We start from the raw sequence: 57,671 nt of genomic DNA on the forward strand, positions 1-57,671 counted from the left end.
TCCGCATTTCTACTGTCCAGCTCCGGCTCCTAGGTGCTCGAGTCATAAGCCACTCCAGGATTAAAGGCAAAGAACGCCTTTTATCCTGGAGCGTCTTATGCTTGTCGCACCTGAACAGTCGCCTCCGCATTTCTACTGTCCAGCTCCGGCTCCTAGGTGCTCGAGTCATAAGCCACTCCAGGATTAAAGGCAAAGAACGCCTTTTATCCTGGAGCGTCTTATGCTTGTCGCACCTGAACAGTCGCCTCCGTTTTTCTATCTGTCCAGCTCCGGGCGCTAGCCCCTCGAGTCATAAGCCACTTTGGAACCGAAGGCAAAGAACGCCTTCAATTCCAAAGCGTCTTATGCTTGTCGGGGCTGAGCAAGCGCCCTCCGCTTTTCTAGTTCCCAAATCGTTCGTTCAGTTTTTTGTATTCTCCTGACAGCTTGGTGAATAGGGCCTTGTTGCGATCATCGAGGGCTTGATCGATTTTCTGGGCCAATTTTTCTTTTTCGGATATCAGCTGCACTTCCGACAAGAGCATTTCAATGTAGAGGTGTAAGACGTACGTGTCCTTGAGCTGTTTGCGGTTCAGCGTGTTCTTTTTCATCGACTCTGCATATGACTTCTCTTTCATGAAAATCACCCCTGCTGCTTTTTAATATTATATGGAGGAGCAGGGGAAAATTCAACTAAATTATTTAAATTTTTAGAAAATTACTTCCGTGTTAGTGTATTTGGCAGTAATTGACTAAAAATTTGCAATTATCTGTAATAAAGATGGTATAATGAAATGAAACGAAGAGCAAAGGAGATGAATCACTTGGATATGCATAAAAAAAGATTGGTGGAGGAGTACGAAATAAATCCTTCTACGATGATCATCCTGCCGCAGATATACGGCAAAAAAATTTATTCGCGGATCTTTGAGGTGGAAGATGAATTCCTGTCCCCGTTCAAACCGTTTGATATCGTCAAAAAAAGCTGCGGCTACTTCGGCTCCTCTTATGAGGGACGGAAGGATGCGACCAAGGATATCATTGGCGTGACGCATAAAGTCCCAATTGTCATCGACCCGACAAACCTGCTGTATTTTTTTCCGACAACTTCCCCGAACAACCCCGACTGCATCTGGATCTCTTATGAGCATATTGCAGCCCACCATCGTACAGATCCCTCACATACCAAGGTCGTATTCGGAAACAAGCATACACTGATCCTCCCTGTATCATCCAGCTCATTTGAAAATCAGCTCCTCCGGACAGCTCATCTAAGGACAAAGCTTCATCAGCGGATCGAAGGGCATGGCAGGAAGATGTTCTATTTCACAGATAATCAGAGGCTCAACAGGGCTTCAGAACCCGTCGGGAGCTACCGAAACAGGAAGCTCGAGTGACCTCCGGCATGCGCCTATGCGGTAAATTAGAGATGCTGGCCTGGCCTCTTCAGACGGAGGCGGCTTTCTTCCTGCATCGTCCAGCGTTTGAACAAGTAATATTCCATCAGCTCCTGCACCCTGTTGCGGATCCTCGGATTAAAATAATTATGGTGCTCTTCATACCCTTTATAAAGGAACATGAACATCGTAAATGCTTCATCACGCTTGATCTCCTGGACCTGGAGGCGGTTATCCTTCATATAGCGCTTTACGCCTGCCAGCTCTGTCTGGATGAATTTCATCGTATCCTCAATTAAATTCAGGTAAGGCTTTTTGAGTTTAAAGGGACTATTATTAATAACACCTATGTCCCTGTTCATCACAACCAATACCATAGGAAGATAGATTGCCTGCTCCATAATATTTCGGTCATCCTCTGGAATTCTTGTCATATCAGCTTGCTCCTCCGAACGGAAATAGAACGTTTGTTCGTTATTATTTTACTGAATCCCTGCCTTCTATGCAAGTCGAATTTAGCATCACTCTATAACAGTCTTCCTCATATTGGGGCATAGAGCTCATTTGGAGCGGAAAAAAATATTTTTCCTGAAAAAATGCCAGTCAGGCAGGAAAAGTATTTCTGTTGTCGAAATAAGTAGAATGGTTTTACATATAAAGGGGAGATGATTATCATGGCAAAAAACACCATTGCATCAAAAGATCTGCATCATTTAAAATCAGCGGCCGACCCCCAGCTGGCGCCGAACGGCAAGGATTGTGTCTATACGGAAACCGTTATCCTGGAGGAAAAGGATGTATACAGCTCCAATCTTTATTACATAAACACGGAAGATAAAAGTGCTCCTGTCCAATGGACATTTGGCACAGGGCGCAATCATTCTCCGCGCTGGTCGCATGATGGACGCCAGGTGGCCTTTGTGTCTAACCGAAGCGGGAAAAATCAAATCCACATTCTTTCCACAGCCGGCGGAGAGGCCCGCCAGCTTACATACTGCAAGAACGGGGCTGGCAATCCGGTATGGTCGCCAGACGGCTCCAAAATCGCCTTTACTGTTTCCCTTGGGGAGGGAGAATCGGTCAATGAGCGGGAAGGCGGGGAGGAAAAAGAAGAAAAGCCTGTTCCGCTTGAAGTGAACAAAATGAGATATAAATCCGATGCCCAGGGCTTCTGGAACGGAAAATACACCCATATTGCCATTGCTGACACAGAGACCGGTACTATAGAGCAAGTGACAGAGGGAGAAGATGATTACAGCCTTCAAAGCTGGTCGCCGGACGGGAAGCATTTGGCTGTGACAGCAGACCTGAGCGGGGACAAGGATTTTTCATATGGCAGTGATGTTTACCTGGTCAATCTTGAAACAAAAGAACAGGAGAAAATCACAAATGGTACAGGCTATTTCGGTAATATCACCTGGTCGCCTGACAGCCGGTATCTTGGTTTGATCGGACATGAAAGGGAGTTTGAAAACGCTACCCTTTCAAAAGCATGGGTGTATGACCGGGAACAGGGAGAATTGCGCTGCCTGACAGCAGATACAGACCTGCTGATCGGGGATTATGCCATCGGCGACTTCCAGCAGGGAGCCGTTTCCCCAGGCCTGCTCTGGTCCAAGGATAATCAAAGCTTCTATTTCCTTGCCACTGATAATGGCAGCACTGCAGTCTACTACGGGACGGTTGAAGGAGAGCTGTTCCCTGCGCTGCTCGATAGGCAGCATGTCTATGGTCTGTCAACCGGTGGGAATAATGACAAAGCTGTAGTGGCTATAAGCAAGCCGGACCATCCGGGTGACCTGTTCCTGCTGGAAATCACTACAGGGAAACTGGAGCAGCTGACAGCTGTCAACTCAGAGTTTCTGGAGAAAACAGGCCTTTCCGCAGCAGAGCCGATTGAATTTACTTCAGCTGACGGATGGGATCTCCATGGCTGGCTGATGAAGCCTGCCGGTTTTGAGGAAGGGAAAAAATATCCGCTGGTCCTCGAAATCCATGGCGGACCGCATGCGATGTATGCCAATTCTTATTTCCATGAGTTCCAGGTCCTTGCAGCCAAGGGCTATGCTGTTCTTTATATCAACCCAAGGGGCAGCCATGGGTACGGGCAGAAATTTGTGGACGCCGTCCGCGGTGACTATGGGGGCAGGGATTACGAGGATTTGATGGATGCAGTAGATTATGTGCTGAAGGAATATTCGTTTATCGACCAGGACAGGCTCGGGGTGACTGGGGGAAGTTATGGCGGCTTTATGACCAATTGGATCATCGGCCATACAGGCCGGTTCAAGGCAGCCGTGACCCAGCGTTCGATCTCAAACTGGATCAGCTTCTATGGAGTGAGCGACATCGGCTATTATTTCACAGATTGGCAGATCCAGGCGGGGCTTGATGATATCGAAAAGCTTTGGAAGCACTCGCCGCTTGCTTATGTCGATCAGATGAATACGCCTCTGCTTATCCTTCACGGCGAAAAGGATTTCCGCTGTCCGATTGAACAGGCGGAACAGCTGTTCATCAGCCTGAAGCACCGCAAAAAAGAAACGAGCTTTGTCAGGTTCCCTGAATCTAACCATGAGCTCTCCAGGAGCGGGAAACCTTCGCTCCGGATCAGCCGCCTCGATTATATCTCAGGCTGGTTTGATAAGCATTTGTAATCTTTTTCTAAAAAATAGCAGGATAATCCAGAAAAACAACCGCAAAGCTGTGAGTCTTTGCGGTTTTTTGTGTACAATAAAATGAAAGGCCAGTCCTTCAGGATACCGGATCGGCCAGAAAACAGAAAAAACAAGAAGGACAAGCGAAACCTTTTGTACTCTGACAGAGTCATATAAAGTGGCGATCTTTTTTTATAAACCGGAGCTTTGATACTGCGGTTCTGCCGGCATACTGAAAATAAACAGCCGCTGCGGGCCTGACTATATAATGGAAGGATAATTGTGATGAGATCGGATCGATACGAAAGAAAGCAGAAAAAAACGAAGCGCAAATGGAAGCTGGCTGTGTTATTCCTGCTTTTGATTATTGCCGGCACACTTGCGTATGCATACTACCAGTTTAATCAAGGTATGGCACAGTCTGAAGATAAAGTGAAAAATATCAAAGAAGTGAAATATGAATTCAATGGCGAAACAGACAAATACGGAGGCACGAACGTACTGCTGCTCGGAAGTGATGCACGCGGGGAAGAAAAACCGAGGACCGATACAATCATGGTGGGGCAGTATCATCCTGATAAGGGGACATATAAAATCATTTCCATTATGAGGGATTCGTATGTGGACATTCCGGGCCACGGCAAAAACAGGATTAATGCTGCCTTTGCGTACGGCGGTCCTGAATTATTGAGGCAGACGATCAAAGAGAACTTTGATATTGATATCCAGTATTATTCAATTGTCGATTTTCAGGGATTTGTCCAGCTGATCGATGAAGCATTTCCGAACGGTGTCGAAGTGGACGTTGAAAAGGAGATGTCGGATAATATAGGAGTAACGCTGAAGCCCGGGCTTCAAAGGCTGGACGGTGAGCATCTGCTCGGCTATGTGCGCTTCCGCCATGATGCTGTAGGCGATTTCGGCAGGGTGGAGAGGCAGCAGAAGGTGATGACGGAAATTGCCGATCAGTTCACCAGCATCCAGACATTGCCTAAGCTTCCTAAGCTGGTAGGTGTCGTCACCCCGTATATCAATACAAATATGGATACCGGAGACATTTTATATATGGGCAAAAGCCTTCTGTCTAAGGAAGGCAGGAAGATTGAGACATTAAGGGTCCCTGTGGAAGGTTCCTATTGGGATGAAACTACTCCAGGAGGGGCGGATGTCCTTGGAATCGATCTGGAACAAAACCGGCAGGCGATTAACGAGTTTTTGTCGAAATAATAGGCACAGGATGGAATTTGTGGTGTAAAGACTCCTTGCCAGAGGTAAGAATAAATACCGAATTGTTTTTATTAAGGAGATTTTTCAATGGATTTTGACTTGCTCAAGGATTGGCTGACACTGGAAAATATAATGGATCTTATTGAACGCTACCGTTCTTTTGGGCCGCTGCCTGGAATATTGCTGCCAATGCTTGAAGCTTTCCTGCCTTTCCTGCCGCTGTTCCTGTTCGTCATGGCCAATGCCAATGCCTTTGGCTTGTGGCTCGGCTTTCTGATATCCTGGGCGGGTGCATGTGCAGGGGCCATGCTTGTTTTTTACCTGGTCCGCACTTACGGTCAGAAGAGGATATTAACCTTTCTGAGAAAACATGCAAAGGTGCAGCAGCTGATGAGCTGGATTGAGCGCCATGGCTTTGGCCCTTTGTTCATCCTGCTTTGTTTTCCCTTTACGCCGTCGGCCATTGTGAATATAGTGGCCGGGCTTTCCAAAATTAGCTTTGCTCAGTATATGCTTGCAGTCCTGACAGGAAAAATGGTCATGATTTTCACCATGAGCTTCATTGGCTATGATATAAGATCATTGATTACACAGCCCATCAGGACAGTGATTGTCCTTGCCGTTATTTTCATTCTTTGGTACGTCGGCAAAAGGATTGAAGTAAAGATAAACATGGGAGCAGATAAAGACAGCAGCAAATAAACCATGGAGGTGGGGGACCGCGTGAAAGAAGAGGTTAAGCGGGAGGGTCTTGAGTGGATAAAGGCCTTGGCAATCGGAATCATCATTTTTGTATTTATCCGTATGTTTTTCTTTTCGAATTATGTTGTTGAAGGCGGATCCATGATGCCGACACTGCAGGATGGAAACAAACTGGTTGTCAATAAAATCGGCTATCAGATCGGGGAGCTGCAAAGGTTTGATGTCATAGTCTTCCATGCTAATGAAAAAGAGGATTTCGTCAAAAGGATCATCGGGCTGCCGGGTGACAGGGTCGACTATAAAGATGACCATCTTTATATAAACGGCAAGCTTGTAGAGGAGCCTTTCCTTGAAAAATACAGAAAAGAAACCCTCGGCGGCCGCCTGACCGGCGATTTTACCCTGGAGGAAGTGGCCCATACAGAAACAGTGCCTGAAGGCCAGCTGTTCGTGCTTGGGGACAACAGGCTGGAAAGCTGGGATGGCCGGCATTTCGGCTGCATTGATGCTGACCAGGTGGTAGGAAAGGTGAATCTGCGCTACTGGCCAATTGATGAAATGGATATTAAATTCTAAGGACTTGGAGAATTCAAGTCCTTTTTGTATGCAAATATGCTAAAATAATCTAAAAATTATAAAAATGGAAAGGGGGGATAAGAATGCCTGTCATCAAGACCAAGCTGATGGTGCCGCCAGTCAAAGAAAGATATATAAGGAGAGCAAGACTTTCAGGAAAAATGAAAGCGGTTGCTGAATTCCCGCTATGCATCGTCGAGTCAGGTGCCGGATATGGAAAAAGTACGGCATTGGCCCTGTTCGTCCATGATGAGAAGCTTCCTTGCAGCTGGTATTCCATCTCATCAGAGGATGATGATATCATTCCTTTTCTGTCCTGCCTTCTGGCATCGATCCGTTTAGCGCATCCAGATTTCGGGACTGAGATCGTAAGCATCCTGGAACAGCTGGACCGGTATGTAAAAGAAGAAGAGATCCGTTCACTCGCCTCTTTATTCTTGAATGAAGCTGCTCTCCATGAGGAAAATTTACTGCTGATCCTTGATGACTTTCATCAGGTTGAGCACTCCTATACGATCAATTGCTGGATGGAAACCCTCCTTGAACATATTCCGCCGAACCTTCACCTTATTATATCAAGCAGAAGCCGGCCGGGATGGAAGCTGCTGAAAAAGATGAGGGTCACAGACAAGCTCCTTGAAATAACGAAAGAGGACCTGGTCCTTTCCCGGGATGAAGTGGAGCTGCTCTTGAATGAATTATACGGAATTTCCATTAAGCAGCAGGAGGATTTGGACAGGATTTGCCATGCTACAGAAGGCTGGGTCATTGCTGTCGGCATGTTCGGACAGCAGCTGACAGACAAAAAAAGCATTTCTAATTTATTCGGAACATCGTCCGGATCCCTGGCAGACCTTTTTCAATACCTGGTCACAGAGGTATTTGCCAAACAGCCGCCGCTTATCCAGCAATTCCTTGAACAAACAAGCATTTTTGATGATATGACAGAAGAACTTTGCAATGAGGTCCTGGGGATCGCAGGGGCAGGAGCAATGCTTCAGCAGCTGACAGAGAAGAACCTGTTTATCCATAAGATAGGAGAAAAGGTATACAGATACCATGCCCTGTTTAAAGAATTCCTGGAAAAGCAGCTAAAAGCCGGACAGCCGCAAAGCTTTCGTCTTTTAAATGAGAGGTGTGCACGCCATTTCGTCCGGAGCCTTCAGTGGGACGACGCCCTTAAGCATTTTGAAAAGATCGGCTCAACAGAGGAAATGGCGTCTATATTAAGCGACCAGGGGCTAAGGATGCTTGAAACCGGTAAGCTCGGAAGCCTGTCAGACCGGATTGCGGGCATCCCAGGACATACAAAGGACAGATATTTCCCTGTCTGGTTTCTAGAAGGGGAAGTATTGCGCTACAAATCTTCGTACCAGGAAGCGGAGCTTGCCTATGACAGGGCAGCATCAGGGGCTGACCGAAAGCAGGACCTGAGTTGGAAAGCGCGTGCTCTTGAAGGGAAGGCGAGGATCTATCTTGACACAATTCAGCCTCATAAAGCAGAGCGCATTTTATCCCAGGCGATACACCTGAAGGAGGGGGATATCCGCGGAGGGAAGGACGAGCCGGCAAGGCTTTATCATTTGCTCGCGGAAAACCTTATAAATGCCGGGCAGGCTGCCAAGGCAGAAAAATGGATGGAGAGGGCAGAATCCATGGGGCATCAGGTGCTGGACAAAAGCCTTCTGGCACGTCTCTATTTAAGGACGGGTAAATTGGCTGAAAGCCGGAGAATCCTGATGGCCGGCCGCAAAACTAAGGGTGAGGGCAAACCGCTCCCGAAATCCCACAGGGAGACTGATCTGCTGCTTGCCCTTATCGAGGCATTTACAGGCAATGGGGCAGAAGCGAAAAAACTGTCCCAGGAAGGCATCCAGCAGGGAATCAGTACAAAGGCCCCGTTCGTAGAAGCCTGCGGCTGGATCAGGCTTGGGCATGCGGCACAGCTGCTGGGGGAATATGATTCTGCACTTGCGGAAAAATGCTACAGGACTGCATTGGACATAATGGACCGGCTGGAAATTGAAAGAGGAAAAGCAGAGCCGTTAATGGGATTATGCATTTTATACGGTGAACAGAATGACTACGGCAAATCAATGGATGCCGGGAAGGCAGGATTGCAGGAAACCGAGAGCGTGAAAGATATGTGGCTGTCTTCGCTGATCCTCATCAGTATGGGCATCAGCTCTGCTTATGGGAGGCGCTTTGGTGAAGCAGATAAGCATTTTGAACTTGCCTCAAGCATGCTTCAGCAGTGCGGGGATGATTACGGCTGTATGCTGGCCTTATTCTGGAAAGCCTATTCTGCTCATCAGCAGGGACTTCAGGAAGTTTTTCAAAACTCTTTTAAATCTTTCCTCAGCCAGATGCAATGGGGGGAGCACGAGTTCTTTCTGTTCAGGAGGACATTGTTCGGCCCAAGGGATTTGCAGATGTTTGCGCCCCTTCTGATTGAAGCGGAAAAAAGCGGCATCATGCCTGATTATACTGCAAGGCTGCTTAAAGAAATGAATCTTGGCAATCTTCATTCCCACCCGGGATTCACCCTTAAAGTGAAAACGCTCGGGCAGTTCCGTGTATGGCTTGGCGATAAGGAAATCGACGAAGGGGGATGGCAGCGGGGCAAAGCCAAAGAGCTTCTCCAGCTTTTTCTCACCCATCTCCACCAGCTTATCCGGAAAGAGGATATTTTTGATATGCTTTGGCCGGAGCAGGATGCCGTGAGTGCGGATAGAGACTTTAAGGTTGCCCTGAACGCACTTAATAACGTACTTGAACCAAACCGCAAGCCAAGGAAGAACCCATTCTTCATCAGCAGGGAAGGCACCTCTTATGGGATAAATCCGAAGGCTGTCATTGATTTGGATTCCATCCTTTTTGAGGAGTGGATTAAAGAGGGGCTGGAAGAGAAAGACCATGGAAAAAGCATCCACAGACTTGAAAGGGCCCTGAAATTGTACACAGGGGACTATTTGCCTGAGAGGCGCTATGAGGATTGGTGCATCAATGAAAAAGAAAGGCTGCAGGTCTACTTTCTGAGGGGAGCTGAAAAGCTCGCACAGCTTTGCGTCCGGAAGGAAGACTATGATATGGCAATCGAATGGTGTGAAAGAATTATAGATAAGGACCGGACATGGGAGGAAGCATACAGGCTCCTGATGTATTGTTATTACAGCAAAAACAATCGCCCCCGGGCAATCAGATGGTTCCAGAAGTGCTGTGAGGTGCTTGAAGAAGAGCTGGGTGTGGCGCCTCTGGAGCCTACGCTCCATATGCATGATATGATCATGGAATCGGGGAATATTGCGGGGCATGCGCAGCGGGATTTTGTGTAAAAAAATGTAAACGGGAATGAATATCACAATTCCAGGGAGAATAATTGAAATCTTAGGGAGAGTAACAGCCGAATTCAGGCAGAAAAGATTCAATTTCATGAAGTATAATGCCGGCGGCCCATTTTGGGCCGCTGTTCTAACATCTATCTGCGCCGGAGCCTCTGCTCCGGCGCCTTTTTAACTTTAGAAAATATAACTCGGTGTGTTTTCCGCTTTTATTGTCCAGCTCCAAAGCCTAGCCCCTCGAGGTCTTAAGTCAAGCAGATCAAAAGGTTAAAGAGCCAACCTTTCGCTCTGCTCGCCTTAAGCTTGTCGGGGCTGAGCAAGGCTTTTCCGCTTTTCTATTTCGCAAGCTGCGCCTTATAGGCAGGCTGGCAGTATACACAGATGTGGACATTGACGTCGGCGATGAGGATATCGGCGGCATTGTATTCAATATCACAGAATGAGCAGGCTACCATTTTATCTTCTTCAAACTCTTCTGCAGATTCAGGTATAGGATCATTTATGTTGATGACTTCCACCCAGATGCCTTTTGAGAGCGGGAGATTGGTCCTTAAGTATTCCTGTGCGGCTTCTTCCGTTTCCCAGAAGCCTAAATCCCACAGCAGTTCATTTGCGCTTCCATCCTGTGTCATCAATCCATAAACTGTTTTCATTATCTGTCGTCTCCTCTCAGACGGAAATTAAGAGCAATAGATTTCTTATCTCTTTTCCGCTTTTCTTTCGTATTAAACCATTTGAATAAATTTCCAGGGTGGACAGGCCTATTTCTTCCGCCAATAGAAATTAAAAATATCTTAGCTGTAACCGATTTGTAACTGAGGCTGATTAGGATGAAGGCAGGAAGATTTGCAGCAAACAATTTGATTTCAAGGGGGAGAAAGGATGAAAAAGAATACAGGGAAAATGGCATTAGGCTGCCTGATGTCGCTGATGGTGGTCTTTTCCAGTGCCTGCAGTTCTGAAGAATCGGGAGGCAGCGGGGATGAAAAGAGCGATCCGATTAAAATCGGCGTGCTGGCCTCGCAGACAGGCGGGCTTGAGTCATATGGGGAACAGACCCTGCGCGGCTTTGAGCTGGGCCTGGAATATGCAACAGACGGCAAAAATGAAGTGGCTGGAAGGAAGATTGAGTTCATAGTAGAGGATACTGAAACAAAGCCGGAAGTGGCCGTCCAAAAGGCGACAAAGCTTCTTGAAGAAGATGAAGTTGATTTCCTGGTCGGATCCTCCAGCTCAGGGGATACATTGGCTGTGCTTCCCCTCGCAGAAGAATATGAGAAAATCATGGTCGTCGAGCCGGCGGTAGCTGACAGCATCACAGGCTCAGAGTTTAACCCTTATATCTTCAGGACCGCGCGCAACTCCTCTCAGGATGCAGTCGCTGGTGCTGCAGCCATCGCCGGGGACGGTGTAAAAATAGCGACGCTTGCCCCTGATTATTCTTTCGGGCGCGACGGTGTGGCAGCCTTCAGGGATGCAGCTGTGAAGCTTGGCGCTGAAATTGTCCATGAAGAGTACGCTGATCCTGCTGCAACCGACTTTACTGCAAACATCCAGAAAGTGATAGATTCCAAGCCGGATTATTTGTTTGTCATCTGGGCAGGGGCCAATTCACCATGGAATCAGATTGCCGATATGAAGGTTCAGGATAAAGGCATCAAAATTTCCACGGGCGCCCCTGATATTGCTGCGCTTGCGACAATGGAGCCATTGATCGGAATGGAGGGATTCTCCGTCTATTATCACGATCTTCCGGATAACGAGATCAACAGCTGGCTGGTAGAGGAGCATAAAAAGCGGTTTGACGGGGATGTGCCGGATCTCTTCACTCCAGGAGGCATGAGCGCAGCCATCTCCATCGTGGAAGCACTGAAGAAAACCGAGGGCAGTACAGATGCAGACACGCTCATTGAGACAATGGAAGGAATGAGCTTTGAGACACCGAAGGGGAAGATGACATTCAGGGCAGAAGACCATCAGGCCCTTCAGGCATTGTACGCAATCAAGCTGGAGAAAAAGGATGGTGTCCCATACCCTGTACCAGTGCTTGTGAGGGAACTGTCACCTGAAGAAACAGCGCCTCCTGTCCTGAACAAGTAAGTGAAAACCGGATTATAAAATGCAGTAATGGCAATGGACTCCGGCAGCAGGCCTGAGTCCATTGCTGCAAAGCGGCTCCGGGGAAAGCCCATGCATCCTTTAGGAGATGCCCCGGGCAGCTGAATATAAAAGTGGAGGTGGGCATATGGGTCCAATCATAGAAACAAAAGACTTATCAATCGCATTCGGAGGCCATAAAGCAGTAGATTCTGTCTCGCTTGCTGTCCCGGAAAATGAATTTCTATCGATCATCGGTCCGAATGGAGCTGGCAAAACGACTTTTTTTAACCTGCTGAGCGGCCAGCTCGCACCTACAGGAGGATCGATCCATCTACGCGGGGAAGACATTACAAAGCTTTCTTCTGTTGAAAGGACGAGAAGGGGAATCGGCAGAAGCTTTCAAATTACCAATGTATTTCCTAGTCTGACTGTATTGGAAAATGTGAGGCTTGCGGTCCAGTCCCAGGCCGGCATCCGCTATCAGATGCTGCGCCATTTTAAGAGGTACAAAGAGCTTGAAGAAAAAGCGTCTGAATGGCTGAAGCTGGTATTGCTTGATAAAAAACAGGATGCAGCCGCCGCCAATCTGGCGCACGGCGAGAAAAGAAAGCTTGAAATTGCCATGCTCCTCGCCCTGAATACCGAGGTTCTGCTCCTGGATGAGCCGACAGCAGGGATGTCACTGGAAGAGGTTCCGGCCATCCTAGAAGTCATCAGGAAAATCAAGCAGGAAAGCGGCAGGACCATCATTCTGATTGAACACAAAATGGATATGATCCTTGATTTATCAGACAGTGTCATGGTGCTGTTCAATGGCTCCCTTCTGGCTAAGGGGACCCCTCGGGAAATCATGGAAAATGAAACGGTGCAATCTGCATATCTGGGAGGTTTTGAGCATGCAGGCTCAGCTTAAGCTGACAGATGTAGAAACGTATATAGGCCAGTACCATATCCTGCAGGGAGTCTCGCTGGAAGTCGCGAAAGGGGAAGTCACCGTGCTTCTGGGCCGCAACGGCGCAGGGAAGACTTCCACCCTCAGAACTATCATGGGGCACAATGTCCTGAGCAAAGGAAGCATTGAGTGGAAAGGGGCAGAAATCGGTGGCCTGCCTCCCTATGAGATTGCGAGAAAAGGACTTGGCTATGTGCCGGAGGACCAGGGTATATTTGCAGGGCTGACGGTTGAGGAAAATATGAAGGTGGCCATGCGGAAAGAGACTCCTTCCGCTTTGGAAAAGCTGGATTGGACGCTGGACCTTTTCCCGGACTTGAAGCGTTTTTGGAAAAAGCCGGGCGGCCTTTTAAGTGGAGGGCAGAAACAGATGCTTTCCATCGCAAGGGCTTATGTGAATGATAATGATTTAATGCTGATCGATGAGCCGAGCAAAGGGCTGGCACCGATCATAGTTGAAAAAGTGATGGATTCTATCATGCAAATGAAGGAAAAAACTACGATCGTCCTTGTTGAACAGAACTTCATGATGGCGAGCGCAGTTGGCGACCGCTTCTATATTATCGATGATGGAAGAACGGTCGGGGGCGGGCCGATGTCAGTGCTCAAGGAAGATGAATCTATGAGAAAAAAATATTTGGGCATTGCCTAGAAAGGAGAGTAAAAGATGGAGGTTCTTATTAACCTTGCCATAAACGGGCTTGCGACCGGCATGCTGATTTTTTTGCTGGCAGCAGGCTTGACGCTCATATTCGGACTGATGGATGTCCTTAATTTTGCCCATGGCGGACTGTTTGCATGGGGGGCCTATAGCGGGACATGGATATTTGCCCAGTCAGGCAGCTTTGCTGCCGGAATCATCGGGGCAGTCGTAACCGGGCTTATACTGGGTTTGTTGACGGAACGGTGGATCATCAAGCCGGTGTACGGGAATCATGTCCAGCAGATATTGATCACACTTGGACTGATGCTTGTATTATCCGAGCTTCTTAAGGTTGTCTGGGGCCCCAATCAGCTTTCCGCTTCCCCGCCATCCTACCTGGCCGGCAGCTGGGAGCTTGGCGGCGTAATCATCATTAAATACAGGGTATTCATCATCATCGTCGGCCTGCTTGTTTTCCTCGGGGTGCAGTATATTCTGCGCAACACAAAAATCGGACTCATTGTACGGGCCGGTGTCATGGATAAAGAGATGGTCCAGTCCCTCGGGATTAATATCAAAAGAGTCTTTATGATTGTTTTCATGGCAGGATCGGGAATGGCTGCATTGGGCGGGGTGCTTTTAGGCCCGTATTCGGGTGTCATCCATGCAGAGATGGGGATGGAGTTTGCCATCCTTGCTTTCATCGTTGTTGTAATTGGGGGGATGGGCAGTTTCTCAGGATCCATTCTTGCTGCCATTCTGGTAGGGCTTGCCGGTGCTTTCATGTCCTATTATGTTCCATCCCTTTCCCTGGCCGTTAACATGCTGCTGATGGCTGCTGTGCTTATCTTCAGGCCGCAGGGGCTATTCAGATTGAAGGGGCGGGGAGTATGAAGCATACCATTGATAATAAAAAGGCCGTGATCTGCACGTTTATAGCAGCGGCATTGATGCTGCTTCCATTTGTATATGAATCAAGGACAATGCTGATCTTGTTTACACAGATCTTTATTTTTGCCATTTTTGCCATGAGCTACGATATCCTGCTTGGATATACAGGGATTGTTTCCTTTGGGCATGCCATGTTTTTCGGGATCGGCGCCTATACAGCAGGCGTGATGATGAAAAGGCTGGAACCGACGATGGTGAACCTCCTATTGGCTGTGCTGCTGACAATTATTCTTACCGCTGTTCTCAGTTATGCAGTCGGCCTTTTGACATTAAGGCTGAAAAGCCATTTTTATGCCATGCTTACCCTGGCATTTGCCGGCCTTTTCCTGGTTCTTGCCGAGAAATGGAGAACCGTTACGTACGGAAACGACGGATTTACCTTCAGGGTCCCCGATGTATTAAAAGACCGGACAGACTTCTACTTCATCTGCCTGGCGGCTATGATTCTCGTTTTTATGATATTGTCGCGTTTTATCCATTCCCCGCTCGGAAGGGTGCTTCAGGCCATCCGAGAAAATGAACAGCGGACAGAGTCCCTTGGCTATAATGTGATTCAGTACAAAATTGCTGCAAGTGTTGCAGCAGGTGTTATAGCGGGGATTGCCGGGATGCTGTACAGCATATCCCTCAGGTTCGTGAATACGAGCGTATTTTCAATGGATATCACTCTTGATGCCCTGCTGATGACGATTATAGGCGGAGTCGGAACATTAGCGGGGGCCATCATCGGGGCCGGGATTATTGAATTTGCCCACCATGGGCTCACAGAACTTGCAAAGGTCCATTGGATTTTTGAAAGGTGGATCATCTTATTTGGAATCATTTATATATTGGCCGTCATGTTCTTTCCGAAAGGAATCATCGGGACGCTCAAAGGGAAGCAATGGAAACGCACTGAGAAAAAAGCAGACAAAAAAGAAGAAAAGATCGCCGGCTAGGGGGGAGAAAATGGTTCATGGCCAGGTCGCCTCGTTCATTATCCGGATATATCAGAGTGACCGGGAAGGAACAGCAGGCAAAAGGAATTGGAGAATTAAGGTGACGCATGTGCAGGAAGATCGGGAAACATTTTTTGAAACACTGGAAGAAGCCAATGATTATATGAAAATGGCAGCCGGGGAGATGGGGCCGGTGCAGTAGGGAGGCGGAAAAACTGGATATCGGAATTGCGGCAACAGGCATTTATTTGCCGGAAAAATATATAACTGGTGCAGAAATTGCCAAAAAAGCAGGAATCCCGCTTAACATTGTGGAAAATAAAATGGGGATTAAAAAGAAACCGGTTCCAGGTGCAGAAGATCACACCTGCGAGATGGGGATCAGGGCAGCCCGCAAGGCCATCGCGAAAGCTGGAATTGATCCGCTGGAAATTGATCTGGTCATTTATATTGGCGAAGAATATAAAGAATACCCCTTATGGACAGCAGGCATTAAGCTTCAGCACGAAGTTGGAGCCTATAATGCCTATGCATTTGATATGGCCCTTCGCTGCGGTACTGCCATAATGGCTCTGAAGACAGCCAAGGATATGATGTCAGCAGATCCCGGGATATCGACAGTCCTGCTTGCCGGCGGCTACAGGAACGGGGACTTCATCAATTACAAAAATGAGAGGACCCGGTTTATGTTTAATCTCGGGGCAGGGGGCGGTGCGATCATTTTGAAAAAAGGATGGTCCTCAAACCGGCTGATGGAAAGCGCTATCATAACCGATGGGTCTTTTTCAGAGGATGTTGCGGTGGTGGCCGGAGGGACCAGAAACCCCTTAACGGCAGAGGCGCTTGAAAACGGCCTCTACCAGCTTGATGTAATGGATCCGGCAGGGATGAAGCAAAGGCTGGAACAGAAGTCTATGGAAAACTTCCTGAAGGTAATAAGGAAAGCGGTTGCAAAAAGCGGCTATGCGGAGAATGATATCCATTATCTTGCGATGCTCCATATGAAAAGGTCTGCCCACGATTTTGTCCTTCAGGAGCTTGGCCTTGGTCACGGGCAATCTATTTATCTTGAGGATTTTGGGCATATCGGGCAATTTGATCAAATACTTTCATTAGAGCTGGCTGAAAAAGAGGGAAGGCTGGCATCCGGGAAAATAGCAGTCCTGGTCAGTGCGGGCATCGGCTATGCCTGGGGAGCTTCTGTCATAAGATGGGGGGAGGATGGAGATTGAACAAGAATATAGTTTTGAAAAAAGTCGCCCTGAGCAGCGGGGAAACCCTCAGCTGGAGGGAAAGGGAAGGCGGCCGGCAAAAGCTGCTGCTTATCCATGGCAATATGACTTCCTCGAAGCATTGGGATCTGGTGTTTGAGCATCTGGATCCGAAATATAAGCTGTATGCGGTCGATCTTAGAGGGTTCGGCCAATCCACATATTTTGGGCCAATCCGGTCCATCAAAGACTTTTCGGATGATGTGAAGCTGTTTTGCGATGCCATTGGCCTCTGCGATTTCTCCGTTGCCGGCTGGTCGACGGGTGGCGCGGTTGCTATGCAGCTTATTGCAGACAATCCCGGCATATGCCATCGCCTGATTCTTTTGGCCTCTGCTTCGACAAGGGGATATCCGTTTTACGGGACGTCAGAGGATGCTGTGCCTCATTCGTCAGCACGCCTGAACAGCCTGGAACAAGTGAAGGCGGACAGGAGCAAGACGATTCCTGTGCAGTCGGCTTATGACAGAGGGGACCGGGGGTTTTTAAGGGCGATGTGGGATGCCCTTATTTATGATAAGAATCAGCCGGAGCCTGCGAGATATGAAGAATATCTGGATGATATGCTGACACAGCGGAATCTTGCTGAAGTCTATCATTCTCTTAACATGTTCAATATAGGTTCCGTTCCGAATGGTGCAGCACCAGGGACGGGAGAGGCAGGTAAAATCACGGTGCCGGTGCTGGTCCTGAGAGGAGACCGGGATCAGGTAATAACAGCGGGGATGGCCCGGGAAATCCTTGAGGACATCGGAAGCAATGCGCAGTTTGCAGAATTGAAGGATTGCGGCCATTCACCGCTAGTCGATGATATCGGGCAGCTGACTGATATGATGTCGGAATTTTTGGATAAAGAGCTGGAGGTATTAAAGTGAGACTAAAAGAGAAAACAGCCATTATTACCGGGGCGGCCAACGGAATTGGATTTGCCGCAGCCGAAAGATTTGCACGTGAAGGGGCCAATGTAATCCTCGCAGATTTCAATGAGGAAATCGGCAGGCAAAGAGAAGAGGAATTAAGGGCAGAAGGGCTGCAGGCCTGGTTTATCCAGGTGGATGTATCAAAAAGGGAAAGCATCGACGAGCTGGTCCGGCAGGTGCTCGAGGAGTATGGGAGAATCGACGTTCTGATCAATAATGCAGGGATCACCCGTGACAGCATGCTGGCCAAAATGGCTGCCGAGGATTTCCAAAAAGTGATTGACGTCAACCTGACTGGTGTATTTCATTGCACCCAGGCAGTGGTCCCAAGCATGATTGAGCAGGGGAAAGGGAAGATCATCAGCACTTCATCTGTATCAGGCGTGTATGGAAATATCGGCCAGACCAATTATGCTGCCGCAAAGGCCGGGGTTGTCGGGATGACAAAAACCTGGGCCAAGGAGCTGGGCCGAAAAGGCATTAACGTCAATGCGGTCGCCCCTGGGTTCATTCATACAGGAATGACAGCAAAGGTGCCTGAGAAAGTGATCGGGCAAATGAAACAGATGGTGCCGCTCGGACGCCTGGGCAGTCCTGAGGATATCGCCAATGCCTATTTATTCCTTGCATCTGATGAATCTGATTATATTAATGGAACTGTCCTGCATGTGGACGGCGGTATTATGATGTAAGAATTAGTCTGCTGGGAGGGAAAGAAAAATGAGGACTGCGGTTATCGTATCAGCTGCAAGGTCGCCGGTCGGAACCTTTGGAGGTGCATTCAAGGATCTCCTGCCAACCGATCTGGCTGTACCAGTTATAAAGGAAACTGTAAAGAGAAGCGGGCTCGAAAATCATGAAATCGATGAGGTGATCCTTGGCCATTGCATTCAGCGGACTGACCAGCCCAACACGGCCAGGACCGCAGCGCTGCTGGCAGGGCTTCCGGATGAGACATCGGGATTCACTGTCCAAAGGCAATGTGCATCCGGCATGCAGGCGGTCATTTCGGCAGCCCTGCAAATCCAGGCTGGGATATCGGATATCGTAGTGGCGGGCGGTGTGGAGGCTATGAGTTCAAGTCCTTATCTACTGAAGGACCACCGCTGGGGAGCGAGAATGCAGCATGGGAAAATTACCGATTCTGTATGGGAAATTCTCGAGGATCCGATCCACCATATCATGATGGGTGAAACAGCTGAAAATCTGGCAGAGCTTCATGGGATAACAAGGGAAGAACAGGATGAAATGGCCCTGCTGAGCCACCAGCGAGCCCTGAACGCCATTGAAAAAGGCTATTTTGAAGAAGAGATTGTCCCTATAAAAGTCAAGCACAGGAAAGGGGAAACTATTGTATCCCGGGATGAAAACCCGCGGCTTGATCTGACAGCAGAAAAGCTTGCCGCTCTAAAGCCTGTTTTCCGGGAAAGTGGAACCGTGACGGCGGGGAATGCTTCCAGCCTGAATGATGGAGCAGCAGCACTGGTACTTATGTCTGAAGAAACAGCAATGGCAAAAGGGCTTAAGCCGCTTGCCCGGATTTCCGGTTTTTCAGTGTCAGGAGTCGACCCTAAGGTCATGGGGAGAGGACCGGTCCCGGCAGTCCGGAAAGGACTGCAGCAGACTGGCTGGTCTCTCGGGGATGCAGACCTGATCGAAGTGAATGAGGCATTCGCAGCCCAGTATCTTGCTGTCGAAAAAGAGCTGGGCCTGGACAGGAGCAGGGTAAATGTCAATGGCAGCGGCATCAGCCTCGGACACCCGATCGGCTGCACAGGCGCAAGGCTAATCGTCAGCCTGGTGCATGAACTGAAAAGAAGAGAACTGAAAAAAGGCATCGCCTCCCTCTGCGTCGGCGGAGGCATGGGAGCCTCAGTTTTTATAGAAAGATAACAAGAGAGGCACGAGATGCCTCTCTTTCTATTTACAGACAGAAGGAATGTGTGAAGGCATCTGTATTTCCTAATAATTATTTGTGAAAGTTAGGATGTTTATAGTGGAGTTTCCCTGTCTTTCTCAGATGAATTCTATTCGCTAAAAAAGTCTTAAAACCCTGTTGATTGGAGTGGAAGGCACGAAGACTCCTGCGGGAGGCAGCGGAAATGTTGAGACCCCACAGCGCGCAGCGCGAGGAGGCTCAACTCCGCCCCGCGGAAAGCGAAGTGCCTGGAGCGGAAATCAACACCCCATACCAAGAGAGAAAGATGGACTAAATGGTTTATCCTTTTTTCTCCAAAGTACTGCAGGAATTTTTAGAGATAGAAAATGCTATTAACCTCTATAGCTCTTTAGTAAACTCATTGTATATCCAAAAAAATTACAAAAACCCTGTTGATTGGAGTGGAAGGCACGCAGACTCCTGCGGGAAGATAGCGACAATGCTGAGACCCCGCAGCGCGCAGCGTGAGGAGGCTCAGCGTCGCCCCGCGGAAAGCGAAGTGCCTGGAACGGAAATCAACAGCCCCATATACTCCTCTAACCGTTTTTTGCTTGTCCTTAATTAAGCTATTGCTTTTTAAACAAGCAATCCCAAAAGCTCCCCAGCAGTCACAACCTGGGCAAACTCTTTATTCAGCATCGCCAACTCAATCTCATGCACCTGCTCAGGAGGATAAACCGTGCCTCCAGTACCCTTGGCTTCAAAGGCCGCAGAAGCATCGGAAACAAGATAGGTGCTGAATCCCAGATTGCCTGCCATCCTTGCAGTGGTCGAGACACAATGCTGCGTCGATAATCCGGTTATACAGACATTTTGAATATTTTCGCCTCTTAAATATGACTCCAGGCCAGTACCGATGAACGCTGAATTCACTTCTTTCTGGAAAACTTTCTCGTCCGGCAGCGGGGCATTGGCATCTTTAAAGCTCACACCCTCTGAGTTTTCGCGGTATAACGGAGAAGACGGCTGAACCGATAAATGCTGCGAGTAAATGATCTTCCAGCCTCTTTTTCTCCACTCCTCCTGCAGCTGCCCGATCACTGCCTCTGCGCCGGGATTGTTTCTTTTCCCCCAATACGGGTCGTCAAAGCCCTTTTGCACATCCAGGACAAGCAGGGCTGGCGGTGATTCCATCTTTTTCAAAGGCTGCACCTCTTTTCTCGAAGTAATTACGCAGTTTTATTATTACCGGAGTATGGAAAATCATCCAAGTGTAACTCCTCTGCAACTGATGTTATTTACACTCTCCATATCAAAGATGAAGGAGAGATTGCATTGTGGAGGGAAATCGACTGGCTGACCAATAGAGCAGGGCTGTCGCCCGGCGCTGTGGCAGTTATTGACACTGAACAGGAGGAATCCTGGACATATAAAGAGTTGAACATCAGGGCGGAGGCTTTGGCAAGCTGGCTGCTTGAGAGGGGGGCTGCCAAAGGTGACAGGATCGCACTGCTTGCGCCTAATCATATAAGCTGCCTGGACTTTCTGTTTGCCTGCGGAAAAATCGGGGCTATCTTCGTGCCGGTCAACTGGAGGCTTACGCCAGATGAGATACAGGCCATACTGGAAGACTGCACACCAGTGATCATAGGCTATCATTATTCATTAATTGAACTCGCATCCCGCCTGCAGCTGCATCAATATGAGTCTGTATGCCTGGACGAAACACCCTTCAGGATGCCTGGACGCACATTCATTCCCCCTTGGCCGGTCGATGAAGAGGACCCTCTTGCCATGATCTATACTGGCGGAACAACCGGGAAGCCAAAAGGTGCTGTGCTTTCCCATCGGGCCATTTTCTGGAACGCCGTCAATACGGCAGTCAGCTGGGGGCTTACGAACCAGGATACCACAATTACTTATCTGCCTATGTTCCATACTGGAGGCATCAACGCCCTTACCATGCCTTTGCTGATGGCCGGAGGAAGAGTCGTGCTCGCCGGGAATTACAATCCATCCAGGGCAGCCCGCTATATCAGGGAATATCAATGCACAATCATCCTGCTTGTGCCTACGATGTATCATATGCTGATAGAAACAGAGGAATTTAAGGAAGGCTCATTTGAATCCATGAGGGTATTTCTTTCAGGAGGTGCTCCGTGCCCGCTTTTTATTTATGAAGAATTCAGGAGAAAAGGGCTGCACTTCAAAGAGGGCTACGGCCTGACGGAAGCCGGGCCGAATAATTTTTATATCAGCCCGCAGGAAGCTGTGCTGAAAAAAGGATCCATTGGAAGGCCGATGCTGTTCAACACGGTGAAGATCCTGGCAGAAACAGGAATCGAGGCAGAAAATGGAGAAGTGGGAGAGGTGTTGATAAAGGGGCGCCATGTCTTTTCCTGCTACTGGAACAATGAAGAGGCCACAAAGGATGCTGTAAGAGATGGCTGGCTTTACACCGGCGACCTCGCAAAGGTGGATGAGGAAGGGTTCTTCTATATAGTCGGACGGAAGAAGGATATGATTATCACCGGAGGGGAAAATGTATATCCCCTGGAAGTAGAGCAGTGGCTGGGCTCCTGCCCGGAAGTGGATGAAGTATCTGTTATTGGGATGGATGATCGAAAATGGGGGGAAGCAGTAACAGCATTCATCGTGCTGAAGGAAGCGGCTGCGATGACCACAGAAGAGATAAAAATTTATTGCAGGCAGAAGCTCGCTGCATATAAAGTCCCTAAATTCATTTATTTCCTTGATAAGCTTCCAAAGACCCATGTTGGAAAGATCGACAAAAAGCAGCTGAAATTGACTGCGGCAGAAATGGCTGCTGCTAAAGAAGGATAATTCGGTACTTCTAGCGAATAAAAGGGTATTCCCAGCGGCTGGGAAGCCTGCTGGAAACAACTGGGGAGATCGTTATGATTACAGAGAAACTGCTGGAAGGCGAAAATATCAGACTAGGCTATTTTGAAGAAAAAGATATGGAAAACATATGGGAGTGGCATACAGGGGAGCTTTTTATGCGCCATCTTGATGCTCTGCCTGTAAAGCCGAGAACGAAGGATGAGCTGAAAAAGCAATGGATGGAGGAAACCAGTGATTCCTTCCGTTTTGCTGTCATCCATAAAAGCACTGAAAAGGTAATCGGGTTTGCTGAGGTTAATGGCGTGCTTTGGACGCATAAGACTGCCTGGGTCAGCCTTGGCATCGGCAGTGAAGAGCACAGGGGGAAAGGATATGGTGGAGAAGCGCTTCTATGCCTGATTGACTATGCCTTTAACGAACTGAATCTTCATCGCCTTCAGCTTACAGTGTTTTCCTATAACAGCCGGGCAATCAGGCTGTATGAAAAAATGGGATTCAAAAAAGAAGGAGCATTCCGTGAGTTTATGGAACGAAACGGGCAAAGGTATGATATGTTCCTTTACGGGCTCCTTCGCCGAGAATGGCAGAAAAGTCCGGAATGACTTATTCCGGGTTTTTTTTCGCTGAAAGGACATCAAGGCTGCAGGGAATAAAAGGGAGGACAAACCTATCGAGTTGCCTCTGACAGAAGCAGGAAGGCGTGCTTTGCCCCTCCCCCTCTACAAAGTCCTCTCCTTCTTTTCAAGCCTATGAACAATCACCAAATCAACCGCAAAACAGCCTAACAAAAGAATGAGCACCCCGGCAAAAGGCAGGATGGCAGCAGCTGGCGAGGCAAGGCTGGCCCCGGTTAAGAGAATGAAAGAGTATATGGATAATGCTTTGGCGCGCCGCTCTCCGCCCAATGATCCAATTAAAGTGATGGTGGAAGGAATCAAGAGAGAGATTGAGGCGACAAAAGAGACTGATAGAATGACGAGCATTTCTGCTCCTGTGAGAAGGAGGCCCATGCTCAGGATTCCAAGCCAAAGGCCGGTTTTTAGTGTGCGGTAAACCCCGGATTTTTCAATCAGTCTGCCGGTGAAAAGGGATAAAATGGCGCCTGCCATGCCTGCAGCCCTGAGAAGGAACAGTTCCTGGAAGGTGCCGCTGAATTGCCGGGCAAGGCTGTCATAGAAAGCCGCAAAGGCAAACAGCAGGGTGAACGCAATCACATAGCATAACAGAAGCCTGTTATTTTTCAGCAGTACCGTAAAGGATGAATAGACGCTTTCCTGGACCGCAGGCTTTCCTGTGGCAGGCAGCAAGATCCAGGCCAAAATGAATAGCGCGAGATAGCATACAGAAAAAAAGAAAAAGACAGAATGCCAGCCATAATGCAGGGTAAGGACAGAGCTGATCAGCTGGCCGAGTATGCCTGCGAGGAGAAAGCCTGTATTGATGAGCACAAGCAGAAGTGTTCTGCTGCGGCCGGAAAATAAGTCGAAAGAATAGGCAAAAGCCACAGGCGCAAAACTCCCCAGGACGAATCCCTGAAGCGACCGGAGGAAGTAAAGGCTGCCTTCACTCCCGGAAAGTCCGACTGCAAAAGTGGCAATGGCAGAAGCGAGCATCCCAAAGACAATGACCCTCTTTCTGCCAGCTCTGTCTGACAGGGGGCCGAATGTTAAAAGGCCAATAGCATAAAAGATGGAAAAAAGGCTTCCGGCTGTGATGATTGCTCCTTCATCTGCATGAAGAGAGGCGGCTATTTCACCGTATATGGGGATGAGGGTATAAATATTTGAGGCGACAAGTATCCCGGAAAGTACAAGCAGGGTTCCGGAGACGGAGAAACCGGTTTTCAAATTCATCACTCCTTCATTTGGAATAATATATGCTGGTGCAGAAGTGCTGGAAAGTTGTTTCCAGCTCAGTGTATTCAATTGGCAACAGTCACGAAAAAATAGTATAATAATAGATAAATAAGGGCAGCCCTTCCATGCTGCCTGGTATAAAAAAAAGAGTTGTTTTTTCCAAAGGCGCAGAACAAGCTGCGCCTTTTTCGCACTTCAATAGCAGATAAAGGGTATCCGGAAAAGGCCTTTATGGCCGGACGGAATCCAGCAGATGGATAATAGGGGAGGACCACGGATGTCTGTACGTTTTATATTAGGCCGGAGCGGCAGCGGCAAGACTTCGCTCTGCCTTGAAGAAATCAGGGAGAAAATGAAACATGAGCCGAATGGCCATCCAGTTATTTATCTGGTGCCTGAACAGATGACATTTCTTTCGGAATATAAGCTCATCACAACCCCCGGGCTTGGCGGGATGATCCGTACACAGGTGCTGTCATTCACAAGGCTTGCCTGGAAGGTGCTGCAGGAAACAGGCGGCATCAGCCGCTATCATTTGAACAGCACCGGCGTCAATATGCTCATCAGAAAAATCATTGAAGATAAAAAGGATGACCTGAAAATCTTTCAGCGTGCAGCAGGCAAGAACGGCTTTATCGGTCAAATGGAGCAGATGCTGACAGAATTTAAGAGGTACTGTATCGAGCCTGAAGCTCTTGCAGGGAAACGGGAAGAACTTGAGTCCGGAAGGGGGAGCAGGGGGCTTCAGGACAAGCTGCATGATATGGAATTGATCTATAAGCAGTTTGAAGAAGGACTGCTTGGCAAATACGTAGATTCCGAGGACTATTTCCGCCTTCTTACTGAAAAAGCAGGGATGTCGGAGTATTTAAAAAATGCCGAGGTATATATCGACGGCTTTTACAGCTATACGCCCCAGGAATATATGATTATCCAGCAGCTTATCAAAGTCTGCAAAAAGGTGACGGTGACCTTTACACTCGACAGGCCTTATAAAACAGCAGTGCCTGACGACCTTCACCTTTTCAGGATGTCTGCAGAATCATATCAGTCTGTTTATGAGATTGCCAGGATGGCCGGGGCCGAGATGGAACAGGAAGTGCTTCTGAATGGTCAGCAGCGCTGGGACAATGAATCGCTCCGCCATATGGAAAGAGCCTTCAACAGCCGGCCTGCAGAGCCTTTTGCAGGAAAAGCGAATGTCCATATTGCACAGGCAGTGAACCGTAGAGCAGAAATAGAAGGTGCCGCCAGAGAGATTAAGAGGCTGGCGGAATCAGAGGGATACCGCTATAAAGATATCGCTCTTTTAATGAGGAATGGACCGGTTTACCATGACATCATTGAAACAATATTCGATGATTACGGGATTCCGTTTTTTATCGATCAAAAGCGGACGATGATGAACCACCCGCTTATTGAGCTGATCCGCTCATCACTTGAAGTGATAACCGGCTTCTGGAGATATGAGCCTGTTTTTCGCGCGGTCAAAACCGAACTGCTGTTTCCATCCTGGGCAAATCTTGATGTGATCAGGGAAAAAATGGACAAGCTTGAAAACTATGTTCTTGCATACGGTGTCCAGGGGACGAAGTGGACAAAAAAGGACCGCTGGAACTATCGCCGCATCAGGGGGCTTGAGTTTGAATCGGTCGTCCAGACCGACTTGGAAAAAGAGCGGGAAGAAGAGCTGAATCAAATGAGGGATCTGATCGCCGCACCGATTCTCCGGCTCTCCAGGAGGCTTAAGAAGGCTGACAGCGGAAGAAGGCTGTGCGAGGCTGTCTATCTCTATTTGGAGGAACTGGATATCCCGACGAAGCTGGAGCGCTGGAAGCTGGAAGAGGAAGACAAGGGGAATCTTGTAAAAGCGAGGGAACATGACCAGGCCTGGAATGCTGTCATGGAGCTTCTCGACCAGTTTGTAGAAATGCTTGGGGACGAGAAGATCGGCATGAAGCAGTTTGCCTCCATCCTGGATTCAGGGATGGAATCGCTACGCTTCTCTCTTGTTCCGCCGGCCATGGACCAGGTGCTGGCAGCAGATCTGGACAAGTCGCGTTTGTCGGATATAAAGGCCGCGTTTGTCATCGGGCTGAATGAAGGCGTTCTGCCTGGGAAGTTCACTGATGAAGGTGTGCTTGCTGATGCTGACCGGGAAAGACTTCTGCAGTCAGGGCTTAAAATTGCCCATGGCAGCAAGGTCAGGCTGCTGGATGAGGACTTTCTGGCTTATCGCGCGTTTTCCACCCCTTCCTCCCATCTGTATATCAGTTATCCGCTCGCAAATGAAGAAGGTAAGGCGCTGATGCCTTCGCCTTATATCAGCCGGGCAAACGAATTGTTTCCGGATGCGCGGCAGCTCACATGGATGGCGGATCCGTTCGAGCTTCCTGAGGAAGAGCAGTTATTATTCGCAGTGAATGAGGATACTAGCCTTTCCTATCTGGCTTCCCAGCTCCAGATGAATAAAAGGGGCTATAAAATCAGCGGTATCTGGTGGGATGTCTACAACTATTATCAAGCCCACCCACGGCTCGGCGACACGGCCAGAAAAGTGCTTTCCAGCCTGAACTACGAAAACAGAACGGCCAGGCTTTCGGAGGAGGCTGCGAAAGAACTGTACGGTGAAACAATCCAGGCCAGTGTATCAAGAATGGAGCTTTTCCACAGCTGCCCATTTTCTCATTTCGCCCAGCATGGCCTGAAGCTCAGGGACAGAAAGATCTTCCGCCTGGAAGCGCCTGATATCGGCGATCTGTTTCATGCAGCTTTAAAGTTCATCGCAGAGACCGTCATGGACAAAAGGATGTCCTGGTCTGACATGACAAGGCAGGAATGCGAGAAGCTTGCCAAAGAAGCAGTCGAGATGCTGGCGCCAAAGCTTCAGAATGAGATACTGCTGAGCTCGAACCGCCACTTTTATATCAAGCGGAAGCTTGAAAATATCATCAGCAGGGCTTCATATATTCTAAGCGAGCATGCTAAGGCAAGCGGATTCTCACCGGTCGGGCTTGAGCTCGGGTTCGGGCCGAAGGACAAGCTTCCGCCATTGACCTTTAAGTTGAGGAATGGGACGAGCATGGAGCTGGTCGGCCGGATCGACCGGGTTGACAAAGCGGAAGATGAAAATGGGGTATACCTTCGTGTGATTGATTATAAATCCAGTGCAAAGGATCTGAATATCAGTGAGGTCTACTACGGGCTTGCCCTGCAGATGCTCACCTATCTGGATATCATCATCACCCATTCAGGGGACATAGCAGGGAAACAGGCTGATCCAGCAGGTGTCATGTACTTCCATGTCCATAATCCGATCGTGAACTCCGCGAAGCTTCTCACGCTCGATGAGATCGAAGAGGAAATCTTTAAGAAGTTCAAAATGAACGGGCTGCTGCTCGGGGATGAAAATGTATTAAGGCTCATGGACCAGACACTTGATTCAGGTGACTCTTCGATTATATCGGCAGGATTTAAAAAGGACGGGACAATCACGAAAAGGTCGAAGGTTGCAACAAGGACTGACTTTGACAGCCTCCGGAAATTTGTCCGCGGAACCTATACAAAAACCGGGGATGCGATCGTAAGCGGGTCAGCAGATATCTCCCCTTATAAAATGAAGGACAAGGTGCCATGCACATTCTGTTCGTTTAAATCGGTCTGCCAGTTTGATGAATCGGTTGAATCGAATGAATACAGGGTACTTTCCCCTAAGTCTAATGAAGAACTGATGGATAGGATACGAAAGGAGGCGGGAGATATTGGCTAAAGCAATTATCCCTCCAAAGCCCGAGGGGGCAACCTGGACGGACGACCAGTGGAAGGCGATCATGGCCTCGGGCCAGGATATCCTTGTGGCCGCAGCAGCAGGCTCCGGAAAAACAGCAGTGCTGGTAGAAAGGATCATCAGCAAGATTGTATCCCGGGAAGAGCCGGTCAATGTGGATGAGCTCCTTGTTGTGACCTTTACGAATGCCTCTGCTGCAGAAATGAGGCATCGAATCGGGGAGGCGCTTGAGAAAGCAATAAACAAGGATCCGCAGTCTGCTCATCTGCGCAGGCAGCTCAGCCTGCTGAGCAGGGCCTCCATATCTACGCTTCATTCCTTCTGCCTTGAGGTGATCCGGAAATATTATTATCTGATCGATATCGATCCCGGCTTCCGCATTGCCGATGAGACAGAGGGGCAGCTCCTCAGGGATGAAGTCATTGAAGAACTGTTCGAAGAAGAATACGGCAAGGAAAACAATGAAGACTTTTACCGTCTGGTCGATGCTTTCACGAGCGACAGGAGTGACGCAGCCCTCCAGGATATCATCAGGGAGCTGTATGATTTTGCGCGTTCCAACCCGGCGCCCGATCAATACCTCAATATGATTTCAGAGATGTATGAAGTCAGCAGCGATGCAAAACTGGAAGAGCTTCCGTTCATGTCAAGCGTCCTTTTCGACATCGGACTGCAGCTTGAAGGATCAAGGCAGCTGCTTGAAAATGCGCTTGAGCTTGCCAAAACGCCTGGCGGACCCGCTCCGAGAGCTGAGAATTATATGGACGATATCAGGATGGTTGAGACCTTGATTGCTGCCAACAATGATTCATGGGCCAGCCTAAACGAAGCCATGCAGCTTTGGAGCTTTGGCCGCGCGAAAAATTGCAAAGGCGATGAATATGATCCCGGCCTGGTCAAGCAGGCCCAAAAATATAGAGATAAGGCAAAGAAAATGATCCAGGATCTGGAGGAGGAATTTTTCTCGCGCAGGCCGGAAAGCTTTATCAAGGATATCCGCGAGATGAAGCCGCATATCGATGTACTCATAGGTCTCGTTAAAACATTTTCAGAGAAATTCAACAGCGTAAAAAGTGAGAAGGGACTTGTTGATTTTGCCGATCTGGAGCATTTTTGCCTGGAAATCCTTTCTGATCCATCGGCAAGGAGGGAGGGTGCAATTTTACCATCCGAGCCCGCCCTTTTTTACCGGGATCATTTCAAGGAAGTACTGGTTGATGAATACCAGGATACCAATATGGTTCAGGAAGCGATCCTGCAGCTGGTGACTGAAGATGGGGAAGAGACGGGCAATCTGTTCATGGTGGGTGATGTGAAGCAGTCCATTTACCGGTTCAGGCTGGCTGAGCCCAATCTGTTCCTCGGCAAATATACGCGCTTTACGGTTGATGGAGAGAAGACAGGATTAAAAATCGACCTTGCGAGAAACTTCCGCAGCAGAAGGGAAGTGCTCGATGGGACCAACTTCCTTTTCAAACAAGTGATGGGACGGAAGGTTGGGGAAATTGAGTATGACGAGGCCGCAGAGCTTGTCAAGGGAGCTTCCTATCCGGAGGACCTGCCGTACCCGGTTGAGCTTCATCTGATCGACCTGGACGGACAGGATAAGGCCGAAAGCGGGGAAGCGGATGAAACTGATGCGGGTTATGACCTTGAGGATCTAGAGCAGTCACAGCATGAAGCAAGGCTGATGGCTGAAAAAATCAAGGAAATGCTGTCTTCCGGCAAAAAAGTGTATGAGCCGAAATCAGGCACATACCGTCCTTTAATGTACCGCGATATTGTCATCCTTCTTAGATCAATGACATGGGCTCCGCAAATTATGGAGGAGTTCAAAAAACAGGGGATTCCGATTTATGCGAATCTGTCTTCGGGCTATTTTGAAGCTACCGAGATAGCCATTATGATGAGCCTGTTAAAAGTGATAGACAATCCGCATCAGGATATCCCGCTTGCCTCTGTTTTGAGGTCTCCGATTGTCGGCCTTAATGAGGAAGATCTTGCCCAGATCCGAATTGCCGACAAAAAAGGTTCCTTTTATGAAGCTATGAAGTCGTTTTGTGCAACAAGGAAAAGCGGTGACCTGTATGATATAGTCAAGCCGTTTTTCCTTAAGGTTGCTGAGTGGAGGTCGATGGCCAGGCAAGGCGGGCTTTCCGAGCTGATCTGGCAGCTTTACCGCGATACCCATTTCTATGATTTTGCCGGAGGAATGCCCGGCGGCAAGCAAAGGCAGGCCAATCTCCGTGCACTCTATGACCGGGCACGCCAGTATGAAGAAACTTCCTTCAGGGGCCTTTTCCGCTTCCTGCGTTTCATTGAACGGATGAGGGAGCGGGGCGATGACCTTGGGGCAGCGCGTGCGCTCGGCGAACAGGAGGATGTGGTGAGAATGATGACCATCCACAGCAGCAAGGGGCTTGAGTTCCCTGTCGTATTTGCTGCAGGCCTTGCAAGGCAGTTCAACACAATGGATTTGAAAAAGCCCTACCTGCTTGATAAGGAATATGGATTTGCGGCCAAATACGTGAATCCGGAAAAGCGGATCTCATATCCGTCCCTGCCTCAGCTTGCTTTTAAAAGGAAAAAGAAAATGGAAATGCTGGCAGAGGAAATGCGTGTTCTGTATGTAGCGCTGACGCGCGCCAAAGAACATCTTTTCCTGGTGGCAAGCGTGAAAAATGCGGACAAGAAACTGGCGGGCTGGCAGCAGGGTGCCAAAAAAGACAGCTGGCTGCTGGATGAATATGAACGGGCGGCTGCTTCCAGCTATCTTGATTGGATCGGCCCCGCACTTGTCCGCCACCGGGACGGGGAGCCGCTGAGAAGCGGACAGGATGATGCAATAGGGAGCCGGGGAGAAATTGCTTCACATCCTTCGTCCTGGAGCGTTGAAATCAGGCAGGCAGCCGTTACTCCTGGCCAGGAGGAGGACAGCGATGAAGCCGGGGAGCAGTGGATTGACAGAGTGTATGAAGGCAAGCCGGTGCCGGCGGAGTCTCCTTTTAAAGAGGAGATACAAAAATCACTTTCCTGGCAGTACAGCTACCCTTCTGCTGCTTCCCATAAGTCGAAGCAGTCTGTTTCAGAAATGAAGCGGCAAAGTGAAGTGAAGGATGAAGAGAGCGGCAGCGATCTCGTCAGAAATCTGAAAAAGCCGATCCTGAACCGGCCAAGGTTCATGCAGGAAAAATCGATGACACCTGCCGAGAGGGGCACGGCGATGCATATGGTCATGCAGCATGCAGATCTTTCAAATCCTGTGACGGAAGAGTCCATTGCGGTGCAGCTGGCGGAGATGAAAGATCGGGAGCTTCTCACGGATGAGCAGGTCCAGGTGATCGACCCGGCTCTCATTGCGGGATTTTTTCAATCGCCTCTTGGCCAGAGGATGAGAAAAGCTGCAAGAATCCAGCGGGAGGTCCCTTTTAACCTGGCATTGCCGGCAAGCGCCGCCTACCCGGATTGGAAAGGCACCGAAGAACCGGTGCTTGTCCAGGGTATCATCGACTGTATTTTCGAGGATGAGCATGGGACAGTCCTCCTTGATTATAAATCCGACAGCATCCATGGACGCTATAAGGGCGGATTTGAGGAGGCAAAGCCGGTCCTCGAAAAAAGGTATGATATTCAGATAGGATTATATGCAAAAGCTTATGAGGCTATTACTAAGGACTCTGTCGATGAAAGGTATCTATTCTTTTTTGACGGGGGCCATATTTTAAAGCTTGAATAGAGATAATAAAAAAGCAAAAGGGGAGACTCTTTTGCTTCTTTCTTCATCAACGCTGAAGGGAGCTGGATTCATGGGGAAAAGAAGCAATGCAGAGGGCATATGTGAGCTCTGCAGACGTGAGCCTGTCGAAGTGACGGTCCATCATCTTACACCGAAGGAGTTTGGCGGGACATTCCTGCCGACGGCCAATCTTTGCATTCCGTGCCATAAGCAGATCCATGCTTTATATCCCAATTCTGAATTGGCAGCGAGGCTGAATACAATCGGGCTTTTAAAGGAAGATCCCCAGATTGCCAAATTTCTGAAATGGATAAAAAAACAGCCTTCATCAAAGCTGACAAAGGCTAAAAAGTCGAATGCGAGAAAAAAATAGAGATTGCCAGGTGCTTTTAAGACGCAGGAAGGGCCGGAAGCCCTTAGTTATTCCCGACGTTTGGCTGATCAATCAGATTGGTATCAAGTACATTGCTGGCATTAAGGCCGTTATTTGTGATAATGAATCCGCCCGTATTGAAGGCGCCCTGGCCGCTCGTTGATTTGGAGTTACTTTTCGGGGAGATGTACAGGGCATCCCCGAATTGCACGATTCCCCCTCCAACATTCACAATCTGCACAGGTCCGATGATTGCAGGCATTGTACCACTTCCTTTTTTTCTGGCATTGCTTTACCCGCCCCTTCTGTCAGGTTTCCTGAAGAGGCAGAAGCTGGCGGATATGCTTGACGCGCGATTCCATTGAAACTTGGCCGCTGTTGCCGATATGGAGCATGGATGAAGCTGAAATACCGATAATATCTATAGAATCAACCTTAATCGCAGGCTTGCCCTGATGTACATACATTTGAAGGGCATCTTCCAGGGCCGGAAGGGGAAGCGGCTCTGTAAAGATTGGATAATCACTGTACCTTCCCTCATTTCCGAAGAAAATCTCAGCTTCCCGCTGTACAGCAAGCGCTCTTGAAAACCCCTGTATATACTCAGAATCTCCCACTTGTATGATCGATGAAAAGGAGACGGTATCTACATTCAGTTTATTGACTATTGCTGTTCTCTGAAGCATGTCATCACTCCGGAGTCAGCGGCACGAACGGTCCGATTATAAGGGATTCCGCCGGGGTATCAAAGGTTGAGGCAAGCTGGATGGTCTGGGTGTCGCCAACCATCAGCAGAGATGAGCTTGACACACCGATGACGTGGATGCTGCCGACATTCAAGTCTCTGTTATAAACCTCGAAGTTCATTCTTTCTTCATCCCTTTCATAGTTTCGGGCAGATTCCCAAGGAAGGCTTTCACCCCGTTGCGGATCTCCCCTTTTATCAGGGAAGCAGCTTCTTTCCACCAGCCTTCGGGATTCCTTGCCATCTGCTGATTATTTTGAGCCTGCTTCATATAGTAGTCGATCCTGCTTGGCAGCTGTTTTTTTACATCTTCTTTTATAAAAGAAAGATAGGAAGAGTCCGCCTCCAAATTCAGCCCGCCAGCCGCTTCTGCATAGACCTGCGGCAGATCTTTCTCCAGAAAAGCCTCGATGTCTTCCTCAATTTCCACTGCTCTTTGCATCTGTCCCTGCGGGGCGGGAGGAACAGATACATTGCTGCCTTTAACAGCAAAGTCTTCTATTCCCTGGAGCTCTGACGGATTCAATCCGATATTCAATGTCCCTTCTAAAGTTTCAACTTTCAGCTGGTCGAATTTGTATTCAATGGTATCCACCTGGATTGGCGGGCGGTCTTTGAGTGCGTTCAGCTGCTGCTGCAGTTCGCCGGCCAATTTCTCCAGCTTTTTGATCCTGCTGTCCTGATAATGGACAAACTGATGGAGCTTCTGCAAATACGTGTAAAAGTCCTGATTCAAGCGGCCACCCCTTTTCGTGTATAGTCATTTCTTGAAGGCTACCTTGCATAACCCGTAACGCCCGGCGAAGAAAGAGGGACTGCGGGCGCTTCGATCGGCGTTCCTCCTGGAGACGATGCCTGGGGTGCAGGCTCCAGGAAGCCCCCGGTATTATACAAAAAGGAAGCAGGCTTGATGATTCCCGCACTCCCGATCTGGAAGACAGAGGAATTTGTCAGTCCTCCTATGCGGATATTGCTGATATGAATGGTTTGCTGTATATAGAAATTCATACGATCACCCTATGGTCAAGCATTGAAATAATTGCCCTGGTCGACCCCGTCCTGATCAAACGTATTGGTCGTGCTCTGCCTGTTATAGACATTAAGTCCATCTCCGGTATTGAATGAGCCAGCGCCGGAAAAGGTCTTGGCATTGGAAAGAGGCATGATTTTGTAGACATCCCCAATATGGAAGACGGAACTGCTTCCGATTGATATTACCTGTGCGACTCCTACGATTGCCGGCATATTAAAACATCCTTTGACTATTGGTTTCTGTACTATCGTATGTGCCTATGGCAGGAATGTGATAAGAAAGCCCAAAATAATGGAGCTGAAGCTATCCTGCTGTGTAATTGAATGAAAGATATGTTAAAATGACAGTAAATTCAGACTTTTTATGAGGAGGCTGTTTATGGAAGTACCATTGCTGCTCACACAGTTCTTAGACCGCGCTGTTTCGCTGTATGCTGATAAAGAAGCTGTTTTTGCCGATGAACGAAGCTTTACCTACAGGGAATTGGGCAGCCGGGTGAACAAGCTGTCATTTGGCCTTAAGAGGCTTGGGGTGGAAAAAGGCGACAGGGTTGCCTACCTTGCACCAAATTCAGTGGAGATGCTGGAAGGGTTTTATGGTGTTTTCCAGACAGGCGGTATCATGGTCCCGCTGAATATCAGATTGAAGCCGGAGGATTATCTTTACATACTGAACCACAGCGGGGCGAAGGTCCTGTTTGCCGATCAGGATCTTTATCATCTGATCCTGCCGGTCAAGGATCAGCTTCAGACAGTTGAAAAAATTATTGTCCATTATAAAAATGACCAAACGGCAGAAGAGGGATATGATGATTGGCTCAAAGGGCAGCAAGAGGGACGCTTTCCCCGGGTGCCGCTGTATGAGAATGATGTCTGCAGCCTGCTGTATACGAGCGGCACGACCGGAAATCCGAAGGGAGTCATGCTCACCCACCGGAATAACTATCTTCATGCTTTAAGCACGATGCATCATCTCAGGGTAACCGACAGAGATGTCCTTGTTCATGTGCTGCCTATGTTCCATGTCAATGGCTGGGGATCTCCTTTCTACTACACTGCAAACGGGGCAACCCAGGTATGCCTGAGGAAGGCAGATCCTGAAAGCATCTTCCAGGCACTGAGGGAGCATAATGGGACAGTCCTGCATATGGCGCCTACGGTTCTTAATTCCCTGATTCAATATCATGGGAACAGCAGGCTGCCAGCAGGAGGTGATGTCCGTGTGGTCATTGCCGGATCTGCACCTCCGCCAGCATTTGTTGCAAAGGCAGAAAGGGAATTGGGATGGGAATTCATCCAGGTGTACGGAATGACGGAATCTTCCCCTCTCAGCACAATTTCTGCTATCCGGTCCCATCTATCACATCTGCCGGAGGAAGAGCAATACAGGATGAAAGCAAAAGCCGGCTATAGCATGATCGGATGTGAGGTAAAGGTTGTTGATGAAAACGGAGAAGCTGTCAAGGCTGACGGTAAGCAGATCGGTGAAGTGATTACGAGAAGCAACGGGGTCATGAAGGGCTACTGGAAGAATGAAGAAGCCACGATGGAAGCAATCCGGGGCGGGTGGCTTTATACAGGTGATATGGCCACTGTGGATTCTCACGGCAATATGGATATTGTAGACCGAAAGAAGGATATCATCATTTCCGGAGGGGAAAATATCTCTTCCATTGAGGTGGAAGGTGTGCTCTATGACCATCCGGCTGTACTGGAGGCTGCTGTCATTGCCGTGCCTCATGAAAAATGGGGAGAAACGCCGCATGCCTTTATTGTGAAAAAGGAAGATGCAGAAATAGCCGCAGAAGACTTCATCCTGTTTACCAGGGAAAGACTGGCTCATTTTAAGGCGATAACAGGTGTGACCTTCGTGAGGGAGCTTCCGAAGACCGCATCCGGAAAAATACAGAAAATCAGGCTCCGTCAAGAATACTGGAAGGCTGACGGAAAAGGCGGGCGTTTTGTCAATTAAAGCAAACATAAGAAAGGGCCGCGGACTGGCGGCCTTTTTTTATGGCAAAAAAGCCTAGTCTGGCAAATCCTGGTGGACTTTCTTAGCCTGCCTATCTATTATTAATAGGTAGACTATGAAAAGGAGATTTGTATGCCTGATAAATTATTGCCTGTACAAGAAAAAGACCGGATTGCTTCACTTGATATCATGAGGGGCTTTGCCATACTTGGCATCTTCCTCGTAAACATGATGTCCTTCCACTCCCCGCTTTTGTATCTGGATCCTCATCGATGGTGGGACAGCTCTCTTGATAAAGGAGTATATGCTTTCATTGATATTTTTGCCCAAGCGAGCTTCTATCCTTTATTCTCCCTTTTGTTCGGATACGGGGTGATCATTTTGAGGGAAAGGTCCATAGAGAGGGGCTACAGCTTTGCGGCCATTGGGTCAAGGAGGTTCATTGTCCTTCTGGCAGCAGGCCTTCTGCACGCATTTCTCATCTGGCATGGGGATATACTGGTGAATTATGCAGTCTTCGGCCTGATTGCCCTATTATTCTTCCGATTGTCCGGGAAGGCGCTTCTGATAACGGGAACACTGCTGTATATCCTGCCCAATCTGCTTATGTGCCTGCTGATGCTGGTGACAGTCCTGTTTGTCCCGGACAGCGAAACTGCTTTATACGACCTGGAATCAGCAGTCTCATCGAGTGCTGTATACAGGGACGGGACATTTGCGGAAATTACCTCACAGAGGATCGCAGATTGGTATATGGTAAATAATGAGGTTTCATTCATTATCCTGCTTCTGTCGATTATGCCTCTTTTCCTGATCGGAGCCGGAGCGGCAAAGCTGAAGCTGCTGGAAAAGCTGGCGAACTTCCAAAAGAGGGCAGCCATTATGTTTGCGGTGTTCTTTGCCGCAGGACTGCTGATCAAACTGGTGCCTTATATGGGTCCTGACAACCTGGCATCCCAGTATTTCCAGGATCTGTTTGGGGGCCCGCTCCTTGCCGCCTCATATGCGATTCTGATTGCGCTGCTGGCTGAGACGGGAAAGGGCAGCCGTCTGCTCATGCCTTTCACATGGGTGGGGAGGATGTCATTGAGCAATTATCTATTTCAATCGATTGTCTGCACTTTAATTTTTTACGGCTATGGCCTCGGTTTTTATGGAGATATTTCTTTGGCAGGCGGCACGCTGCTTGCAGTTGGGATCTATCTGTTCCAAAGCCTTCTGAGCAGGCTATGGCTCACCCAGTTTAAGTACGGGCCGTTTGAATGGCTCTGGAGAAGCGCCACCTATCTGTCAGTGCCGCCGATCAGGAGAAGAGGATGAAAAAGGCCATCATCATCGGCTCGGCTGGGGCAGGTAAATCAACCTTTGCCAAAAGGCTTGGGGAAATAACCGGGCTTGAAGTAGTCCATCTGGATGCCCTTTTCTGGCATGAAGGCTGGGTGCCGACCGGGCGGGAGGAATGGATCCGGGTTCAGGAAAGGCTCCTGGAGAAGGAACAGTGGATCCTTGACGGAAATTATGGAGGAACGATGGATATGAGGATAGAAGCATCTGATTCTATCTTTTTCCTGAACTATTCTACGGTCCGCTGTTTGTATGGCGCCCTGAAACGAAGAATCATGAATCATGGCCGCACAAGGCCGGATATGGCAGAGGGATGCCCGGAACAGCTCGACTGGCAGTTTTTGAAGTGGATCGCCCGCTATAAGAAGGATAAAGCACCAGCCATCCTTGCCAAGCTTTCCGCTGCGGAAGGAAAGGATGTTTATATATTCCATAACCCGGAGGAAACAGAGGAATACCTCCTCAGTCTTACCCGGCCTTAGGAATGTGCCTGCAGGAAAGCCCTGCAGGCTTCTTTCTGTTAGCAGTTTCCTATCAGGGCGCTTTCAGAAAATTTATATTATACTAGATATATAAAAAGATAGAGGTGATGGTGACTATGAGATTTGCAACTGCTGAAGATGGAAGCGGTGTTTTTATCGGGGTCCTGGAAGAAGGGGCTGATCTGATTCTTCCCCTCGCCAAGGCGGAAAAAAGAAGGGGCGGGACCAAGGAAATCCCTAAGTCACTGCTGGAGGCAGTGTCCATGGGAGAAGGATTTGTACATAATGCACGGGAGCTCCTGAATTGGGCCAAGGACAATGAAGCGGGGAAGGAGCTTCTGCTTCCGCTTGAATCAGTAAAGCTGCTGGCCCCAATCCCGAAGCCTGTCAAAAACATATTATGCGTGGGGAAAAACTATGCTGAGCATGCGATTGAAATGGGAAGCAAGGATGATATACCTGAGCATATCATGGTTTTCACAAAAGCACCGACATCTGTTTCGGGTCCTGAAGAGGAAGTGCTTTCGCATGCTGGAGTAACGGAGCAGCTGGATTATGAAGGCGAGCTGGCTGTTGTGATCGGCAAGGCTGGGCGCGGCATCAGTGAGGAAGAAGCCCTCAGCCATGTTTTCGGCTACACGATCATCAATGATGTGACGGCCAGGGACCTTCAGGCAAAGCATAAGCAATTTTTTATTGGAAAAAGCCTTGATTCTACCTGTCCGATGGGTCCATGGATTGTCCACAAATCTGCAATTCAAAACCCTGGCAGGCTGGATATTGAGACAAAGATCAATGGAGAGGTCAGGCAAAGCTCCAATACGGAAAACTTCATTTTTCCGATTGAGGTCATTATTTCCGAGCTTTCCAAGGGGATGACCCTTGAGCCCGGCGATATCCTTGCGACTGGCACACCCGCAGGGGTAGGGAAGGGATTCAAGCCTCCGCGCTTTCTCAAGCCTGGAGATGTAATGGAAGTTACTGTGGAAAAAATAGGGACGCTACGCAACAGGGTAGAGGGGATAAACCGGTAAATATGATACTTTTAACACAAATGTCACAAAATCATGGCCGGCTCTTTAAAGCGCTGTGTTTATCTTAGGCTTTTCCATGCAGATATGGTATGATTTAAACGAATTTTTAATAGGAGGCCTGGTGAATGACACACGCTCATATTTTTACCTGGGTTGTAGCACTTGTCTTATTTTTCGCAGCGCTTGGAATGCATAACAGCGGCAAAGCAAAAGGTGTAAAGGTAGTCCAGATGATCTTAAGGCTCTTTTACCTGCTGATCATCGGTACGGGCATTTGGATGCTGACTTCCATTAATATCGATCTTCTTTATGTACTGAAAGCACTTCTTGGCTTATGGGTGATTGCCATGATTGAAATGATCATCATCCGCACAACAAAAGGAAAGAAAACTTCCATCCTATGGGTCCAGTTCGTTGTGGCTGCCATCCTGGTCATCTACCTCGGACTGAGGCTGCCGCTTGGGTTCCATCCTTTTGCATAAGAAGCACAGAACAAAAAAACTGCCCCGGCAGTTTTTTTGTTTGGGTCTATTTGCTGCTGTTCTCTCCGGATTTCCCCTTCCCGTCTCTTCCACAATCGTTCAAAAGCATCTATTCATCATAATATTTCCATAATAGTCATGTTATCTGCCGGTAAATATGGTATTTTTATCATATAGATAAAATAACATAATTGTGGTGGAGAACATGCTATTAACTTTAAGCTGTAGATATATAGATAAAAGCAGGCTGATTCAATATATACAGGAAAATGTAATCGGCGAATATCCGAATGTTCTTGTGCAGGTATTCTCCGGAACGGAAAACAGCAGGGAAATCCCTGAAATACAGGAAGCAATAAAAGAACATCTGCCTTCTGCAGCCATGATTGGCTGCACTTCTGCGGGTGAGATTTACAATGGGAAAGTGCTTGAAGGAGAGACAGTCATCACTTTTTCTTTATTCAAGGAAACCCAGGTGAAAACAGGATTGTTCAAAAGCGGGGAGTACCGGAATCCATTTGAAATGGGCAGAAGCATCGCCACTGCGCTGGCCTCTTATGATGCTAAAGCATTGATCCTCTTTTCAGCTGGATTTGATCTTGATATGCAGGCAGTCCTCGATGGTGTACATGATATCCGTCCTGATATAGCGGTTGGAGGGGGAGCGGCAGGGAATCATGGGAATTTGATTAAGACCGCCGTTTTTGCCGGCGGAGAAACGTCAGGGAGTGGAGTCGCCGCGGCTGTCCTTCAGAATGAGGGGCTTATCGTTGAAGCAGGCAGCAATTACAGATTGCAGGAAATCGGCAAAAGCTTCAAAATCACAAAAGCCAGGCACAATCAGATTTTTAGCATTGATGATAAAAAGCCGCTTCAGATCCTGAAGCAATACCTGGGGGAAGAGCTGGTCAGGGGACTTCCGGCATCAGGGATTGAATTTCCCTTTCTGCTGGAGGGTGATGAAGAAAAGGCTTCCATTTTTATAACAAAGGTGCTGGACAATGGGGCAGTTGAGGTAAACCGCCCTGTAAAAGAAGGAAAAAAGCTCGCTTTTGCTTATCTGAATATTGATGAAATTATCGAGGCATCTGTTAAGGACCTGCAAAATTTGGCGAGAAAGCCCGCTGAAGCCTTTTTTGTCTATGCCTGCCTTGCAAGAAAAGGATTCCTTCTTGATTTTACACATAAGGAGCTCGAGTGGTTCCAGGAAATCGCTCCAGCATCCGGATTTTTTACATATGGAGAAATAGCTGCAAAGGATGATGGTGCACCAAAGATGGTGGGACATGCCTTCACATACCTCTCCATCAGAGAAGGCGTCCAGCCTGTGAAGAAGGTTGACAGGGATATCGGTGAATATGCCAAGCCGAAGCATTTCCATACACTTTCTGCGCTGACCCATCTGATGCATGCTTCCAAGGATGATATAAAGGTGCTGAATAATAGTTTAAGTGTTTCTGAGCAGTATTACCGGTCCCTTTTTGACAATAACGCCGATTTTGTCTATTCAACAGATATGCAGGGCAATTTTACAAGCATTAATCCAGCCTTTAAGCGCAACTTCGGGTTCAATGAAAAAGAGGTGATCGGAAAGCCGGCGCTCAGGTTTATTGACAGCCGGGATGTGGCCAGGGTCAGGAGGCATTTCTACCGGACGGTGAACGGGAAAGAGCAGTATTATAACCTCGAGATCCAATCAAAAAATGGGGCCAGGAATCTTTATGAACTGAAGAATATCCCGATCACTGTCGATGGCGAGCCTGCAGGCATATACTGCATCGGAAGGAATATCACCGAACAGAAGAGAATTGAAGAGGAAATGACCCGGCTTGCTTATTATGATAAAGATACAGGGCTGCCAAACCGCCTGAAGTTCATGGAAGAACTGGATGATCTGCTGCAGAAGGCAAAGAAGAAGAAGCGTTCGCTTGCTGTTCTTTTTATGGATATAGACCGCTTTAAGCTGATTAATGACAGCCTGGGGCATTATGCCGGCGACCAGATACTCAGGCAGATAGCAGGAAGGATTGAAGCAATCCTTCCTCCCGGGTCCTTTTTCGGCCGTTTCAGCGGAGATAAATTTACTCTTATACTTGCGAAGGAGGCGGATTCCTCCCGGGTAATGAAGCTGTCCAATCATATTTTGCAGGCAATATCCGCCCCAGTCTATTATGGCGAACAGGAATTCTTTATAACCGGGAGCATAGGTGCCAGCCTCTATCCAGGAGATGGAAATGAAAAAGAAACCTTGATGAAAAATGCCGATATTGCCATGAACCGTTCGAAACACCAGGGGGGGAACAGGCTTACATACTATTCGACAGAAATGAATGAGCAGACGCTGCTTAAGCTGGAATTGGAGAGCTATTTGAGAAAAGCCCTGCAGAAGAAAGAGTTCTTTCTCTGCTATCAGCCGCTTACCAATCTTGAAACCGGTGCAATATATGGGAGCGAGGCGCTGATCCGCTGGAATCATCCGAAGCTTGGACTGGTATCTCCGGGTGATTTCATCCCGCTGGCTGAAGAAACCGGGCTGATTAATGAAATAGGCCATTGGGTGCTGCAAACTGCCTGCAGACAGACGAAAGAATGGCATCTGAAGGGGCTCGGGAGCCTGTCGGTGTCTGTCAATGTGTCTGTACATCAGTTCCAGCAGCCTGGTTTTGTGCAAAAAGTCCTTCATGTACTGCAGGAAACAAAACTTGAACCCCAGTATTTGGTGCTGGAGCTGACAGAAAGTTCGATGCTCCGGAACATGGAGAACAGCATCCTTGTGATACAGGAGCTTCAGAGGAACGGCATTAGGGTCGCCATTGACGATTTTGGGACAGGCTATTCCTCTTTGAGCTATTTGAAGCATCTGCCTATAGATGCATTGAAGATTGACCGTTCTTTCATAGATAATCTGCGCTCCGGCTCACCTGACATTGCCATAGTTAATGCAATCATCACCATGGGGCTCGGCCTGCATGTCAAGGTGGTTGCCGAGGGAGTGGAGACCGCAGAGCAAATGCGCCTGCTGAAGGACTTGAAATGCCATTTTGCCCAGGGGTTCTTTATACACAGGCCGCTTGGCGCCGAACAGTTTGAAGAGGCGCTTGGCAAAAAAGCTGCTTTGAATCTGTCCTAGAATATTCTAAGAACTGGATCTGTTTAGGGGGGAGAGGTATGTCAGGAGCCTGGATCTTGATCATTCTTATTGTTGTGCTGATTGCGATCACTTATGCTGTCCAGGCATTCGGAAAGCATAGCAGCCATCCGGTTTTAACCCAGAAGGAAGTGCTGGAAGCTATAAAAAAGAGAGAAGATGAGGAAGCTGCCGGAAAAAATCCGGACAGATGATAAATTCTATTTTTTGACGCCGGTTTTGCTGTCTGAACCGCCGTCCAGGCTTAAGCTCTGAGTTTGAAGGAGGACTGGATGATACCTTTTTATATACGATTCCTGATTATGGCGATCATATGGGCCGGACTGTTCTTTTTCATTGAAAACACAGTCCGCCCCATTTATCTCTTCAGCTGTTCCTTATCGTTCGCAGCTTATTTCCTGCTTGCCGTCACTGAAAGGAAACTGATCCTTTATTCCTTTCTTATGCTCAACCTTCCTCTGATTGCCACTTACTTGGATAGGGGTGCATGGCCTTTTCTGCTGTTGGCCGCGTTTTTTTACTTGTACGAAGCAGCTCAGTCGATCCGGCCGGCAGCCTTATACAGCCTTCTGGGCGGAACGGCCGTGTTGGCGGCCTTAACCATGATTATACTCAGGCCTTCTGTTATCGCATTCATGCTGGCAATTGCCGCACTAAGTCTGGGATATGCGTACTGCATCGGGCTGAATTCATCGCGCTGCAGAATTGAGGAGCTCAGGGAGCTTTATGATCAGGTGCTTGAAGAATACCGGAAAGCCAAACGGCAGGCACTTAAGAATGAAGGGGCAGCCAGGGCGGAGGAAAGGACTAGGATCGCACGGGATATCCATGACTCTGTCGGCCATAAGCTGACAGCACTCGGGATGGAAATGCAGAGCATGCTTCTTATGGAGCATAACGGCAGCATTGCCCGAATGAAGCAGACAGTGGAAGAATGCCTGGAGGAAACAAGGCGGGCAGTACGGGCCCTTAAATCAGAGGCAATTGAAGGAATCCCTGCCATCATCCAGCTGGTGAGGAAGCTTGAGAGCGAAAGCAGCCTGCGGATCCGTTTTACAACAAAGCAGGGGGTTTTAAGCCTTGTCCTTCCTAATATACATAGTATAGCTTTATACCGGATCATTCAGGAGGCTTTGACGAACTGCCTTAAATACAGTGAATCGAGAGAAGTTGATGTAATTCTTGGTGTCTCCTCTGTCGGGGGGATATCCTTTGAGATCAGGAATGCCTTTCACAGCCCAGGCCCTATCCGTGAAAGCTTCGGCCTTAAGAGCATCAGGGAAAGGGTACATGGGGCAGGAGGCACTGTCGAGATCTATTCGGATGGCAGCCAGTTTGTCATCCAGGGGTCCATTCCTGTAAAGGGGGATAAAAAATGAACAGGATATTAATAGTGGAAGATCAAGTGATTGTCAGGCAGGGGCTGAGGATGATCATTGAACAGGATGGTGCCTTTTCTGTAGCCGGTGAAGCGGAAAATGGCAAGGAAGCGATTGAAAAAATGGAATCCCATGGAGCGGATATTATCCTTATGGACATTCAGATGCCTGTCATGAATGGCATAGAAGCGACGAGGATGATTAGAAAAAGATGGCCAGCCGTAAAAATACTGATTTTGACTACTTTCAATGACGAAGAATATGCGCTGCAGACCTTGAGGGAAGGGACAAATGGGTTTTTGCTGAAAACCTCTGATGGACCCCGTCTGCTGCAATCGATCAGGAGCTGCCTGGAAGGCGGCATCAGCATCCACGAGCAGGTTGCCGCCAAAGTCATGCCGAAGCTTCTGGACCACTCATGCCATAAAGAGGCTGAAGTCCCGCTTACTCCCCGGGAACGTGATATTGCAAGGCTCATCGGGCGTGGAAAATCAAACAAGGAAATTGCAAAAGAGCTGTATCTGTCAGTGGGAACAGTGAAAAACCATTTGACCCAGATTCTGCAGAAGCTGGATTTGCGGGATCGGACCCAGCTTGCGATATTTGCAGTAAAGAATGATATTCTCTAAGATTGGCAGATGATTTTTAAAGAAGCAAGTAAGGCAAGGCATGGCGGGCAGTCCCGGTTTGCCTGTTATTATTTCAATATGTGAAAACCCAGGGGCTATACCGATAGCCCCTTTTCCATGTCTGTTTAACAGAAATCTTCTTTAAAAGTGACGGAGGTCATATCCAGAGGATGGTTTTGATGACGGAAGACAGTAGTGCGGTTTTCCATTGAAGTTGTATATTGAAGGTAATAAGGGGGAGATGGAATGCTGGAGGCTGTAGAGCTTATAAAGAAATTTAAGAATAAAACCGCAGTGAATGGCGTGAATTTATATCTGGAAAAAGGAGAAACCGTAGGACTCCTTGGCCCGAATGGGGCGGGCAAATCGACAACCATATCAATGATTTCATCCCTTACATCGCCAACGAGCGGGGATGTAAGGGTCAAAAATGAAAGCATTCTCCAGAAGCCGTCCGGACTAAGGAATATCCTTGGGGTCGTCCCGCAGGAAATTGCTCTTTATAATGAACTGACGGCAAGGGAGAACCTTGAATTCTTTGGGAGGATCCACCGTTTGCCCAAACAAAGGCTAAAACAAAAAACAGAAGAAGTACTGGAAATGATCGGCCTTGAGGACCGGGAAAAGGATTTGGTGAAAACATTTTCCGGAGGCATGAAGCGGCGCCTGAATATCGGTGCTGCACTCCTGCATGAACCGGAATTGGTCATTATGGATGAACCTACCGTAGGCATCGATCCGCAGTCCCGGAATTATATTCTTGAAACCGTGAAACGCCTGAACAGGGAAAAGAATATGACAGTTCTATATACGAGCCATTACATGGAAGAGGTGGAATATCTGTGCGACAGGATCTACATCATGGACCATGGGGAAATCATCGCTTCCGGGACAAAGGATGAAATTAAAAGCATCCTGTCGGCTGAACAGGCAATCAATATAAAGGTTGATCTGATGAGAGGGGAGTTTATCCGCCTGCTGGAGGAGCATGCAGGGATCAGGCAGCTGTCTGTAAAAGAGCAGACAGCGACCATCATAGTTCCTAAACAGGTACATCTGCTGAAGGATATATTCCGTTCAGCTGAACAAACCGGCACAATTGTAACGGCTGTCAATATAGAACTGCCTACCCTAGAAGATGTATTCCTGCATCTGACCGGACGGCAGCTCAGGGATTAGGGGGGAAGGGTATGCTTTTTCAAATGATCAAAAAGGACCTCCTGCTTTTTTGGCGCAAGCCGCGTGAACTGATCATCCTTCTCCTGATGCCGTTTGTTTTGATCTGCATCCTGGGGAATGCGCTCGGTGCGCTGAACAGCGATGAAATCCCGGATCTTGATATCAAGCTTGCTGTATGGGTGCAGGATGATTATGAAGCTGGTGCTGCAGAAGCAGCCGCAATGATAGAGAATTTCCCTATGCCCGATGAAGCTAAGGAAGAAGCTGCTAACGCAGTGGAAATGTTCAATCCTGCGGCCATATTGATTGAGGAAGTTTTCGGCGATGAAGAATTCAGCCAGAGCATCGGAGTGGATTATATCTCAGAGGAGCTGGATTCAGAGCGCCAGGAGGAATACAGCGCGATGCTGACAATTCCTGCAGGCTTTACCGCTGATTATTACCGGCACAGCCTATTGAAGGAAGGTAAGGCTCCGGAGCTTGAATTGCAGCTGAATGATTCAGATGCGCTCAGGGCAGGGGTAATACGTGATTTTCTGGCCAATTTCCAGGAGCAGATTTCCTTATGGCAGGGAATCCAGACGGTTGGTATTTCAGCTGGCGAAATCAAGGAGGCTGGCATTGATGAACTTGGCTCAATCGAATCGGTCAGCAAAGTGAACGAAATCAGCTCTGTCAGCTATTATGCCATTGGAATGAGCATGATGTTTGTCTTCTACGTGGCTACCACGGCAGCCAGCTTTGCATATACCCAGAAGGAAGAGCATTTGTACAACAGGATACTTCTGGCCAATATTCCAAATTCAATTTTCTTTTCAGGGATCTTTTCTGCTTCGGCCATCGTTTGCTTTTTGCAGCTGAATATTCTCTTTGGCCTGTCGGCACTCATTTTTGATGTTTCTTATCCTGACATTTTGGACTACCTGATCATTACAGGCGCCATTTCCTTCATGATTGGAAGCTTTGCCAGCCTGCTTTCTGCAGTAAACTATCGAAGCAGCTCAGAAAGGGCGGGCCGCGTGTTTGGGAATTTTCTTGTCCCTGTATTTGCTTTTGTGGGGGGAAGCTTTTTTCCTGTTTCCCAGCTGGGCGGCATTTTTGAAAGTTTTGGATCTTATTCACCCGGGGGAGCGGGAATATCAGCTTACATGAAAATCCTTCAGGGCTATCCGCTTGGAGAAACTGCTGGCCAGCTCTGGTCCCTTGCTGTATTTTCAGCAATATTGCTGTTCGCTGCACTGTTGATGCAGCCTAGAAAGGGGGAGGCAGCATGATTGGAATGCTATGGGGGAAGATCCTCCTGACATTGAGGAATCCGGGTGCTTTGATTGCCTCAACGATCATCTGCATGGCGTTTGCCTATCTTACTGGGCAGTCCGCGTTTGTGAAAATAGAGATTCCGATATATTCTTCGGCAGATGGAAGCAATAAGGAAATCATGGAAGAGCTGAATGATGGAGACACTTTCTCTTTTGTCATGCAGACTAAAGATGAGGCAAAGAAGAAAGTGGCTGAAGGAAACGCGGAAGCTGCCGTGGAGATTGGTCAGAATTCTTATGTAATCTATCATGCGGGGGCTTCGCAAAATCTGCAGCTGCTGAATCAGTATATCGGACGATATTATATGAAATCTGTGCAGGAACAGCAAATTGTCCAGCTTGCGGACGATCCGGCCGCGGCTGAAAAAGTCCTTAAGGAAGCGGAAAAAGAACCGGCCTTCCAGCTTGGCCTGTCCTCGTTCAACCAGAAAGATACAGCTGAATACAGCCAGCCGCTGCAGTCATTATTCGGCTTCACTTTATTTTTTTCAATTTATACAGTTGCTTTTACTGTTGCCGAGATTTTGCGTGATAAACAGTCCGGGCTCTGGGACCGGTTCATCTTATCACCGACGTCTAAAGCCGAAATGTACCTGGCCAATCTGCTTTGGAGCTTTTTAATCGGATATATCCAAATTGTTTTTGTGTTTCTTGTCTTTAAATTCGGTGCAGGAATTGATTTTAATGGAAGGTTCGGAACAGTGCTGATCGCTGTGATTCCTTATCTGTTTTCCATTGTCGCGCTTTCCATATTCCTGACGGGGGTCGTAAAAACAATGAGTCAGTTCAACAGCATTATCCCTTTGATCAGCGTCAGCTTTGCCATGCTTGGCGGGGCGTACTGGCCGATTGAAATTGTCAGTTCGGAGCTGCTTGTCGGCGTTTCGCGCTTCATACCCATTACTTATGGGATGGAGATGATGAAGGGAGCCGTAGTGTCCGGCAACTCAATCATGGATATGCTTTATCCGGTAGCGATCCTCCTATTGATGGGCGTAATCCTCATGGGGCTTGGGATACGGCTGATTGAAAAGCGACATGTATGAGGGGAAGAACAGATAGAAGAGGCATGGATGATTCAAATCCATGCCTTTACTTCTATCATGGAGTAATTTTTTCAATGACGAGCCTTTTCCCTGTGTTAAGGGTGAATTCGAACCGGTCGCTCTTTTTTTCGTAATAGCAGAAATGGTGCTGGACATTGCAGATGCATTCCTGATTATCGAAAATAATGAAGTTGACTCCGTTTTTCCGCTCGCTGTCATTCAGGAAGTTCAAGTGGTTATAGCAGTAAATGCAGTCGAAGATCGAGAATTGAAGTGAATTCAAGGTGGTGACAAATTGATAAAAGGCATCATCATTCACTTCGTCCAGCAATCTTTCGAGAGAGAAGGTGAGGTGTTTTTTCATCCGGATGCTGTCCTGGTTTTTCAGCGAAATCACTTCATCCGCAAGCCCGATTCGCCCATTTTCAAACAGGACACCCTTTTTCCACCGCTTATATCGCAATACTTCTATTTCCTGATGGAGGAATTCATCCAATATTGAGGCTTCTTCTGTTTCTTCATCGAAAAAAACCCACTGCTCGTTGATGCATTCGACTGTGCCAATCGTGAATGCCCGGGTTTGGAACTCATAGAGTTTGGTTCGCTGCTGTCTGTTCATCTTGTACCTCCATATGATTCCTTCAACATCCTTTTTAGACAAAAAGTCAGGAATTTATAACTGCTAAGCTTTTCCTGGAAATGAAAATCGCTGGCTCTAATACTGGAAGAGGCCCTGGAAAAGTTAAACTTTGCTGGAAAAAATAGCCGATCGATATACTTAAATAGTTTTTACATTTCCATTGAATCATTAAGAATGTTCATGCATCCCTAAAAAGGGCAGAAATATTAAAAGGAGTTCATGTTAGAGAGGGAAGTGTAATGCCGCAAACCTAACTATTCTGCTAAAGTGGTTCTGGATTGTCTGCCTTCAATCAATGAGATGGTCAGATTTTCTGACATTATTATTTTTGAATAATCATCTATACGGGACAATTAACCATTTCCTAGGCCCTGCATACAATGTCATCATGCAAAAGGATGTAACCTGATTTCCGCTGACGAAAGGATGATGAGAATGTGTGGAATAACGGGCTGGATTGATTTTAGCAGAGATTTGCGAAAAGAGGCTGCAGCAGTCGGGAAAATGGCGGAAACACTTGCAAAGCGCGGGCCGGATGACACGAACGTATGGACCGCTATCCATGCGGGATTTGGCCATAAACGGCTGTCCGTCGTTGATCCTGCAGGCGGCAAACAGCCGATGTCCAGGCAGGCAAAAGGCAGCGTTTATACAATCTGCTATAATGGCGAGCTTTATAATACAGAAGATATCCGAAAAGAACTCCTTATAAAAGGATATTCTTTCAGCACTCATTCTGATACAGAAGTTCTGCTGACAGCTTATATAGAATGGAAAGAAAATTGCCTGGAGCACTTGAATGGGATCTTTGCCTTTGCGGTATGGGACCAGGAGGAAAACCGCCTGTTCATTGCAAGAGACCGTCTGGGCGTAAAACCGCTTTTCTATAAAGAGACGGCAAAGGGGCTCATTTTCGGCTCTGAGCTTAAAGCGATCCTCGCCCATCCGGAAGTACGTACTGAGATTGACCGTGAAGGGCTCGCTGAAGTATTTGGCCTGGGGCCATCCCGTTCCCCTGGCAGCGGAGTCTTTAGAGGAATAAAAGAGCTTAGGCCAGCCCATGCGCTGGCATTATCAAGGGAAGGGCAAAAAATCTGGCGCTATTGGAATGTGAAAAGTGCGGAGCATACGGACAATCTGGAGGAAACAGCTGAAAAGGTGAGGGATTTATTTACAGATGCTGTCACAAGGCAGCTCGTGTCAGATGTTCCGTTATGCACCTTTCTGTCTGGCGGGGTCGATTCGAGTGCTATTACTGCGGTAGCTTCCCGAGCCTATGAAGAAAAGGGAAAAGGGCCGCTGCACACATATTCCATTGATTATGAAGATAATGATAAGCATTTCAAGGCAAATGAATTCCAGCCTAACTCTGACGGAGCTTTTATCAGGAAGATGACCGAAGAATTCCAGACCATCCATCACTCAAGCATCATCTCTCAGGGCGAGCTGGCAGAACATCTGAGGGAAGCCGTCCTTGTGAGGGATCTGCCGGGAATGGCTGATGTCGATTCTTCGCTGCTGTGGTTTTGTAAAGAAATCAAACAGGACTTTACCGTAAGCCTTTCAGGTGAATGCGCTGATGAGATATTCGGGGGCTACCCATGGTTTCACCGCCAGGATGATTTGAACCGCAGCGGCTTTCCATGGATGCGTTCCATACAGGAAAGGCAGCTATTGCTGAAGCCGCATTGGCGTGAGAAGCTCCAGCTTGAAGAATATATGCACAGCAAGTACAGGGAAACTGTTGCAGAGACGCCTGTGCTTGAAGGGGAAACCGCTCAGGAGGCAAGGAGGAGGGAGCTTTTCTACCTCAATAAGATCTGGTTCATGACGACACTGCTTGACCGCAAAGACAGGATGAGCATGGGCGCGAGCCTTGAGGTTAGGGTCCCGTTTGCTGACCACAGGCTGGTCGAATATGCATGGAATATCCCATGGGAGATGAAGATGCTCGCTGGCCGGGAAAAAGGAATCCTCCGCAAGGCACTTGAGGGAATCCTTCCGGATGAAGTCTTATACCGCAAAAAGAGTCCGTATCCGAAAACCCATAATCCTGAATATACGAAAGCTGTAAAGGGCATGCTCTCCGAAATACTGGCTGACAGAAGCGCTGCCCTCTATGAGTTCTTTGATGAAGAACAGTTGAAGGACATAATCGAAACGGAGGGGAGATCCTTCCGGGAGCCATGGTTCGGGCAGCTGATGACAGGGCCCCAGCTTCTTGCCAATCTTGTCCAGATGGAAATTTGGTTCAAAGAATACAGCATAAATATTGCGGATTGACCCTGGAGCCTGCTTTATGCAGGTTCTTTTCTTTTGTGTCTGAAGAGACGCATGCCTTAAAGATTGCCAGTTTCAAAGTATGATTGTATAATGTTTGTATAACTATTGTATAGCATCGGAATTTGAAAGGAGGCCAGAAGATGGTTAAAAAAATCGTGATCATTGGGGCGGGGCCGGGAGGGCTCGCTGCGTCCATGCTCCTATCCAGCCGTGGATATGAGGTGGATGTCTATGAGAAGCAGCCATATTTGGGCGGCAGGACAGGCAGCATAAAGAAGAACGGTTTTACTTTTGACATCGGGCCTACTTTTCTCAGTATGCCCCATATTGCTGAAGAGCTTTTTGCCGCCAGCGGCCGAAGACTCTCTGATTATCTGCAGCTTAAGGAATTAAAAGAGATGTATGAACTGATCTTCGAGGATGCCGGAATTCATATCACAAGCGACCGGAATGAAATGGTCCGCAGGATAGAAGAAAAGTTTCCCGGGAATGGCAATGGCTATCTCCGGTTTATGGAAGATACAGAGAGGAAAATGTCAGCATTGATGCCCATCCTGCAATCACGGATGGACAGGTATCGGCACTATCTGAGCTGGAAGGTCATCAAAGCCCTGCCTGAGCTGTCTCTTGGAAAAAGCCTTTATGATGTGCTTTCCCGTTATTTTGACAGTGAAACGCTTCGTCTGGCATTTACTTTCCAGTCTAAATATCTGGGGATGTCTCCATGGGAATGCCCTGGCGCTTTTTCGATCCTTTCCTTTATGGAGCACGAGTATGGGATCTACCATCCGATCGGAGGCTTGAACCAGCTGCCCGAAGCGATGGCAAAAGTCACCATGGAGCACGGGGGCAGGATCCATCTCGGCAAGGGCGTGAAGAGCCTTTGGATGGAAGGCCGTGACAGCAGGGGCATCATCCTGGAATCAGGTGAGAAGGTACCTGCTGATGAAGTCATCATCAATGCCGATTTTGCCAAAGCGATGAGCACGATCCTGAATGAGGGAAGTCTGAAAAAATATAAAACCCGCAAACTCGAAAAAAAGAAATATTCCTGTTCAACGTTCATGATTTACCTCGGGCTCGATAAGCAGTATGACCTCCCGCACCACACCATCTGCTTTGCCGGGGATTACAAAAGGAATGTAGAAGAAATCACGAAAACACTCAGCTTATCAGGGGACCCTTCCATCTATATCCAGAACCCGTCTGCCACAGACCCTACATTGGCGCCGGAAGGAAAATCTGCACTTTATATCCTTGCACCTGTGCCTAATAACTTCAGCGGCATTGAATGGGATAGCAGGCAGGAAGAGTTCAGGAATCTTGTTCTGGATATAGTAGAAAAGAAGACCGGTTTTAAAGGCTTAAGGGACCATATAGAATTTGAAAAGATTATCAGCCCTAAAAACTGGGAAGATGATCTGCATGTCTATAAAGGCGCGACCTTCAATCTTGGGCATCAGCTTTCGCAAATGATGGTGCTGAGGCCGCATAATCAATTTGAGGAAGCGGGCAATACATGGCTGGTCGGCGGAGGAACTCACCCTGGCAGCGGGCTGCCGACCATATTGGAGTCGGCGAGGATCACGGCAAAAATGATATTGGAAAAAGACGGGCTGGAATTGACGGAACAAGATGGCCAAAGCTTCCCGGGACTGGAGGAAGCATTATGAAAACAGCGGTTATCGGCGGCGGGATCGGCGGCATGACATCCGCACTGCTGCTGGCAGACGATGGCCATGAAGTCGTCATTTTTGAAAAGGAAAATAAGCTTGGACGAAGGCTTTCTTTTATGGAGGAAGGCGGCTTTCGGATCGATCAGGGGCCAACCATCGTCCTGCTCCCTGATATGATTGAGAGTATTTTGGCCGAAGCGGGACTTGGCAGGGATCAGTATGAAATAGTAAGGCTGGACCCGCTTTATAAAATTACTTATCCGGACGGAACCGATTATATCAAGCATGCGGACTTAGGCGAGCAGGAAAGGGAGATCAGCCGGAAATTCCCCGAGAGCCTCGCAGGGTTTCAAAGGTTTATGAAGGATATGGACTATCGTTTCCATACGGGCAGACCTCAGTTCCTGGAACGCCCCTTTCTGGAGAAGGGAGACTTCTGGAATAAGGAGACACTTTCCTCTTTAGTGAAAATGAATGCTCATAAAAGTGTTGATAAGCAGCTTTCATCTTATTTTAAGGATGAAAGACTGAGGATTGCCTATGCTCTCCAGACATTATATATCGGGGGCAATCCGCTGAGCACCCCCGCCATCTACAGCCTTGTGTCTTACAGTGAGCACAAGCATGGCATTTTTTATGTAAAAGGCGGCTATGCCAGCCTGATCGGAAAACTTGAAGGGCTTCTTAAGAAGATGGGAGTAGAAATACGCCTTGGGAGCCGTGTTGAAAAGCTGCTGACAGACGGCACAAAGGCAAAGGGAGCCATTATCAATGGACAGGAAGAAAAATACGACTCTTTCATCATCAACGGCGATTTTCCTGTAGCGGAAAAAGAGCTTCTGGACCGCAGGAAAAACTACAAAGCCTCCTCCGGCTGTCTGCTCCTCTACTTCGGGATTGGAAAAGTATATGAGGAAGCGATGGTGCACCAGTTTTTCATAGGCCGTGATTTCAATAAAAGCATGGAAGAGATCTTCAAGCAGCAGCAGCTGCCGGAAGAACCCTCTTATTATACATTCTATCCTTCAGCAATCGATGATTCCCTTGCACCTGAAGGAAAAAGCGTCCTTTATGCTCTCATACCCGCTCCCTCAGGTGAACATACCGACTGGAGCAGTAAGGATGAGTATGTTGACAGGCTCATCAGCCGGATGGAGAGGGATAGCTTTCCCGGGCTCCGAAAGCATATAGAATGGATGAAGGTCAGGACCCCTGAGGATGCACTCCGCGAGGGACTGTATGGAGGAGGAAGCTTCGGGATAGCGCCTTCCCTTTTCCAGTCAGGCATTTTCCGCCCCCAGCTGAAGCCTTTCAAGGAAAAAAATATCTATGCGGTCGGGGCAAGCGTTCATCCTGGCGGAGGGATCCCGATTGTCCTGCAGGGAGCAAAGATGCTGGCTGATCATATCAAGCTTGAGCATAAAAAGAATTTACAAACGGAAGGAGTGTCGATCATTGGATAAAGCTGCAGCGGCCTATCACTATTGTGAAGAGGTCATCAAAAATAATTCAGCCACATTTCACCGTGCTTTTTCTTTCCTGCCGCCTGAGAAAAAAAGGGCTGTCTGGGCCATTTATGCTTTCTGCCGCAGGGTGGATGATATTGTGGATGAAGGAGCATGCCCTGAAGAGGAGGTGGCTGCTTTTGAAGAAGAGTTTTCCGTATTTCTCGAAGGCAGGCTGCCCGATCAAGATGTTATGCTGTGGACGGCGCTCAGGGACGTGTTCGGCAGCTTTGACATGGACAGCACTCCTTTCTTTGAAATGATTGCAGGACAGAAAATGGATCTGTATAAATCAAGATACAATACAGTCGATGAACTTCTTCATTATTCCTATCATGTGGCGAGTACGGTCGGTCTGATGCTGCTCCCTGTTCTTGCGCCTGAAAATGCGGAAAAGCTGAAGCATGGCGCCATTAAGCTGGGCCAGGCTATGCAGATTACCAATATACTGCGGGATATAGGTGATGACCTCAAAAGAGATCGGGTCTATCTTCCTGCAGCATTGATGGAGAAGCACGGATATAAGGAGGAAGAACTGCAGTCAGGCCAGCTGAATGAGGCTTTCTTCGCGCTGTTTGAGGAGCTGGCGGGAATCGCCGAGCAATTTTATGAAGAAGCGCTGGAAACGATCCACTTTTATCCTCCTTCTTCCAGGACGCCTGTCAAGGGGGCTGCTGTCCTTTACAGGGCCATCCTTAATAAAATCCGGAAGAATGGATATAACTCATTTGGAGCTAGGAATTATGTGACGAAGGAAGAAAAAGCCGTGCTCCTCGCTACAATATAAAAAAGGCCTGGCTGCCCACCAGGCCTTGCTGTCTTTTTAACCGGCAGCTTCTTTATCCTTGCCGGCCCTGCCGATGAACGATTTTTCCATCCATACTTTGGAGCGCCACCGCCACAGCATGAGGATTCCCCTCAGCCATTCATCTGCAATGAAGGCGATCCACACCCCAATAAGCCCAAGTCCGAAATGGATCCCCGCGATATAAGAAATGGTGACAGAAACACCCCACATGGAGAGGATGCCCATATAGACAGGGAACTTTACATCGCCCGCTGCCCTTAGCGAGCTGATGACAACCAGATTGAAGGAGCGGCCGGGTTCAAGGATGATGGTCAAAAGAATCAGCGTGCTTCCAACCTTGATGATATCCTGATTGTCCGTAAAGATGCCCAGCAATGAATCTGAGAAAAAGGTGAAAACGACAGCTGCTCCCAATGATATCGCAATAGCGAGCTTCAAGCTTTTGATGCCCCTTTGATAGGCTGATGCAAATTCTCTTGCCCCGATCATATGCCCGATCATGATTTGGGTTCCCTGGCTGATGGCGAGGCTGAATAGAAAAATGAACATCATCAGATTCTGGGCATAAACCTTTGCAGTCAAAGCTTCTGTTCCAATCATGGCAACAAAATAGGTAATGACCATCTGGGAGGCGTTATAAGACAGCTGCTCACCAGCAGAAGGGATGCCGATTAGCAGGAGATTCCGCAGATGTTCCTTCGGGAAGCGGAAAAGAAGCCTGAAAGGCAGCTCGCCTTCCGTGCGCCTGATGAGCACCAGGATGGAAGCAGCAACGCCGATCGTTCTGCTGACAGCAGTAGAAATGGCCACACCCTCCACACCCAGTACAGGTATCCCAAAAGGGCCGAAGATGAAAAGATAATTTCCAATGACATTCAAAATATTCATCCCGATGGTTATATACATAACATCTCTAGTAAATCCATAGCTTCTGATGACAGCCCCAATGGTCATGATAAGTGCCTGGACAAAGGAAAAGCCGCCGACAATTACAAGATAAACGTTTGCTTCATCCATCAGTTCCGGTGGCAGATCCATCAGCTTCAGCAAAGGCTTGCCAAAAATGATTAAGACGGCACTGAGCAGTATGCCGAAGCAAAGGTTGGTCCCAAGGGACACCACCGATATTTCACCGGCTTTCCCGGGCTGTTTTGCCCCCAGGTTCTGGGCAACCAGGATGGAAGTGCCTGTTGCTACAAATCCAAACATCACAATGATGAGTGACAGGATTTGGTTTGAAACCCCGACAGCAGCAACAGAGTTATCGGAGTACTGCGACAGCATAAGCGTGTCAGCATTCCCCATGAGCATATGAAGCAGTATTTCAATGAAAATAGGCCAGGTGAGGGCAAATAAAGTCAGATTTTTTTTCGGTTGTTTCATATTGCATTTCTCCTAAACAATTGGGTGTGATTCTTTGTGATAAAAGAGCGCCTCCCCGGGAAGTCATTATACGCAAAGAAAGGGCTGGCAGAAGCGCCAGCCTTAAGAATAATGGTTTGAAATTTTTAAAGTTCAAAGGACAATATGGCCGCCCCGTAGGCTTCCAATTCTGCAGACAGGGAATCTGCTTCAGCCGCATATTCTTCCTCTGTCAGCAGATCGGTGATTTTTTTCCCTTTTAAAGGAAAAGGGAGGGAAAACGAAGCTTCTTCACTTGAAGCATTCAAGAGGATGACAATCTTCCTGTTTCCCGAACTTCTTGAAAACGCAGCAACTGTACTCTCCTCAGGAAGCTCCAGAAACTCAAGGCTTCCCTCGTTTGCCAGAAGAGGCTCTGATTTGCGCAATTGGATGAGCTTTTTTATATGTTCAAACATTTCCATACTGTATTCTTCTTCATTCCAGGGCATGCATTCCCGGCACCCCGGATCCATGCCGCCGGAAAGTCCTACTTCATCTCCATAATAAATGCAGGGGGTTCCGATATAGGTCATCATAAATGTGAATATCAGCCTTGCCTTTTCAAGCGACCCCCCGCACTCCGTCAGAACCCTTGGAGTATCGTGGCTTCCAGCCAGATTGAAAGCAGCCTCGTTGACATTATCAGGATACATATGGATAACAGATACCATATTTTCCGCAAATTGGCGGGGGCTGATTGCTTCTTTAGCAAACAGATTAAGAACATTTGTCAGGAATGGGTAATTCATAACAGCATCGAATTGGTCGCCTCTGAGCCAAGGCATGCTATCATGCCAGATTTCCCCGAGGATATACAGATCTGGCTTGATGCTCTTCACTTCTGCCCGGAATTCGCGCCAGAACTGATGATCGATTTCATTGGCGACATCCAGCCTCCAGCCATCGATATCAAATTCCCGTACCCAATAGCGGCCGACTTCCAGGAGATATTCCTTTGTTTCCGGATTTTGCGTATTGAGCTTTGGCATGGACTCGACAAATGCAAAGGTAGAATAGTTTGGACGTTCCCCGCCTTCCAGCGGAAATTCTTCAGCATGAAACCAGTCTTTATATTTGGATTCCTCCTGGTTTTCCAGCAGATCCTGAAAAGGTCCGAACTGGTAGCCGCTGTGATTAAAGACAGCATCAAGCATAACTTTGATTCCCTTTTCATGACAGATCTTCACAAGCTTGCGGAACGTTTCTTTATCACCAAACTGGGGGTCGATTTCATAATAATCTATTGTATCATATTTATGATTGGAGTATGCCTTGAATATAGGTGTGAAGTAAATCCCTGTTATGCCCAGGCCGGCAAGGTAGTCTATATGGTCAATGATTCCCTGGAAATCGCCGCCAAAGAAATTATCAGGCTGGGGCTCCTCGCTTCTCCACGGTTTCGTTCCCGGGGGAT

The 57,671-nt window shown here is 48.1% G+C and carries 51 protein-coding genes (1 of these 51 running past the window's edge); 37 read left to right on the top strand and 14 right to left on the bottom strand.

Annotation, left to right across the window (positions count from 1 at the left end):
- Positions 1 to 380: 380 nt before the first annotated feature.
- Entirely contained in the window at positions 381 to 617 is a 237-nt protein-coding gene (locus ACQCVH_RS03335) for an IDEAL domain-containing protein (RefSeq protein ID WP_426834444.1), read from the bottom strand.
- 192 nt (positions 618 to 809) lie between these two features.
- On the opposite strand from ACQCVH_RS03335, the gene ACQCVH_RS03340 reads away from it, so the two are divergent.
- Entirely contained in the window at positions 810 to 1,376 is a 567-nt protein-coding gene (locus ACQCVH_RS03340) for a competence protein ComK (RefSeq protein WP_224949987.1), read from the top strand.
- A 26-nt stretch (positions 1,377 to 1,402) separates the two neighbouring features.
- On the opposite strand, the gene ACQCVH_RS03345 is transcribed toward ACQCVH_RS03340, so the two are convergent.
- Positions 1,403 to 1,810: a YhjD family protein gene (locus tag ACQCVH_RS03345; RefSeq protein ID WP_426834445.1), complete on the bottom strand. Its 408-nt coding sequence runs from the start codon at positions 1,808 to 1,810 to the stop codon at positions 1,403 to 1,405.
- A gap of 231 nt (positions 1,811 to 2,041) precedes the next feature.
- Between ACQCVH_RS03345 and ACQCVH_RS03350 the strand changes: the two genes are divergently transcribed.
- From ACQCVH_RS03350 to ACQCVH_RS03370, 5 genes are all read left to right on the top strand, one after another.
- Positions 2,042 to 4,033 carry a S9 family peptidase gene (locus tag ACQCVH_RS03350; protein WP_426834446.1) on the top strand — a complete coding sequence of 664 codons (1,992 nt, stop codon included), beginning with the start codon at positions 2,042 to 2,044 and terminating at the stop codon, positions 4,031 to 4,033.
- Positions 4,034 to 4,318: 285 nt separating this feature from the next.
- Positions 4,319 to 5,260, top strand: a complete 942-nt coding sequence (locus ACQCVH_RS03355) for an LCP family protein (RefSeq protein WP_426834447.1) — start codon at positions 4,319 to 4,321, stop codon at positions 5,258 to 5,260.
- Positions 5,261 to 5,347: 87 nt separating this feature from the next.
- Positions 5,348 to 5,962, top strand: a complete 615-nt coding sequence (locus ACQCVH_RS03360) for a TVP38/TMEM64 family protein (protein WP_148976579.1) — start codon at positions 5,348 to 5,350, stop codon at positions 5,960 to 5,962.
- Between the two features lie 21 nt (positions 5,963 to 5,983).
- Positions 5,984 to 6,538, top strand: a complete 555-nt coding sequence (lepB, locus tag ACQCVH_RS03365) for a signal peptidase I (RefSeq protein ID WP_426834448.1) — start codon at positions 5,984 to 5,986, stop codon at positions 6,536 to 6,538.
- Between the two features lie 83 nt (positions 6,539 to 6,621).
- Positions 6,622 to 9,873 carry a winged helix-turn-helix domain-containing protein gene (locus ACQCVH_RS03370; protein WP_426834449.1) on the top strand — a complete coding sequence of 1,084 codons (3,252 nt, stop codon included), beginning with the start codon at positions 6,622 to 6,624 and terminating at the stop codon, positions 9,871 to 9,873.
- Between the two features lie 341 nt (positions 9,874 to 10,214).
- On the opposite strand, the gene ACQCVH_RS03375 is transcribed toward ACQCVH_RS03370, so the two are convergent.
- Positions 10,215 to 10,532 carry a hypothetical protein gene (locus tag ACQCVH_RS03375; RefSeq protein WP_426834450.1) on the bottom strand — a complete coding sequence of 106 codons (318 nt, stop codon included), beginning with the start codon at positions 10,530 to 10,532 and terminating at the stop codon, positions 10,215 to 10,217.
- A 229-nt stretch (positions 10,533 to 10,761) separates the two neighbouring features.
- Between ACQCVH_RS03375 and ACQCVH_RS03380 the strand changes: the two genes are divergently transcribed.
- The 10 genes from ACQCVH_RS03380 (at position 10,762) to ACQCVH_RS03425 (ending at position 19,547) form a co-directional block, all read left to right on the top strand.
- Positions 10,762 to 11,979: a substrate-binding domain-containing protein gene (locus ACQCVH_RS03380; RefSeq protein ID WP_426834451.1), complete on the top strand. Its 1,218-nt coding sequence runs from the start codon at positions 10,762 to 10,764 to the stop codon at positions 11,977 to 11,979.
- Between the two features lie 145 nt (positions 11,980 to 12,124).
- Positions 12,125 to 12,892 (top strand): ABC transporter ATP-binding protein, encoded by a 768-nt coding sequence (locus tag ACQCVH_RS03385; protein ID WP_426834452.1) that lies wholly within the window; start codon positions 12,125 to 12,127, stop codon positions 12,890 to 12,892.
- Positions 12,876 to 13,583, top strand: a complete 708-nt coding sequence (locus tag ACQCVH_RS03390; RefSeq protein WP_426834453.1) for an ABC transporter ATP-binding protein — start codon at positions 12,876 to 12,878, stop codon at positions 13,581 to 13,583. The genes ACQCVH_RS03385 and ACQCVH_RS03390 overlap by 17 nt, the downstream gene beginning before the upstream one ends.
- Before the next feature lie 15 nt (positions 13,584 to 13,598).
- Positions 13,599 to 14,468: a branched-chain amino acid ABC transporter permease gene (locus tag ACQCVH_RS03395; RefSeq protein ID WP_426834454.1), complete on the top strand. Its 870-nt coding sequence runs from the start codon at positions 13,599 to 13,601 to the stop codon at positions 14,466 to 14,468.
- Positions 14,465 to 15,463: a branched-chain amino acid ABC transporter permease gene (locus ACQCVH_RS03400; protein ID WP_426834455.1), complete on the top strand. Its 999-nt coding sequence runs from the start codon at positions 14,465 to 14,467 to the stop codon at positions 15,461 to 15,463. The genes ACQCVH_RS03395 and ACQCVH_RS03400 overlap by 4 nt, the downstream gene beginning before the upstream one ends.
- Positions 15,464 to 15,473: 10 nt before the next feature.
- Positions 15,474 to 15,665, top strand: a complete 192-nt coding sequence (locus ACQCVH_RS03405) for a hypothetical protein (RefSeq protein ID WP_426834456.1) — start codon at positions 15,474 to 15,476, stop codon at positions 15,663 to 15,665.
- Positions 15,666 to 15,711: 46 nt separating this feature from the next.
- The gene (locus ACQCVH_RS03410) at positions 15,712 to 16,695 is read left to right on the top strand and encodes a 3-oxoacyl-ACP synthase (protein WP_426834457.1); all 984 of its coding nucleotides are present in this window, start codon (positions 15,712 to 15,714) and stop codon (positions 16,693 to 16,695) included.
- The gene (gene phaZ / locus ACQCVH_RS03415) at positions 16,674 to 17,609 is read left to right on the top strand and encodes an intracellular short-chain-length polyhydroxyalkanoate depolymerase (protein ID WP_426834458.1); all 936 of its coding nucleotides are present in this window, start codon (positions 16,674 to 16,676) and stop codon (positions 17,607 to 17,609) included. The genes ACQCVH_RS03410 and phaZ overlap by 22 nt, the downstream gene beginning before the upstream one ends.
- Entirely contained in the window at positions 17,606 to 18,346 is a 741-nt protein-coding gene (gene fabG, locus ACQCVH_RS03420; RefSeq protein ID WP_426834459.1) for a 3-oxoacyl-ACP reductase FabG, read from the top strand. Before phaZ ends, fabG begins: the two co-directional genes overlap by 4 nt.
- A gap of 28 nt (positions 18,347 to 18,374) precedes the next feature.
- Complete coding sequence (locus ACQCVH_RS03425) at positions 18,375 to 19,547, top strand: thiolase family protein (protein ID WP_426834460.1); 1,173 nt, start codon at positions 18,375 to 18,377, stop codon at positions 19,545 to 19,547.
- Between the two features lie 622 nt (positions 19,548 to 20,169).
- Here ACQCVH_RS03425 and ACQCVH_RS03430 read toward each other — a convergent pair.
- Positions 20,170 to 20,727 carry a cysteine hydrolase family protein gene (locus tag ACQCVH_RS03430; RefSeq protein WP_426834931.1) on the bottom strand — a complete coding sequence of 186 codons (558 nt, stop codon included), beginning with the start codon at positions 20,725 to 20,727 and terminating at the stop codon, positions 20,170 to 20,172.
- A 141-nt stretch (positions 20,728 to 20,868) separates the two neighbouring features.
- Between ACQCVH_RS03430 and ACQCVH_RS03435 the strand changes: the two genes are divergently transcribed.
- The gene (locus ACQCVH_RS03435; protein ID WP_426834461.1) at positions 20,869 to 22,377 is read left to right on the top strand and encodes a class I adenylate-forming enzyme family protein; all 1,509 of its coding nucleotides are present in this window, start codon (positions 20,869 to 20,871) and stop codon (positions 22,375 to 22,377) included.
- Between the two features lie 74 nt (positions 22,378 to 22,451).
- The gene (locus tag ACQCVH_RS03440; protein ID WP_426834462.1) at positions 22,452 to 23,000 is read left to right on the top strand and encodes a GNAT family N-acetyltransferase; all 549 of its coding nucleotides are present in this window, start codon (positions 22,452 to 22,454) and stop codon (positions 22,998 to 23,000) included.
- 117 nt (positions 23,001 to 23,117) lie between these two features.
- Here ACQCVH_RS03440 and ACQCVH_RS03445 read toward each other — a convergent pair whose 3' ends face one another.
- Positions 23,118 to 24,245, bottom strand: a complete 1,128-nt coding sequence (locus ACQCVH_RS03445) for an MFS transporter (RefSeq protein WP_426834463.1) — start codon at positions 24,243 to 24,245, stop codon at positions 23,118 to 23,120.
- Between the two features lie 286 nt (positions 24,246 to 24,531).
- On the opposite strand from ACQCVH_RS03445, the gene addB reads away from it, so the two are divergent.
- The 3 genes from addB (at position 24,532) to ACQCVH_RS03460 (ending at position 32,150) form a co-directional block, all read left to right on the top strand.
- Positions 24,532 to 28,023, top strand: coding sequence for a helicase-exonuclease AddAB subunit AddB (addB, locus tag ACQCVH_RS03450; protein ID WP_426834464.1), 3,492 nt, complete (start codon positions 24,532 to 24,534; stop codon positions 28,021 to 28,023).
- A complete protein-coding gene (gene addA / locus ACQCVH_RS03455; RefSeq protein ID WP_426834465.1) occupies positions 28,016 to 31,777 on the top strand; it encodes a helicase-exonuclease AddAB subunit AddA in 3,762 nt (1,253 codons plus the stop codon). The genes addB and addA overlap by 8 nt, the downstream gene beginning before the upstream one ends.
- Before the next feature lie 70 nt (positions 31,778 to 31,847).
- A complete protein-coding gene (locus ACQCVH_RS03460) occupies positions 31,848 to 32,150 on the top strand; it encodes an HNH endonuclease (protein ID WP_426834466.1) in 303 nt (100 codons plus the stop codon).
- 43 nt (positions 32,151 to 32,193) lie between these two features.
- Here ACQCVH_RS03460 and ACQCVH_RS03465 read toward each other — a convergent pair whose 3' ends face one another.
- From ACQCVH_RS03465 to ACQCVH_RS03490, 6 genes are read right to left on the bottom strand one after another with little or no spacing between them, the layout of a single operon-like run.
- Positions 32,194 to 32,412 (bottom strand): spore germination protein, encoded by a 219-nt coding sequence (locus ACQCVH_RS03465; RefSeq protein ID WP_224899966.1) that lies wholly within the window; start codon positions 32,410 to 32,412, stop codon positions 32,194 to 32,196.
- A gap of 46 nt (positions 32,413 to 32,458) precedes the next feature.
- Positions 32,459 to 32,836, bottom strand: a complete 378-nt coding sequence (locus ACQCVH_RS03470) for a spore germination protein GerPE (RefSeq protein ID WP_426834467.1) — start codon at positions 32,834 to 32,836, stop codon at positions 32,459 to 32,461.
- 4 nt (positions 32,837 to 32,840) lie between these two features.
- A complete protein-coding gene (locus ACQCVH_RS03475) occupies positions 32,841 to 33,017 on the bottom strand; it encodes a spore gernimation protein GerPD (protein ID WP_426834468.1) in 177 nt (58 codons plus the stop codon).
- Positions 33,014 to 33,631 (bottom strand): spore germination protein GerPC, encoded by a 618-nt coding sequence (locus ACQCVH_RS03480; RefSeq protein ID WP_426834469.1) that lies wholly within the window; start codon positions 33,629 to 33,631, stop codon positions 33,014 to 33,016. The genes ACQCVH_RS03475 and ACQCVH_RS03480 overlap by 4 nt, the downstream gene beginning before the upstream one ends.
- A gap of 38 nt (positions 33,632 to 33,669) precedes the next feature.
- The gene (locus ACQCVH_RS03485; RefSeq protein WP_426834470.1) at positions 33,670 to 33,903 is read right to left on the bottom strand and encodes a spore germination protein GerPB; all 234 of its coding nucleotides are present in this window, start codon (positions 33,901 to 33,903) and stop codon (positions 33,670 to 33,672) included.
- A 15-nt stretch (positions 33,904 to 33,918) separates the two neighbouring features.
- Entirely contained in the window at positions 33,919 to 34,140 is a 222-nt protein-coding gene (locus tag ACQCVH_RS03490) for a spore germination protein (RefSeq protein WP_426834471.1), read from the bottom strand.
- Between the two features lie 166 nt (positions 34,141 to 34,306).
- Between ACQCVH_RS03490 and ACQCVH_RS03495 the strand changes: the two genes are divergently transcribed.
- From ACQCVH_RS03495 to ACQCVH_RS03550, 12 genes are all read left to right on the top strand, one after another.
- Complete coding sequence (locus ACQCVH_RS03495; protein WP_426834472.1) at positions 34,307 to 35,899, top strand: long-chain-fatty-acid--CoA ligase; 1,593 nt, start codon at positions 34,307 to 34,309, stop codon at positions 35,897 to 35,899.
- 132 nt (positions 35,900 to 36,031) lie between these two features.
- A complete protein-coding gene (locus tag ACQCVH_RS03500) occupies positions 36,032 to 37,219 on the top strand; it encodes a DUF418 domain-containing protein (RefSeq protein ID WP_426834473.1) in 1,188 nt (395 codons plus the stop codon).
- Entirely contained in the window at positions 37,216 to 37,725 is a 510-nt protein-coding gene (locus tag ACQCVH_RS03505; RefSeq protein WP_426834474.1) for a DNA topology modulation protein, read from the top strand. Before ACQCVH_RS03500 ends, ACQCVH_RS03505 begins: the two co-directional genes overlap by 4 nt.
- A gap of 116 nt (positions 37,726 to 37,841) precedes the next feature.
- Positions 37,842 to 38,759, top strand: a complete 918-nt coding sequence (locus ACQCVH_RS03510; RefSeq protein ID WP_426834475.1) for a fumarylacetoacetate hydrolase family protein — start codon at positions 37,842 to 37,844, stop codon at positions 38,757 to 38,759.
- Between the two features lie 125 nt (positions 38,760 to 38,884).
- Positions 38,885 to 39,241, top strand: a complete 357-nt coding sequence (locus tag ACQCVH_RS03515) for a YisL family protein (protein WP_224899992.1) — start codon at positions 38,885 to 38,887, stop codon at positions 39,239 to 39,241.
- A 205-nt stretch (positions 39,242 to 39,446) separates the two neighbouring features.
- Complete coding sequence (locus ACQCVH_RS03520) at positions 39,447 to 42,371, top strand: bifunctional diguanylate cyclase/phosphodiesterase (RefSeq protein WP_426834476.1); 2,925 nt, start codon at positions 39,447 to 39,449, stop codon at positions 42,369 to 42,371.
- A gap of 38 nt (positions 42,372 to 42,409) precedes the next feature.
- Positions 42,410 to 42,583, top strand: coding sequence for a hypothetical protein (locus ACQCVH_RS03525; protein WP_224900000.1), 174 nt, complete (start codon positions 42,410 to 42,412; stop codon positions 42,581 to 42,583).
- Between the two features lie 78 nt (positions 42,584 to 42,661).
- Entirely contained in the window at positions 42,662 to 43,768 is a 1,107-nt protein-coding gene (locus ACQCVH_RS03530; RefSeq protein WP_426834477.1) for a sensor histidine kinase, read from the top strand.
- Entirely contained in the window at positions 43,765 to 44,397 is a 633-nt protein-coding gene (locus ACQCVH_RS03535) for a response regulator (RefSeq protein WP_426834478.1), read from the top strand. The genes ACQCVH_RS03530 and ACQCVH_RS03535 overlap by 4 nt, the downstream gene beginning before the upstream one ends.
- Before the next feature lie 246 nt (positions 44,398 to 44,643).
- Entirely contained in the window at positions 44,644 to 45,576 is a 933-nt protein-coding gene (locus ACQCVH_RS03540; protein WP_426834479.1) for an ABC transporter ATP-binding protein, read from the top strand.
- An 11-nt stretch (positions 45,577 to 45,587) separates the two neighbouring features.
- Positions 45,588 to 46,850, top strand: coding sequence for an ABC transporter permease (locus ACQCVH_RS03545; RefSeq protein ID WP_426834480.1), 1,263 nt, complete (start codon positions 45,588 to 45,590; stop codon positions 46,848 to 46,850).
- Positions 46,847 to 47,941, top strand: a complete 1,095-nt coding sequence (locus ACQCVH_RS03550) for an ABC transporter permease (RefSeq protein ID WP_426834481.1) — start codon at positions 46,847 to 46,849, stop codon at positions 47,939 to 47,941. Before ACQCVH_RS03545 ends, ACQCVH_RS03550 begins: the two co-directional genes overlap by 4 nt.
- A 55-nt stretch (positions 47,942 to 47,996) precedes the next feature.
- Here ACQCVH_RS03550 and ACQCVH_RS03555 read toward each other — a convergent pair whose 3' ends face one another.
- Positions 47,997 to 48,560, bottom strand: coding sequence for a DUF2777 domain-containing protein (locus ACQCVH_RS03555; protein WP_426834482.1), 564 nt, complete (start codon positions 48,558 to 48,560; stop codon positions 47,997 to 47,999).
- 456 nt (positions 48,561 to 49,016) lie between these two features.
- Here ACQCVH_RS03555 and asnB point away from each other — a divergent pair, with 456 nt between their 5' ends.
- From asnB to ACQCVH_RS03575, 4 genes are all read left to right on the top strand, one after another.
- Positions 49,017 to 50,864: an asparagine synthase (glutamine-hydrolyzing) gene (gene asnB, locus ACQCVH_RS03560; RefSeq protein ID WP_426834483.1), complete on the top strand. Its 1,848-nt coding sequence runs from the start codon at positions 49,017 to 49,019 to the stop codon at positions 50,862 to 50,864.
- A gap of 140 nt (positions 50,865 to 51,004) precedes the next feature.
- Positions 51,005 to 52,537 carry a phytoene desaturase family protein gene (locus ACQCVH_RS03565; protein WP_426834484.1) on the top strand — a complete coding sequence of 511 codons (1,533 nt, stop codon included), beginning with the start codon at positions 51,005 to 51,007 and terminating at the stop codon, positions 52,535 to 52,537.
- Complete coding sequence (locus tag ACQCVH_RS03570) at positions 52,534 to 54,003, top strand: phytoene desaturase family protein (RefSeq protein WP_426834485.1); 1,470 nt, start codon at positions 52,534 to 52,536, stop codon at positions 54,001 to 54,003. The genes ACQCVH_RS03565 and ACQCVH_RS03570 overlap by 4 nt, the downstream gene beginning before the upstream one ends.
- Positions 53,996 to 54,832, top strand: coding sequence for a phytoene/squalene synthase family protein (locus tag ACQCVH_RS03575; RefSeq protein ID WP_426834486.1), 837 nt, complete (start codon positions 53,996 to 53,998; stop codon positions 54,830 to 54,832). Before ACQCVH_RS03570 ends, ACQCVH_RS03575 begins: the two co-directional genes overlap by 8 nt.
- Positions 54,833 to 54,868: 36 nt before the next feature.
- Here ACQCVH_RS03575 and ACQCVH_RS03580 read toward each other — a convergent pair whose 3' ends face one another.
- Positions 54,869 to 56,236 carry an MATE family efflux transporter gene (locus ACQCVH_RS03580; RefSeq protein ID WP_426834487.1) on the bottom strand — a complete coding sequence of 456 codons (1,368 nt, stop codon included), beginning with the start codon at positions 56,234 to 56,236 and terminating at the stop codon, positions 54,869 to 54,871.
- Positions 56,237 to 56,361: 125 nt separating this feature from the next.
- Positions 56,362 to 57,671: the 3' portion of an alpha-glycosidase gene (locus tag ACQCVH_RS03585; RefSeq protein WP_426834932.1), read on the bottom strand. 454 nt of this gene lie beyond the right edge of the window; 1,310 of the gene's 1,764 nt are visible here — the last part of the coding sequence; the start codon falls outside the window, past its right edge; its stop codon occupies positions 56,362 to 56,364.

Source organism: Bacillus infantis, from assembly GCF_050107595.1.
Classification (GTDB): domain Bacteria; phylum Bacillota; class Bacilli; order Bacillales; family Cytobacillaceae; genus Bacillus_AB; species Bacillus_AB infantis_C.

Bases quoted from the DNA above. Each gene is read 5' to 3' on its own strand.
- ACQCVH_RS03525 (WP_224900000.1), top strand. From the start codon at position 42,410: ATGTCAGGAGCCTGGATCTTGATCATTCTTATTGTTGTGCTGATTGCG.
- ACQCVH_RS03510 (WP_426834475.1), top strand. From the start codon at position 37,842: ATGAGATTTGCAACTGCTGAAGATGGAAGCGGTGTTTTTATCGGGGTC.
- ACQCVH_RS03520 (WP_426834476.1), top strand. From the start codon at position 39,447: ATGCTATTAACTTTAAGCTGTAGATATATAGATAAAAGCAGGCTGATT.
- ACQCVH_RS03495 (WP_426834472.1), top strand. From the start codon at position 34,307: ATGGAAGTACCATTGCTGCTCACACAGTTCTTAGACCGCGCTGTTTCG.
- asnB (WP_426834483.1), top strand. From the start codon at position 49,017: ATGTGTGGAATAACGGGCTGGATTGATTTTAGCAGAGATTTGCGAAAA.
- ACQCVH_RS03570 (WP_426834485.1), top strand. From the start codon at position 52,534: ATGAAAACAGCGGTTATCGGCGGCGGGATCGGCGGCATGACATCCGCA.
- ACQCVH_RS03485 (WP_426834470.1), bottom strand. From the start codon at position 33,903: ATGAATTTCTATATACAGCAAACCATTCATATCAGCAATATCCGCATA.
- ACQCVH_RS03355 (WP_426834447.1), top strand. From the start codon at position 4,319: ATGAGATCGGATCGATACGAAAGAAAGCAGAAAAAAACGAAGCGCAAA.
- ACQCVH_RS03470 (WP_426834467.1), bottom strand. From the start codon at position 32,836: ATGCTTCAGAGAACAGCAATAGTCAATAAACTGAATGTAGATACCGTC.
- ACQCVH_RS03515 (WP_224899992.1), top strand. From the start codon at position 38,885: ATGACACACGCTCATATTTTTACCTGGGTTGTAGCACTTGTCTTATTT.
- ACQCVH_RS03580 (WP_426834487.1), bottom strand. From the start codon at position 56,236: ATGAAACAACCGAAAAAAAATCTGACTTTATTTGCCCTCACCTGGCCT.
- ACQCVH_RS03345 (WP_426834445.1), bottom strand. From the start codon at position 1,810: ATGACAAGAATTCCAGAGGATGACCGAAATATTATGGAGCAGGCAATC.
- ACQCVH_RS03540 (WP_426834479.1), top strand. From the start codon at position 44,644: ATGCTGGAGGCTGTAGAGCTTATAAAGAAATTTAAGAATAAAACCGCA.
- ACQCVH_RS03360 (WP_148976579.1), top strand. From the start codon at position 5,348: ATGGATTTTGACTTGCTCAAGGATTGGCTGACACTGGAAAATATAATG.
- ACQCVH_RS03505 (WP_426834474.1), top strand. From the start codon at position 37,216: ATGAAAAAGGCCATCATCATCGGCTCGGCTGGGGCAGGTAAATCAACC.
- ACQCVH_RS03405 (WP_426834456.1), top strand. From the start codon at position 15,474: ATGGTTCATGGCCAGGTCGCCTCGTTCATTATCCGGATATATCAGAGT.
- ACQCVH_RS03460 (WP_426834466.1), top strand. From the start codon at position 31,848: ATGGGGAAAAGAAGCAATGCAGAGGGCATATGTGAGCTCTGCAGACGT.
- ACQCVH_RS03530 (WP_426834477.1), top strand. From the start codon at position 42,662: ATGATACCTTTTTATATACGATTCCTGATTATGGCGATCATATGGGCC.
- phaZ (WP_426834458.1), top strand. From the start codon at position 16,674: ATGGGGGGAGGATGGAGATTGAACAAGAATATAGTTTTGAAAAAAGTC.
- ACQCVH_RS03335 (WP_426834444.1), bottom strand. From the start codon at position 617: ATGAAAGAGAAGTCATATGCAGAGTCGATGAAAAAGAACACGCTGAAC.
- ACQCVH_RS03555 (WP_426834482.1), bottom strand. From the start codon at position 48,560: ATGAACAGACAGCAGCGAACCAAACTCTATGAGTTCCAAACCCGGGCA.
- ACQCVH_RS03430 (WP_426834931.1), bottom strand. From the start codon at position 20,727: ATGGAATCACCGCCAGCCCTGCTTGTCCTGGATGTGCAAAAGGGCTTT.
- ACQCVH_RS03535 (WP_426834478.1), top strand. From the start codon at position 43,765: ATGAACAGGATATTAATAGTGGAAGATCAAGTGATTGTCAGGCAGGGG.
- ACQCVH_RS03565 (WP_426834484.1), top strand. From the start codon at position 51,005: ATGGTTAAAAAAATCGTGATCATTGGGGCGGGGCCGGGAGGGCTCGCT.
- addB (WP_426834464.1), top strand. From the start codon at position 24,532: ATGTCTGTACGTTTTATATTAGGCCGGAGCGGCAGCGGCAAGACTTCG.
- ACQCVH_RS03350 (WP_426834446.1), top strand. From the start codon at position 2,042: ATGATTATCATGGCAAAAAACACCATTGCATCAAAAGATCTGCATCAT.
- ACQCVH_RS03490 (WP_426834471.1), bottom strand. From the start codon at position 34,140: ATGCCGGCAATCGTAGGAGTCGCACAGGTAATATCAATCGGAAGCAGT.
- ACQCVH_RS03500 (WP_426834473.1), top strand. From the start codon at position 36,032: ATGCCTGATAAATTATTGCCTGTACAAGAAAAAGACCGGATTGCTTCA.
- ACQCVH_RS03370 (WP_426834449.1), top strand. From the start codon at position 6,622: ATGCCTGTCATCAAGACCAAGCTGATGGTGCCGCCAGTCAAAGAAAGA.
- ACQCVH_RS03425 (WP_426834460.1), top strand. From the start codon at position 18,375: ATGAGGACTGCGGTTATCGTATCAGCTGCAAGGTCGCCGGTCGGAACC.
- ACQCVH_RS03395 (WP_426834454.1), top strand. From the start codon at position 13,599: ATGGAGGTTCTTATTAACCTTGCCATAAACGGGCTTGCGACCGGCATG.
- ACQCVH_RS03380 (WP_426834451.1), top strand. From the start codon at position 10,762: ATGAAAAAGAATACAGGGAAAATGGCATTAGGCTGCCTGATGTCGCTG.
- ACQCVH_RS03340 (WP_224949987.1), top strand. From the start codon at position 810: ATGCATAAAAAAAGATTGGTGGAGGAGTACGAAATAAATCCTTCTACG.
- ACQCVH_RS03475 (WP_426834468.1), bottom strand. From the start codon at position 33,017: ATGAACTTCGAGGTTTATAACAGAGACTTGAATGTCGGCAGCATCCAC.
- ACQCVH_RS03545 (WP_426834480.1), top strand. From the start codon at position 45,588: ATGCTTTTTCAAATGATCAAAAAGGACCTCCTGCTTTTTTGGCGCAAG.
- ACQCVH_RS03465 (WP_224899966.1), bottom strand. From the start codon at position 32,412: ATGCCTGCAATCATCGGACCTGTGCAGATTGTGAATGTTGGAGGGGGA.
- ACQCVH_RS03550 (WP_426834481.1), top strand. From the start codon at position 46,847: ATGATTGGAATGCTATGGGGGAAGATCCTCCTGACATTGAGGAATCCG.
- ACQCVH_RS03400 (WP_426834455.1), top strand. From the start codon at position 14,465: ATGAAGCATACCATTGATAATAAAAAGGCCGTGATCTGCACGTTTATA.
- ACQCVH_RS03385 (WP_426834452.1), top strand. From the start codon at position 12,125: ATGGGTCCAATCATAGAAACAAAAGACTTATCAATCGCATTCGGAGGC.
- ACQCVH_RS03390 (WP_426834453.1), top strand. From the start codon at position 12,876: ATGCAGGCTCAGCTTAAGCTGACAGATGTAGAAACGTATATAGGCCAG.
- ACQCVH_RS03375 (WP_426834450.1), bottom strand. From the start codon at position 10,532: ATGAAAACAGTTTATGGATTGATGACACAGGATGGAAGCGCAAATGAA.
- ACQCVH_RS03440 (WP_426834462.1), top strand. From the start codon at position 22,452: ATGATTACAGAGAAACTGCTGGAAGGCGAAAATATCAGACTAGGCTAT.